Here is a 57,671-nt window from a genome sequence, read left to right as displayed (position 1 = left end):
GTGCATGAGCGATGAAGAAATTGAAATTTTCCAAAAAACCCTAGACTTTGACGGCGCTTTCGACTTCGGGTTCGTCCGCATTCGGATCAGTTGCATGGACTCCTTGGCCGGCCCGGCAATGGTGCTGCGGCTAATTCCTGCCAAAATCTTGACAATGGAGGAATTGAAACTGCCGGAGGTATTTAGGAAAATATGTGGCTACCACAAAGGGCTGATTTTGGTGACAGGGCCGACAGGTTCGGGTAAGTCTACCACCTTGGCCGCGATGATCGACTACATCAATAAGAATAAAGCCTACAACATCATCACGATCGAAGACCCGGTAGAATTCGTACACGAAAGCAAAAAATCATTGATTAAGCACCGGGAAGTCGGCAGGCACACCCTCAAGTTTATGAGCGCTCTCAAAGGCGCTCTGCGACAAGACCCCGATATGCTGCTAGTAGGAGAAATTCGGGACAGAGAGACGGTGGAAATCGCCCTCAAAGCCTCTCAAACCGGTCACTTAGTTGCAGGAACCCTGCACACCAACAGTGCGGTTAAAACCCTGAACCGGATTCTTGATATGTTCGGGGCGGAAGAACAGGATGCCATACGGGTTTCAATTTCCGAATCCCTAGTGGCGATTATTGCTCAACTGCTGTGCAAAACCACAGACGGCAAGCGGGCTGCTTTCCACGACGTGATGATCAATACCGACGTGGTTAAGGAATACATTATGAAGGGGCAGAATGAGGAAATCAATCAAATCATGATCAAAGATACTTATGAAGGCATGACGACGATGAATAAGTCGCTCTACGGTCTTTATCAAGAAGGTCGGATTACTGAAGAACTTTGTGTAGAGAACTCGCCGTTCCCGAACGAAATGGCTCAGATGCTGCGAGGTCGAGTCTAAAGGTCGAGTGTTAACAGTTAACAGTTAACAGTTAACAGTTAACAGTTAACTGTTAACTTTTATTGGTGTACTGAATTGAAAGTCGATCGCCCTATTTTGCCAGAATTTTTCAAAGGCATTGCGCTGTTTACACCAGGGGGAGACTTAATCTATTGCATAGACCCCCACAAGCAAACTCGGTGGCATTTGCAGTTGTGCGTAGCTCTACAGGAGATCCTCGGTTTGTCGGAACCGCCGCATTTTCTGATACCTTGCTACACGGCAACCATTGACTGCTGGCTCGATCCAGGCGATCGGCAGGTGCGGGTTGCTGCCGAGGCTTACCCCCCCGTGCTGCGACATCAAACGCTGCTGAACGCCATTTTTGGGACTGGCGACTTAGTGTGGCATCCCCGCAGCGAAGAAATGTGCGAACCGATGGCAATCGCTACTTATCACGAACAATTCCCCGAACTTTGGGAAAATCACGACTTAGTTGTACAGTATGCCAGCCCCGAAGCTCGATCGGACTGGAGCAATTCCATAGTAACTCCCTTGGGCTTTCCGCAATCGCAGCAGACTCGGCTTCCCAAACCAACAGCACTCACCCCACCGCCACAAACTCAAGGGTACGTTTTGCGTCTGTTTGTTTCCGGCAGCAACCCCAGCACCGAACGCACTCTCGAAACTTTACACCAGTTCTTAGAGAAATGCCTCGATCGTCCCTACACTTTAAAAGTAATTGATGTTTTGAAACATCCAGACCAAGCTGAGGCAGATCAGATTTCAGCAACTCCTACTTTGATTAAAATCTGGCCGAAACCCGTGCGACGGATTGTCGGCGAATTGAACGATAATGAAAAAATAGTGCGGCTGCTGAGCTATTCGGAATTTTAGATTGGGGCGAGGATTTTTGCGATTATTTAATACGGGCGATCGCGGGTTAACTCACCATTGAATTAACCACATAAGACTTATGCACGATTGTTTAGAAACCGGGTTTTTTTACGAAAAGACCTGTTGTAGGCCGCAGATTCGGTAAAAAAACCGGTTTCTGCGTGCTAGGTTAACTTACTTGGCTTGAAAATTGTGGTAAGGTGCGCCGAATAGCACCCTACTTTAACACAATCAATCTGGCAATCACGAGAATTGAGAACCCTGCCTGAAGTAAAAAAGGTCGATCGACTTAATCAGGAAGACAAACATCCGGGGCGCACAAACTGGGGAAATCCAAAGTTGTGACTTCCAGCGTATCCAACTCAACTCTGCGAATTACATGATTGTTCGTATCAGCAACAAACAAATGAGGCCCGATCGCACTCAACCCTGAAGGTTCAAAAAATCGAGCCTTGAGACCTTTAGCATCAACCAAACCTGCTTTACCATCTCCAATCATTGTTCTGCACGTACCGCCCCGGTGGTCGATCCGCTTAATTTTGTGATTGTAAGTATCAGCCACCCATAGGTAATTTTGAGCGTATTCCACACCCAAACAGTGCTGCAACCTTACCTCCTCAGCGCGACCATCTTTATCCCCAAAACCAAACAATTCACCGCTACCGCAGACTGTACGCACCTTCGGGTCTTCATCAATACCCACAGCGCGAATCGAACTAATTTCGCTGTCAGCAACAAACAACTCCGATCGATCCGTAGACAGGCCACTGGGCTGAGAAAAAGCAGATTCTGCAAGATTCCCGTCAACACAGGATTCTCGGCCAATACCTGCATAAGTGGCGATCGTGCCAGTGTCTAACTGCATTTCCCAAATTTGGTGGGAACCCGCCATTGCAATAAAAAGCCTATTTCCAACTCTTTCTAAATCCCAAGGCGAATTCAATTGCGTTTCTAAAGCCTTGCCACTGCGGGGTGAAATTTCGTGACTTTGTTCGCCCGTACCAGCAACAGTTTCTACCCGTTGAGTCGTAAAATCAATCTTTCTGAGAGCATGATTTTCCGTATCAGCAACATATAGAATCTGACTTTCTGCATCAAAAGCCATACCTTGAGGTGCAAAAAACTCAGCCTCTTCAAACTCCCCATCAGTTAAACCCGGTTTACCGCTACCGATAACGTGCAGCACCTCACCTTCGAGGGTGCTGACAACAATCCTATTGTGGCCGGAATCGGCAATAAATAAGCAAGAACCCACTAAGTTTTGTATGACTGAATTAGCCGGCCCTGGCAATACAGTTTCATCTACAGATTCATTTTCCTGACTCATTTCGCCCAAAAGCGCAACCTGTTGGTGAAGATGTTTTGCCTCCGTTGCACCGATCGCAAATGCCAGCACTTTACCGGGAAAAGCCAGCGGTGTTGATACAGGTTTGCGCTGTTTTTCTAAGGTAAAACGCAGTTCTTTAAAATTAAGCGCATTTTTATCTTTGTATTCAGCAATTAACTTGCCAACTAACTCGTCAAGTGCTTCTCTATTGCCTTCGCCGGAAACAAAGCCAACGACATAACTTTCAGGATCGATCACCATTAAAGTCGGCCAAGCGCGAACCGCGTAGCTTTGCCAAACTTTCATGCCGCTGTCAACGATTACGGGATGTTCGATATCGTAGCGGAGGATAGCTTGGCGGATGTTTTCTACTTCTTTTTCGTTTTCAAATTTAGCCGAGTGAACGCCGATAACCGTGAGGGAATCTTTATATTTTTGTTCGAGGTATTTTAAGTCGGGGAGGACGTGCAAGCAGTTGATGCAGCAGTACGTCCAGAAGTCAAGGAGGACGACGCGCCCTTTTAAGGATTCAATGGATAAAGGTTTTTCGGTGTTCAGCCACGGGTAGTTTCCGGGGAATTCTGGTGCTCTGACGCGAGGCATGGCATCTCCTGGGTAGGATGTGAATGATTTTTTTACTTCTTTAATTTAGCGGGAAGTTTGGCAGGATGGGAAGAAAGCTGATTAAACCAAGGTTTTTGGAGACAGCCAAGATGCCATTGCCACCAGAGGGGGGCGAGTTCAGTGCTCATATCGCCACATTGAATACTTTAGTCTGTAGAACTTTTGTATTCAAAACCTTACTATTTCTCTCTATGCAGCCTAGCAAACTAGACCAAACTTTAGGACTAGAAATACAACGTCGTCGCATAGAGAAACGTTGGTCACAAGAATATCTGGCAGAAGTCACAGGTCTGCACAGAACCTATATCAGCCAGCTTGAGCGAGGGCTGAAAAGTCCATCTGTTAGAGTTCTTAGTCACATAACAAATGCTCTGGACATAACAATGGGTGAATTTTTACGAGTTGTAGAGGAACACTTGAGTGCTGACGGAAAACGAGATTGAAAGATTGAGGCAAGCCATTATTGCTACCATTGCATCTCCAGTTATAGGCTCGATAGAGGATTATACTTGGGAAGCTATTTTTCATTATGTCAAGCATATTCCTTTATCAGATCCAGCATTAGGACGTAGCAAACTCCTCTATGATGCTGTTGACACCACGACGGCAACTGGTTGGTCACTCAAATCTCTTCAACTGAATAGTCTTACTGTTGTAAATACATTTTTGTTTGTCATTCAGAGAGCAGATGTTATCAAAAAGGCTGCCCAACTTGGTTTTCCTGGTTTGACGGAACAATCCTCACCTGCTGAACTCGGAGCAGCTATTGTTCAGCATTGGAACGAGAAAATTATATCGAGTCAAGCAGCACAGGGCATTACCAATAGCTATGAAGGCATACTGCTGAAAACCATTAGAGGATATGAATATATTTACTGTGAATTCCCTCTTACTCCACTTGACCCAAATGCTTTTTCTTGGGCTTGGACAGTTGATAGAGTTACTGGAAGACCGGGAGCAGGCCTACAAGGCAATGTTGCAGGTAAGCTAGAGTTAGTTTGGTACAAGAATCAAAAGCAACTTTTTAGAGCTAGAACCATTCCTCCAGAAGCAGTTCACATTAGGGTTCAGCGAACTCGTATTACACTTGATCGATATGTGCAAACTGTTCTCTCAGCTTTGCAAGATCAACTCAGTACACAGTCTTTGGACAGTGAACTTGGAGAATAGATGCAGCTATTGCTTTACCTAGAAGTGGGGGTACTGATTCTCCGATTTGAGAAGCCATATCAGTGTATGTTCCGAGAAAGTTAAAGTTATCGGGGTAAGAGTGCAATCTTGCAGCTTCACGGATTGTAATTGTCCGATTTTGGGTTGGATGAAAAAACCTGCCAGATCCGGGATGGAAAACCCACCTTGTGATAGTTCTTGCTGGTTTATCCCAGTAAAGCCTTCCATATGCACCGCTATAGTGCTTTTTAGGAGCTAATTCTGGTGGCAAGTCTCTAGCATCTTGCCCTTCACTAAGAAGACGCACTCTTGACATTTGAATGGGGCTCAAAGCACGAGCAACGTGATTGAAAAGTTTCGTACTTCCATTACGTATCATTGCTTGGTACGCAGTTTGGGGTGGAAAAGGATAAACTTCAGCATTATATTCCTCTCCTGCGTTCAATGACGGCAAATCTCCAATCGCATCTCTAACTGTGACGACTGAAGAAATGTTTGATGTTAAGAGACTAAGTTGGTAACAAGATTTAGTAGCTCTGTAATCGCTTCTAATGTCGCCAGCGTGTGTAGGTTCAGGGAATTGAAGTGGTTTATCTAAACTAGCCAGGAAAAAAGCCCTTGATCTGGTCTGCGGTACTCCATAATGCGCGGAGTTTAGTGATCCATAAGTGACTTTATAACCTTGCGACTCAAGTTGCTGTGTAATTTCATTCTTAACTACACCACCATAAGCTTTCAAGATTTCAGGTACGTTCTCCATAACAACGTAAAGGGGTCTAAATTCCTGTACGAATTCTAAAAATGTCCGATATAACTGATTGCGAGAGTCGCTGAGGTAGCGATAGTCAGCAGGAATATTTCTTGAAAATCCTTGGCATGGGGGGCCACCTATCAACGCTGTTAGTTCCTCTCTCTGCAAACCCAAACATAATCGCAAATCCAAAGGATTGAGCTCACGTATATCCTGATGAACAATTCTGGTGTTTGGGTAATTATGCTTATAGGTCGCTAGAGCTTTCGCATCCACCTCGATCGCACATAAAGATTCAAAACCAGCCAGGTGAAATCCTGTAGTCAAGCCACCCGCGCCAGAAAATAAGTCAATGATCTTATATGTCATAATCGAATACTATAGTATTAGGAAGCTATTGTCAACCAACTTCAGCAATTGGTGTCTCTTGCTTCTCCTAAATTTTAGGCTTGCTTTTCCCTGCAATTATTTGCCAAAATAAGCAACACACCGTTAATTTTATACAGATTCATTTTAATGCAATAACATAAGGTGCCACGATAGATGGCTCAATTGCGCTGGATTTATTAGCTACCAACTCCGTCGGGGCAAGATTAAATAAACACAAATCCACATTGCTCCTGACAAGTGGAACAGTTAGGTTATAAATCAATGTGCGATTGCCTAACTCGCTCTCCCAACTTATCCCACGTAAAGATAATTCAATTTCTGTGTCATCATTTGTCATGGCTATCCACTTTTTTGTCTTTGAGTCTTGCCAATAATATCTCTTACTAGCAATTGTGAGAGTCGAGAGGATAGCACGAGTTAGTTTTCTTTGTGCCAATACTCCGCCAACATTACGCATGGAGCCACCAAGCGTGTCACCACGAGTCAGTAGAAATCTAAACACCAATTCCTCCACAAAATTTGTGCCTGCTGGCTCAAGAAAATTCCTGATTAGACCATTGATAGCTTCACTCTTATCCTTTGGCATCAAATGAGCAAGAGACTTGTCAGATAATCCTGCAGCAGTCAACAATCCCATTTCAATGCCCTTAACATTTAACAAATCAGCAGGACTCGCAGCTTGACCCGCAGCTTCTTGAAGTGCTCTTGCTTGGGCGAGGTAAGGGGTAGCGCGTCGATTTTTTTCAAGGGCAAGTGCAACAAAACCCGCACGAGTGTCTTCATAGGTTGTGACAAGATCGTCACTGGATTGAAGGTGGTTACGATAAGCACACATAGGTATCCAGTTATTGTTTTTTCCATACATAAACGCACTTCCTCAAAGGAGCGCGTCCATAGTTTCCCATCTGTTGACTACTATTCCCCTTATCACCTGGTAAAACGAGAATATTTTCCGTAATAAAGCCGAGTTTTTCAGCGAAATCAGAAAGAATCAGGTCCACTGAAATACTTATACCTGCGTAGCGCACATTGTCATTAACCATAAACAAAAATGCCCCTGGTTTAAGGATACGAAAGCTTTCTTGTATTACGCAAGCCATTTCATAGAAATATCCTCTTACCATTCTTGGTATACCATTGTTGTTCAATATACCCTGTGACTTTTGGCTGTCCAAATATCTTAAGATAGCCTGCAAGAGAGTTTGCGAATTAGCAATACTTAAAGCTCCTTCCCAAGCCGGATTGATAGCCAATAAATCTTTGGGGTGATTCTCAACCGTACAACTTAGCATTTCCTGACGCAGATTAATTAATTCCTTTTCAGAAATTCCTAGTAAAGCTAGCTCTAGTGCATAGGTGCGAGTATAGTCATATCGATTGCAGTAGGGTGGAGATGTGATGATTGCATCGTAGGTAGAGTCCGGCAAATCGGGCATTATCTTCAGACAAGAACCTTGATGCAAATTAATTTTGCCTTGTTGATGATTCTGAGTTTGAAAAAGCTCAAGTTGTTGTGTAGGAGGTTCTAAGTCGTTAACAAGTTCATTAAATTTTTGGGTAATAGCTTGACTGAACTCAAGAACCTCACCTTTATTGAAGGACTTCTTTGACGTGCCATGACCCGAACGGTAATCCCAACGAAGATACTGTCCATCTTTGCGTGTATAGCTTACGGATTCTAAAACACACAGTAAAGTCAAGACTAAAACTGATTGAACCTTGGTATTTTCTTGATAACAAGCTCCAAGATATTGCTCAATTTCTATTTTAGTTTCTTCGGAGTAAGCCCCTTTAGTAATTCTCAATTCTGGCAGAGTGACAGGGTTTTCAAATTTTTTCCATATTTGCAAATTAAACCATGTCTTTAGCCGCTGAAAATCATCAATAGTGAAGGCAGTGTCTAAAAGAATTTTGGTATTAATTATATGTTGACCAATAGGTAATAATTCAATGCCCTCACCATCTATTCCCAAGTCGCTAGCAGCAAATAAAGCAGTTCCACTACCTGTAAAAGGATCTAAAATCTTGCCTTGAATGACTTGATATTGTTGGAATAAGAACTCTACCAGAGAAGCGGAGAAAGCTTCCTTATACTTGTACCACCTATAAATGGGTCTAGTTTTGTTAGCCTGAAAACTAACCAAAAGTCGGGTAAGCGAGGGCTGGACTACAAACTTGTCTTGAAAGCGATCGTGTAATTGCCTGTCAAGGTTATCAATCTCTCCCAGAAAGTCACTTTCCACTTCAGAGGCGATGTTGGAGATGCTTGACATATTTACCATGACTACAAATTATTAAATAACTAACTGTCGATCGTAGTATACCAGTATCTCCAATCAAAGAACGGGCAGATGTCGCTACCCTTGTAAATTCTCTCTGACGAACCAGAGAATTAACCGCTTCAGAAATTATCCCCTCTGGCTGAACCCCAATTTTCTCCTTGGTTTTCCCGGCTGTTATTTTCCAGCATCACCAATACACCGTTAATTTTATTCTGCTCGATCGCACTTGCGATCGAGTTAACCCACAGCTTGATATTCGGCAGTTCCCCTTGCAAAGGCAATCTTGACGCGATCGCAGTAATATTGTTCTCATTTGAGTGGTAGACGGATTGTAAATGTACTGCCTTTTCCTAACTCACTCTGGACTTGAATGCTGCCTTGATGAGCCACTGCGATCGCACTTGCAATCGATAGGCCTAATCCAGCACCACCCGTGGCTCTAGAACGATCGCTCTGCACTCGGTAGAAACGATCGAAAATCCGCGTTTGCTCGGCTGGGTTGATACCAACACCTGTATCTTGAACTTGAATTATGGCTTCCTTGTCGGTGCAATCGAGGATGGCAAGGATTAGCCCTCCTGGGGGAGTGTAGTTAATCGCATTGGTAATTAAGTTTGTCACCATCCCGTAAAGTTGGGCTTCATCCCCAAGAATTACAACGGCTCGCGAAGCACGAATTTCTAACTTCAATTCCACCTCAGCCACCATGGCTAAACCTGCAAGTTCTTCTACTAAATCGCCAATCAGATAATTGAAACAGCAATGCTGCAATTGAGTCGGAATCTGTTGTTGCTCAAGTCTACAAATAAACAATAAATCTTTCACTAACCTAGAAAGGCGGATGTTTTGTCGTTCGATAATATCGAGGTTTTGACTAACCTCCGGTAAATCTTCAGCCAGACGAGTATCCTCAACAGTAGCCTGAATGACAGCCAGAGGCGTTCGCAATTCATGAGCGGCATCGGAGGTGAATTGTTGCATCTGGAGATAGGACTGATAAATTGGTCGCATCGCTAATCCAGATAACCACCAACTAGCTCCTCCCACTAGCAGCATGACCAAGGGTAAGCCTAAAAAGAGCAACAATCGCAAGGTGTTAAGATAGGCATCCCATTCTTTGAGCGATCGTCCAATTTGCATATAACCCCAAAACAAACCGTCGTTTGTTCGCAGCAATACAGAAATTTGATAAAATCGATCGCCATTAGAAAGATGCAGAATTTGCCAAAACTCTTTTGGTGCAAAGTTTTCTAATACATCCGGCTGCTCTCCAACCTTTGCTAATATTTCCCCAGATTGGTCTAAAAAGCGGAGATAATATCCCTCCTGCTGAAACACCCTAGCAGTATGTCGCGCCCCGTCATTGCCTGAAGAGTAACAGTTTTCATTCCACAGACACAAACCGGGCAAAATAGTTTTCAAGCTGGATGAAAGCTGTCCCGGTTGTTGTAATTGTGGTTCGATAGTGTCATGCAGCGTTCCGGCTAAGGACTGTAGTTTTTGCTGGAGAATGTATCGCTGCGTGTGAAACACAACCTGATAGACTGCAACACCGCAGATACCTAACAACAACCCAATGACGATCGCGTACCAACCTGCAAGTTGCCAGCGGGTGCGGTTAAATAGTTTGTTGGAGTGCATATTACTTGTTCAAGCGATACCCGAATCCATGAACCGTTTCAATCATTCCGTCACAGTCATAATCTGCCAGCTTGCGGCGCAACAGACGAATTCTAGCAGCAACTACATTGCTCATCGGGTCAGTATCCACATCCCACAGCCGAGTCAAAAGTCGATCGCGCGAGAGGATTTGATTCGGATGCTGCATGAAATATTCCAGTAACCGAAACTCATTAGCCGTCAGAGGAATCACCGTTTGCTGTCCTCTGTCATTCGTAGTGCAGATAATTGATTTAGTATAGTCAAGCAGCAATCGCCCCACCTCAAGCTGGGCAGGATTGAAATATGGCGACTGTTCTGGAGACAAACTCCGTCCCCGTCGCTGGAGAGCTCGCAACCGGGCTAACAATTCTGCTTTAATGAACGGTTTCATCAGATAGTCATCAGCACCCGCATCTAGCCCTGCCACCATATCCTCTGTTCGATCTTTTGCCGTCAACATCAAAACGGGTAAAGGATTATTCTGCTGGCGCAAGCGTTGGCATAGTTCGACGCCAGAGATTTCCGGTAGCAACCAGTCAAAAATGGCAACCGTGTACTCGATCCATTGGTCTTCCAGATAGTTCCAAGCAGTTGTGCCATCTTGCACCCAATCCACCAGGTACTTTTCTCGGCTCAAGGTGCGTTGCACGATCGCACCCAAATCGGGTTCGTCTTCCGCCAGCAGAATTCTCATTTTATCGCTACCTAGTCCGATACTTTTTTGCTAACAAACATATACGAATTCTCGAAATTTATCCAACATTTTGGATCGGAATGATTTAACCGCAGAGAGCGCAGAGAACACAGAGAGGATAGAGAGATGAATACAGGACGATGTTACCGGATTTGATATCATATTGTTTCCGGTTGCATCGGTATTGTTTAAACAGTTAACAGTTAACAGTTAACTGTTAACTGTTAATTGTTAATTGTTATTAGCCTACTTCTTTGGTTGGTGTCTGCTCAATGCCATAGTTTCTCAGATCGGGCACTTTCATCACCCGTTTAGGCATCAGATACTTCCCAAATCGAGCATACAATGCAGGTAGAACCACTAGGGTGAGAGCAGTTGAGGTAAAGAGTCCGCCGAGGACAACGATCGCCAAAGGCTGCAACAATTCCTTACCAGCGCCACCGCTTAAAACCAGGGGAATCATCCCCAATGCCGAGGTGAGTGCTGTCATCAGAATCGCCAGCAACCGTTCCATCGAGCCTTCGACAATGACTTTGGGAAGCGGCATTCCTTGTGCCAGTTTGGTGTTGTAGTTGTCTACGAGCAGCAATCCATTGCGCGTCGCTACGCCAAACAGCGTCACAAAGCCCACCATTGACGGAACTGAGATAACGCCGCCCGTTAGCAGCACGGAGATGACACCGCCAACCAGTGCTAATGGTAAATTGATCATCACCATCAGCATCGCAGGAACGGATTTCACGGTGAAGTACATCAATACAGCGATCGCTAGCACTGCTAATATTCCGAAAATTAGGAAGTTTTGAGCAGCGCGTTGTTCTGACTCATACTGTCCGCCGTACTGAATATAGTAGCCTTGGGGCAGTTGCACTGATTGCTTTACCTTGGCACGAATGTCACCGACGACCGACGCAACATCGCGTCCCTGTACGTTGGCTGACACTACAATTAAACGCGAGACGTTTTCCCGGTTAATCGTATTGGGCCCATTGCCAAACTCAACCTTTGCCACTTGCGAAAGCGGGATAATTTGACCTGTTGGGGCATTAATTTGAAGGTTGCGAATCGTGTTGAGATTGCGACGGGCTGATTCGTTGACCCAAACCAACACATCGACCAACTGTTGACCATCGGGCACTTGAGCAACCACGCGACCATTCAGGGCTGTTTCCGTGAAATCGGACAATTGGGCGATCGTCAATCCGTAGCGAGCGGCTGCATCTCGGTTAAATTGAATTTGTACTTGACGGATCGGTATTTGGGGCTCAAGCTGAAGGTCTACCAATCCCTTCACGTCTTTCATTGTCGTTTCGATTTGTTCTCCTATGCGGCGTAGTTCTTGTAAATCGTTGCCGAATACTTTAATGGCGATCGCACTCCTGACCCCCGACAACACTTCATCCATTCTGTGACTGATAAATCCACCGACATTGGTGGCAACTCCCGGAAACTGACCCAATGCCTCCCGCAAGGCTTGAATCGAGGCAGGACGGTTTTGCATCGCAGCTTCACTCAGTTCCACGTCTAAGTGTGCCAAGTTCACCGATGCCGCATCCGGGTCGCCCGGAGCACGCCCCGATCGCAGTTGTACTGATTCAAATCGGGGGTCCTCCTTAAGGGCATTTTGAATCGCTAAGCCAACGCGATTGGTTGCTTCGAGTGAGGAACCCGGATACAGGGCGATCGCATTCATCAGCGATCGTTCCTGGAATGTTGGCAGAAAATCCCGTCCTAACGTCGGCACAATCAGCATGGCCGCTACCATTGAGGCTGTTGCCATTCCTAAAATTAAGCTAGAGCGACGCATCGCCAACTGTAGCAACGGATGGTAAACTCGCTTGGAAAACAGTGCTAGGAAAGGTTCTGTTGTCTGCATCCGGCTGTGGGGCAGCAGAATGGCACACAATGCAGGGGAGATTACTAGGGATTCCAGGCTGGAGATGACAACCACCACCAGATAGGCAATGCCCATGGGGGTGAAGATCCGCCCCTCTACCCCAGAGAGTGTGAAAATCGGTGAAAAGACAATAATGCCAATTAACGTGGCTCCAATCAGCGACTCGCGCACTTCCTGAGAACCCTCAAAAATAATCTCCAGTGGTGGCTGGGGATTGGGCGAGAGGCGATTTTCCCGTAAGCGGCGATCGGTATTTTCGCAGTAGACGATCGCATCATCCACTGCTGTCCCGATCGCCACTACCAATCCGCCGAGGGTCATGGTGTTGAGTTCCAGCCCGATCCAGGAACACACTAACAGCGAGAACAGTAGCGAGAGAAAGAAATCCAGCAAACAGATGGTGAGGGTGCGCCAGTTCATCAGAAAGGGAATCAGGATGGCTGCGACAATCAAACTGCCTTCGATCAACGCCGATCGCACATTACCAACTGAGGCATCAATGTAGGCATCTTGCCGGAAAGTGACATTCGCCTTCACATCCTTGGGTAAACCTGGTTTAATTTCCTCCATCGCCTCGATGATGGCTTGGGTGACGGTGGGACTATCCACCAAAGGTTGCTTGTTGACCATCACGACCACAGCCCGTTTAGTATTCCAACTGGCATCGCCTCGCTGGAGTGCAGCCCCAATCTTCACCTCTGCCACATCCCGCAGTAGAATCGCTTTTCCTTCCTGCACCTTGACGACCGCTTTTTGCAAATCTTCGATGTTCTGGATTTGTCCCTCGCCTCGAATCACCAATTCACGTTCGGGGTCAATCAACAATCCACCGGCGGTTTTGGCATTTGCCTCGTTTGTCGCCTTGACGACTTCCTGAAGGGAAACCTTCAACGCTTGGAGTTTTTCAGGATTCGCAATCACCTGAAACTGCTGCAAATCTCCGCCGTAAACCAGCACTTGCGATACGCCGGGAACTGCCAACAAGCGATTGTTGACTTTGCCATCCACCAAACGCCGCACTTCCATGATCGATGTAGTGTCAGACGTGAACGCATATTGAATCACCGTCCCGATGGGGGGAGCTAGGGGCGATATCTGCGGTGTACCAATTCCTTCGGGTAATCGGTCTTGCGCGTCCTGCAATCGCTCTGCCACGAGTTGACGAGCTTGATAGGGGTCAGTTCCCCACTTAAACACCACCCGCAATACAGAAATTCCTACGGCTGAGGAGGTACGGACGACTTCAACTCCTGGTGTTCCGTTGACCGCACTTTCTAGCGGTAAAGTCACCAACGATTCGACCGCTTCCGGGGCTAGACCGGGGGCTTCTGTCTGTACTTCTACTTGAGGGGGCGCAAAGTTGGGCAACACGTCGAGGGGCATTCGACTTACAGTATACAGGCTCCAGATGGTCAGGGCGAGCGCCCCGATCACCACTAACCATCGTTGAGCAATAGACCATTTGGGGATGACGTTTAACATAAGGATGAAATTTGGATAGCATTAGGCAAGTTTTTAGGAGACGGAGTAAAGAGATTTACTCCGTCGCGATCGACTGTTACCAAAAATCTTGGTTTTTGAATGTCTATTAGTCCTTGCCTTTTAACCCAAAGAGGGCGAATCCACCCATCAGTAAAACTCCTGCGCCTGCTACCCACATCAAAGGTGACGATCCTTGAGCAGGCTGCGCTTCTGCTGGCAATGTAGCGGCCGATGCTTGCGTTTCTGCAGGCGATGTAGCGGGTGATGCTTGCGTTTCTGCCTGCGATGTAGCGGGTGATGCCTGCGTTTGGGCCGGAGGTTTACCTCGCAATGCCTCGGAGTACAAAAGCGTTGCCCCCTGCATCACAATCTGATTTCCCGGAACTAAATTGCCTTCTTTAATTTCCACCACATCTCCAGAGTCGGTACCAGCCTGAACCGAGATGGGTTTGTATGTCGTTCCCTCTTGGATGTAGACGAGCTTTTGCCCATTGGCATCAATCAAACTGGTGCTGGGAATTTTTAGAATACCTCCATCGGTCGTGGGGGCGATCGCCTCTGTCTTAATTCCCAATGCGGTTGCTTTACTGGCATCGACCTCGATCGGCTGCATAATCTTCGCCGCATCGCCACCTGCAAACTCGTTGTCATGCCCAACGTGCGCCAGCACCGGGGCCGAAGCCGTGCACAAAACTAATCCCAAAACAAAACTAGACCCGTAACGGACGATCGATAATGAACTTGAATTTAAAGATTTCGATAGCATGGAAATTTCCTCCTCACATTTAGCGAACGGGGGTGATGAAGACAGCCACTCCTCTCAAGAGCAATCTATTCCTTACTTCAGAGTTGTGAACCTTCTCCCGCTAGGATGTCAGGGGGAAATAAAAATTTGATGAAAATTTGAGGCGAAGTCTAAAATTAGAGACCTCTAAGCTGTTGCGGCCTTTAAATTGTATGTCAAAAAAAATCAAAGTCTTGTGGGGAGTAGGGTTGGGCGTCCCGCCCGCCCTGAATATACAATTCAAATGCGCGACAGCTTATACCATTGCTCACTAACATGAGGTGAAAAGAGGGCATAGGAAGCGCCCACACCTCACTTCTTTGAGAAATGCTCTATTCCCCAAAGATTACAGCCACATTATTCCGAAATAAATCTAACAGCAACCGCCACCGTTATAATGCCAAGTCGAATCAGTAATTAACACCTTATCCGGCATCAATCCCCCCAACTTCCCAGCAGTTTTATCGCAGACAGCCGCCGGAACTCCCCGCTGCAAAACGTGACCTGCCCCGTCATCAAACAGCTCTTCAGACCCCGTATAAATCGCCGTCTTGCCAGTAAAAATGCAAGCTCCGTCATCCGGTACATCCACTTTGAAAGACACCGAATCCAGGCTTTCTAACAGCAAATCCGCATCCAATTGATAATTGTGTTTGTCCAGCAATCGGTAAGGACGGCGCGCCCGCACTTCGACTTGCCCAAAACCAACGTCTACAAGGTGTTGAACGTATTCTGCGTATGTCAAAGCGCCGGACAAACACAGGGCTCGCAAGCGTTGGTCTTCCTTCAAATGCTGCGGAATGGGGCGAGTTGCGATCGGATCGCTCATCAACAATCTGCCGCCCGGTTTTAACACCCGATAGGTTTCTTTTAATGCCTTAGCTAAATCCGCCGGTTCAAAGATATTAAACAAGCAGTTTTGGGCGACAACATCTACAGAAGCATCCGGCACCGGCAAGGCAAAAGCATCGCCTTCACAAATTTCCACAAAACTCGGATCGAACCAATCATTTTCGTGGGCGGCTATTTCCAAGTTTCGTGCAGCCGCATCTCGCATTGCTGGAACTGGATCGACGGCAATAACCGCTCCTTTGTGTCTAGAAAAATACGCAAATTGTAGTGCTTCTAAGCCGCCGCCGACGCCTACATAAAGCACGAAGGGATTGCCTACAAGTTCGGCGGCGTGAACGGTTGTGCCGCAGCCGTAATTCATTTCTTGCATTTGTTCGGGAATTTTTAATCCTGGCAATTGCAAGGGGCTGCTTTGGACGCAGCAAAGTCCGATTTGGGGGGTTTCGGCAACATCGCTGTAGAATTTGGCTGCTGTTTCGAGGTAGGTCATTTTTTAGTGTCCTAATTTTTGATTTTTGACCGCAGATTGATCGCGGGCGGGACGCCCATGCCACGAAGCCCAGAAAGTTTTTGTTAGGTGGCAAATTCGACTGGATCGCGGGCGGGACGCCCATGCCACGAAGCCCAGAAAGTTTTTGTTAGGTGGCAAATTCGACTTTTTGTTCGGATTTTGGCTGATTTTTGGGTTCGGAAACTGTTGGTTCGGGAGGGGCTAATTCGCTGGTTGGCTGGCTAGCAGTTTCAGCGGCAACTGGTGGCGTTGGCGGTACAAGATTGGGAGACTGTTCTGGTATCGCGGGAGCGACTACTTTTGGTACTGGAGCTTTTTCTGTTATTTCTGGCAGGGCTGGTGGCTCTGAATGATTAGCAGGTTGGGGTTCTTGATGCAGGAAGTTGCGGAACCGATTGTAGTATCCTTTATATTCCTGTTTTTTTGTTTGGGGAGATTCTGTTGGGGTCGGTTCTATTATTTGAACTGGTTCTAAAATTTTAGGGGTTTCTAACTGTGGAGTTGCTGTCGGTGTCGGTTCTATTACTGGAATTGGTTCTACAATTTTCGGCGCTTCTAACTGTGGAGTTGCTGTTGGTGTCGGTTCTATTGCTTGAATGGGAGCAACTTCGGGAGCGACTGTGGGCTCTAAGTTCGGTTGGGTAACAGGGGTTTCTGGAAGCGTGGGTGAGGGTTGGACAACTGGTGTTTTTTCTAATGCAGGTGTCGGTGTCGGTTCGGGGGTTGGGGTTGGTGTGGGAGCGGGGGCTTGGTAGGTACGATCGACTATACCGCGAGTTTCTGCTGCTGTTAGTTCGCCCCGCACTAATTTTGAAAGAGGCTCTTGGCCGAGCGGTTGGAAATTTATCAGTCTGACTGTATTATTAAAGGCGTTTTTGACGATATTTCCCCGTTCGTCAATTAATTCTAGCTGTACCCAGTTTTTCCCTGGTTTGAATCCTTTAAGATATATAGGTTGCCACTGGTCGATCGCAAAGCTTTGGCCGTTGACTGTGGCTCGAATTTTCCAATCGAGTATTTCATCTTGGAAATTTTCTTGCGCCACTTCGTGCGGGGGGGCATTTGTCAAGTAAAAGTCGAGCAGGATGGGTTCTGCCCCGTAGCTGCCTTGGGGGCTGTTGTACGTTAATAGGGGCAATTTTCGATCGGGATTATTGTCGTCTGTTTTGGTAAAAACGTGAAAGGTGGTTTGAGCCACCGCACCTTCGTTTTTAAAGCTTTCTTCCCAAGGGCGGGCGGCGAACACCTGCAGGGTATGGGTTCCCGGATCTAAGTCGGAAAGCGTTAAAGGTTGGTTGATGTCGTAAACTGCTGCATAAGGTTGGTTGTCTAATAAAACTTGCAGATGGGGGCCCAAACCCAAGTTTGCATCTTTGAAAATGGGCAAGTCCTTCACTTGGAACTCAACAGATACATTTATATCCTGAAGCACTTCGTCAGGTTTTGGATTCAAAATACTAATTTGAGGCTGGTAGATTTCTAGAGCCTGACGCAGTTGTTGAATGGCTTCTGGGGGAGAAACCTCTGAGATTCTGTTTACTGGGGCGGTAGCTGAGCCGCTCTTGTTCCCTGGTTTGGGCAATTCGGGATGGCCCGCGCCACAACTTGCTAAACCCAAAATTAATACTGCTACTGCGAACAATGCCAGCAGCCTGCCCGCAACCGTTCTGTGCCAATTGATCCCAATCACGCAACCATACTCCTAGAAGCCTTCTCATAGGGAACTATAGCCCAAAAATGAATTTAGTATTGGGGAATTGCCGGCTTTGGAATTCCCAAGCCGCGTAGGAACCCGGATTGAGGCAGCAGCGGGCAACCCATCGTCTCCTACTTTTAATTGCTGTAGCCTTTTTCCCAAACATATATCTACAAATGAGTATTCCTAAATTACCTTATCTTTGAGTTTTGTAAAGTTAATGGCAGTACCCCTTGACTTTTTAGAGCGACTGTGGGATTTAAAGGCGTTATTACATCAAGAATAGAGGCTTTTTTAAGTATTGTTAACAAGCGATTAATACTCCTCTAGCAAGCTTATAATTCATAAAACTCCCTCAAAAGGAGCAGCCGTATCAAGTCTGAATCAAGGAGGCGATCGGCGGCTCCAGATAGCGAGAAGAGTTGGCAGTACCCAGTCACATTGTTAGCGACACTGGGAAACTGGCTTCTTCACAGAAGCAAAATGCTTGGGGAGACGATGCACCTGCGTCTAGCTCTGCAAAGAGTAAAGTGCAGTGAAGTGTCGGCTTTTTCGAGAATCCCCCGCCTAATCAAGCGTGGGGAGTGTCCGGTACAGTGTTCAGTTCTCGTTCCTTGTCTTACCGAGAGGAGAGTCTTCATGACCATTAGTCCTCCAGAGCGAGAGGTAAAAGCTAGGGTAGTAGTCGATAAAAATCCGGTTCCAACTTCTTTCGAGAAGTGGTCAAAACCCGGTCATTTTGATCGCACTCTAGCTAAGGGGCCAAAAACCACCACTTGGATTTGGAACCTCCACGCTAACGCTCACGACTTTGACAGTCATACAAGTGACTTAGAAGACGTTTCGCGCAAAATCTTTAGCGCTCACTTCGGCCACTTGGCAGTAATCTTCGTATGGTTGAGCGGCGCATATTTCCACGGCGCTAAATTTTCCAATTACGAAGCTTGGCTGACAAATCCTACAGCCATCAAGCCCAGCGCTCAAGTGGTCTGGCCGATTTTTGGTCAAGAAATTTTAAATGCAGATGTAGGCGGCGGCTTTCACGGGATTCAGATCACCTCTGGTCTATTCCAACTGTGGCGCGCCAACGGCATCACTAACTCATACCAGCTATATTGCACTGCGATCGGCGCCCTGGTAATGGCAGCTTTGATGCTGTTTGCCGGTTGGTTCCACTATCACGTCCGCGCTCCGAAACTGGAATGGTTCCAGAACGTGGAATCGATGATGAACCACCACTTGGCAGTTTTGTTAGGCTGCGGGTGCTTGGGCTTCGCAGGACAACAAATTCACGTGGCTCTGCCGATCAATGCTTGCATGGACGCGATCGATGCAGGTGCACCGCTGACAGTCGGCGGTAAGCTGATCAAAACAGTTGCCGACATCCCCCTGCCGCACGAGTGGATTTTGACACCGGGCTTGATGGCTGACATCTACCCGAGTTTCGCTAAAGGTTTAACCCCCTTCTTCACCCTCAACTGGGGCGCATATACAGACTTCCTGACCTTCAAAGGCGGTCTGAACCCCACCACAGGCGGTTTGTGGCTGACTGATACAGCACACCACCACTTAGCTTTGGCAGTGCTATTCATCGTCGCTGGTCATATGTACCGGACGAACTGGGGCATCGGCCACAGCATGAAAGAAATCCTAGAGAACCACAAAGGCCCCTTCACTGGTGAAGGTCACAAAGGTCTCTACGAAATCCTGACTAATTCTTGGCACGCGCAACTGTCGATTAACTTGGCACTGATGGGCTCTTTGAGCATCATCGTCGCCCAACATATGTACGCGATGCCTCCGTATCCGTACATCGCGACCGACTACCCGACTCAGCTATCCCTGTTCACCCACCACATGTGGATTGGCGGATTCCTGATTGTTGGAGCAGCCGCTCACGGAGCAATCTTCATGGTTCGGGATTACGATCCCGCTGGAAATGTCAACAACTTGTTGGATCGCGTGATCCGTCATAGAGATGCGATCATTTCCCACCTGAACTGGGTTTGTATATTCTTGGGCTTCCACAGCTTCGGTTTGTACGTTCACAACGACACGATGCGGGCTTTCGGTCGTCCTCAAGATTTGTTCTCGGATACCGGGATTCAGTTGCGTCCGATATTTGCCCAGTGGGTGCAAAACATCCACGCTTTGGCTCCGGGCACAACAGCGCCTAATGCTACGGAAATCGTTAGCCATGCTTTTGGCGGCGGTGCAGTAGTAGTCGCCGGCAAAGTAGCGATGATGCCGATCGAGTTGGGTACGGCGGATTTCATGATCCACCACATCCACGCTTTCACCATTCACGTTACAGTCCTGATTCTTTTGAAAGGCGTGTTGTTTGCACGCAGTTCTCGCTTGGTTCCTGACAAAGGCAACTTGGGCTTCCGGTTCCCTTGCGACGGCCCCGGCCGTGGCGGCACCTGCCAAGTTTCTGGTTGGGATCACGTGTTCCTAGGCTTGTTCTGGATGTACAACTGCATCTCGATCGTGATTTTCCACTTTAGCTGGAAAATGCAGTCGGACGTGTGGGGAACAGTATCGCCAGACGGCACAATTTCTCACATTACCGGTGGCAACTTCGCACAAAGTGCAATCACGATTAACGGCTGGCTGCGGGACTTCCTTTGGGCGCAAGCTTCTCAGGTGATTCAGTCCTACGGTTCGGCACTGTCGGCCTACGGTCTGATGTTCCTAGCTGGACACTTCGTCTTCGCCTTCAGCTTGATGTTCCTGTTCAGCGGCCGCGGCTACTGGCAAGAACTGATTGAGTCGATTGTTTGGGCTCACAACAAGCTTAAGGTAGCTCCGTCGATTCAGCCTCGCGCTCTGAGCATTATTCAGGGTCGGGCTGTGGGTGTAGCTCACTACCTCCTAGGAGGAATTGTCACTACGTGGGCATTTTTCCTAGCGCGAATCATTTCGGTAGGGTAAACTACCCCTAGGTTTTGGATTCTCGATTTGGGAGGAATCTCAAATCGAGAATCCAAACTCCGAACCGAATCCCTTCAATTTTGTTCAGGATTCAGGATTAATCAAGGCTTATGGCAACGAAATTTCCAAAATTTAGCCAAGACCTTGCCCAAGACCCGACCACACGGCGGATCTGGTACGGGATTGCCACAGCACACGACTTTGAAAGCCACGATGGCATGACCGAAGAAAATCTTTACCAAAAGATTTTTGCTTCTCACTTCGGCCACCTAGCAATCATTTTCTTGTGGACATCGGGCAGCCTGTTCCACGTAGCATGGCAAGGTAACTTTGAACAGTGGATTAAAGACCCTCTAAACGTCCGCCCGATCGCTCACGCGATTTGGGACCCGCAATTCGGCGCTCCTGCAGTAGAAGCTTTCACTCAAGGGGGCGCTTCTAACCCGGTGGATATCTCTTACTCTGGTGTCTACCATTGGTGGTTCACCCAAGGGATTCGGACAAACGCCGACCTGTATCAAGGAGCTATCTTCTTGCTACTACTGGCGGCTGTCTTCCTGTTCGCAGGTTGGTTGCACCTCCAGCCCAAGTACCGCCCCAGCTTGTCTTGGTTCAAAAATGCTGAATCTCGCCTCAACCACCACTTGGCTGGTTTGTTCGGTGTCAGCTCTTTGGCTTGGACTGGTCACATGGTTCACGTTGCTATCCCCGAATCTCGCGGACAGCACGTAGGTTGGGACAACTTCTTGTCTACCCCACCTCACCCGGCCGGTTTGGCTCCGTTCTTCAGTGGTAACTGGGGCGTATACGCCGAGAATCCAGATGCAGCGAACCATGTCTTCGGTACTTCCGAAGGCGCTGGAACCGCAATTCTGACTTTCTTGGGTGGCTTCCACCCTCAAACAGAATCCCTGTGGCTGACAGACATCGCTCACCACCACTTGGCGATCGCAGTTCTGTTTATCGTTGCCGGTCATATGTACCGGACTAACTTCGGTATCGGTCACAGCATCAAAGAGATGTTGGATTCTAAGGCTGGTTTGGTCGGCGGCAAGAGTGAAGGACAGTTCAACTTGCCTCACCAAGGCTTGTATGAAACCTACAACAACTCGCTGCACTTCCAACTGGCATTTCACCTCGCTGCTTTGGGTGTAATTACCTCCTTGGTAGCACAGCATATGTACGCGATGCCTCCCTACGCTTTTATAGGTAAGGACTTCACGACTCAGGCTGCGCTTTACACTCACCACCAGTACATTGCTGGATTTATCATGGTCGGCGCTTTCGCCCACGGAGCTATCTTCTTGGTGCGGGACTACGATCCTGAAGCAAACAAAGGCAACGTGCTCGATCGCGTGTTGCAGCACAAAGAAGCGATTATCTCTCACTTGAGCTGGGTGTCGCTGTTCTTGGGCTTCCACACTCTCGGCTTGTACGTTCACAATGACGTTGTAGTTGCTTTCGGAACTCCTGAAAAGCAAATCTTGATTGAACCAGTGTTCGCACAGTTCATCCAAGCTGCTCACGGAAAAGCTCTCTACGGCATGGACGTGCTGTTGTCTAACCCTGACAGCATTGCTTCTACCGCTTGGCCCAACTACGGCAACGTATGGCTCCCAGGCTGGTTGGATGCGATTAACAGCGGTACTAATTCTCTGTTCTTGGCGATCGGACCTGGCGATTTCTTGGTTCACCACGCGATCGCACTAGGCTTGCACACCACCACCTTGATCTTGGTCAAGGGCGCTCTGGATGCACGCGGTTCTAAGCTGATGCCGGACAAAAAAGACTTCGGTTATGCTTTCCCTTGCGACGGCCCCGGCCGTGGCGGTACTTGCGACATCTCTGCTTGGGACGCGATGTACCTGTCTGTATTCTGGATGTTGAACACCCTAGCTTGGGTAACGTTCTACTGGCACTGGAAGCACCTGGGCATCTGGCAAGGTAACGTGGCTCAGTTCAATGAGTCTTCTACCTACCTGATGGGCTGGTTCCGCGATTACCTCTGGCTGTATTCTTCTCAGTTGATCAACGGTTACAACCCGTATGGTACTAACAACTTGTCAGTCTGGGCTTGGATGTTCTTATTCGGACACCTCGTTTGGGCAACTGGTTTCATGTTCCTGATCTCTTGGAGAGGTTACTGGCAAGAGTTGATCGAGACTTTGGTTTGGGCTCACGAGCGCACTCCTTTGGCTAACTTGGTTCGCTGGAAAGACAAGCCTGTTGCTTTGTCGATCGTCCAAGGTCGTTTGGTTGGCTTAGTTCACTTTACTGTGGGCAACGTCCTCACTTACGCGGCCTTTGTAATTGCCTCGACGGCCGGGAAATTCGGATAATTCCGAAGTCTGGTTTTGTAGGTAATTAAATCAAATCCCCTGCCTTCTGGCGGGGGATTTTTTTGTATATGTTGTTTAACTGAAGCTGTTAATCAGGAATCTCAGGGCGATCGATCCTCTAAACCTCATTGTGGGTAATAATAGAGAAAAGCCTGAGTCTTCAACATGGTTCAACTGTCTTCTGACTGGAATAATGAGGCTTATGTGTCTCTGCATCTGGTTCAGACAATGCTAGAGATGGCGGGTTTGCCTCGCAAGAGTAGTTATTCTCACTGGATTCCAGAGTTTAAGGTTAAAGTACCCAGGCTGATTGCCAATCATCAGATGGATTGGACTCAAAAAGAAGTTGATTTCTTAGTAGAAGACGTGAGCCGGTATATTAACTTTCTGGTTGAAATTAAGACAGCTAAAACTAGACTTGATGAAGCAGCTCGCACTCAGTTAGGAACGTATCTGAAATACTCTCATACAAAATTTGGGATACTAATTGACCCATTTTCAGTAGAGATTTACGAATATACACAAGGGTCAGCGACTCTAAAGTGCAAGCACAATATAGAAAACCCAGAACAAGTTCAACCAGTAGCAAATTTTGTTAGAAATTTTTTGGATACAGTTAAAATGCGTACAATTGCAATTTACACAGCTAAGGGTGGAGTTGGCAAAACCACGTTAGTCGTTAACATCGCTTATGAATTAGCGAAAATAGGTAATAGAGTTTTAGTTGTTGACTTGGACGATCAAGCTAATGCTAGTTTATCTTTAGGAGTTAATAAAGCTGATGAGTTAGATAATGCTACCAATTTGAAAGAGTTTGTCACAATTTTGGAGTCCTTTAAAGAGCGAAAAGAACTCATTGAATTTTTAGAATACTCCTCAGCCAATTTGAGCTATAAGGAATGTATTCAACCTTCATCTTTAAATAAAGTTATCAGTCTTGCTAAGGGTATAAAGGGAAGAATAGATGTTATCCCAGGTAGTTACAAAACGACAGACAGTAACATTTTAAAATTAGGTGCTTTTTGGAATAAGAAACTTGACAATGCCCTTTGGAAATCAGGTTTGTCACACGATTATGACTATGTAGTTATTGATACGCCCCCTAGCTTTACTGCTGTTACTCAGAATGGTCTCATTGCTGCTCAGTATGTCATTATACCTTCGCAAATGGAGTATCTCTCAGTATATGCAATTAGGAAACCCATAAAAGAGGCAAAAGAAATTCAAGACAATACCAATGGTACAAGAGGAAATATCTTAGGAATAGTTCCTATGATGGTTGAAAATGTCAAGCTACACACTACTATAAAAGCTTTAGTTTCTAAGATATTCCGAGATATTCCTCTTCTTACAGAGATAAAGCGAGCTACCGCTGTTGGTCAAGCTTCTCATGCTCGCCAACCTCTTTCTTTATTTGCTGAGCAGAATAAAGCAGCGAGTAGTGTAGCAACACAATTTTCAACTTTGACCGAACAAATCGTCAAACAAATAGATAACTTAGAAAGGAATAGCAGTAAGTAACATGGTCAACTTTTACAAAAAACTTGAGAGCCAACCTGCTCTTTTATTCTTAAATCAGATAGAAGTTTCTCAAGAAAAGTCAGGCACCTCAACCTCACTCCTCAAAAAAGTTTCCCAATCTGTTAGAGATTGGAACTTTAACCTGTCTCTGCCTATTGTTTGTCTCACCGATGAAGAAGATCAATACCATTTACTCACAGGTTTACCGATTTATGAAGCAACTAAGGAAGCTAATCTAATCAGGCTGTGGGTGTTTGTGATTGCAGCCAAACAACCAGAAGCAGAAAAGGCTATTGAACAAGCTGTTTTGCAGTCAAAGCTCAATGAAAGAGTTGTTGAGCCTCAAGATATTACAGATTTCTTGGATTTTATTAACAATCCCAAATCTGACCTTACCTCAATCCCTGGAGTTAAAGAGGGATACGCAAAGCTGATCCGCGATAAGCGTGTTTATAGCTCTCTGGAAGATATGCAGAAAAAACTAGGTGCTAAGCGGGGCTTAAATTGGCTAAGAGCATACAAGCAATCAAAAAGCTAAGCTCGCCAGTTCTTGAAGTTTTGAGAAGTGCGATCGCCCCGAACCTCACTTCACCAAAATGGCGATCGCCCTTATCTCTTCAAATCTCCCCATTCATCTGCATTTGATGCACCTTGTCCGCCAACTCTTGGCGGCTTTCCTTATCGAGTGCATCAATTGCCAGCATTCCCAAATACACTACTTCTTTCTGAGTTAGTCTGGTCGCTAGCGCTTGTTTTTGAATGACTTCCTTGATCACGGAACTGACCGCGATCGCAGTATTAGTTTTAGCCACGAAGAATAATCAACTATTAATAACAACTTTCCTTGATGTTACCATCCTCCATCCGATTAAGTACAATAATGTTTGACTAACTACAGTTAATCATGCTATAGTGTAAAAAATACAAAAAAGCGATCGCCCCCGGTCTAGACAACTTAAGGCTGATCGCCTTTAAAACTTATGTAGACAGGTATCAACTGTCTAAGTTATCCACCATGATAGCAGCATTCCAGCTAAAATCAAGCACCTTCGCCTGCTCCAAAATTATCCACAAGTCCCCAGTCCTTCATCCGCTGGCAAGATTTGTCACAGAAGAAACTGTTGCACTGCTGTTCAATATCTCAACAGACCAGATTTACCGCATCGAATGCTGTCGCTACATGGTCTACGTCCACGCCAAAGGCATCAGTCGGTTTGTCAGTTATGCCGATTTTCCGCCAATTTTAGAAGTAGAATTACCGAAACTTCAAGACTTTGGCAGATGGTACAAACGCTGGAAAGGCAAAAAAGCACCTGATTTTTGGACACAATTTTATATACATCAATTCAAATACGCTACTACTGCGGATAAACAGCTTGCATGGGGCCTCTTGGTAGCTGTAGTCAAATCCCTATTCTCAGAAACAGCTTTGCAACAACTCCGAGATGCTTATTTATACGAAAAATATAGGCGGGAAAATTTTTGAATATGCGATCGCCCCGAACCTCACTTCACCAAAAGGGCGTGAAGCGTAGCTATCCCGTAGGGAATCGCCCTTTTCCCCTCAAATCTCGCCCTTTACCTGCATCTGATGCACCTTATCAGCCAACTCTTGTAAGCGCTTTTCGTCTAACTCGTCGATCGCCAGCATCCCGACATAGATGATTTCCTTCAGCGTTAGCCTGGTTGCTAGCGCCTTTTTCTGCACAAGTTCCTTAATTATGGGGCTAACCCCAATGGCGGTACTGGCTCTAGTCACAAAGGTAACGGGAGATTAACAACTTAGACTAAATCTTAGCACCTTTAAGCTGAGCTTTTATCTGCGATGCCAACTGCTTAAGCGCGTCTTGACAAGACGAGACACAAGGGTTTATAGTGGAAAAGTGGAAAGGTTGATCGACCTATTCCTCCAAAACCTCAACCAGATCCTCAATCATCACATCAAAAGTCCGAGCTAACTTCCGCAGGCAAGTAAAGTCAACCATTGCCATTTCAGGACGACGAGCATAGCTTCTGACAGTGCTATAAATTACCCCGGAACGATCGGATACTTCCTTAAGCGTCCAGCCCTTCTCCGCCGCTAGTTCCCGAATTTTTAGCCTGACTAAACCCATGCTTGACAGTTGATGCAATTCTTAGGTTGACTCACCATGATATCTGAAAATCAGTCAATATCGTGGCCGATAGACCTATTCCTCCAAAATCTCCACCAAATCCTCAATCATTACGTCAAACGTGCGAGCCAACCTGTGCAAGTAGGCAAAATTAACGGTTGTCATGCCTTGACATTGGGCGTAGTTTCTGATGGTGCTGTAACCAACGCCCGATCGATCGGAAACTTCCTTAAGTGTCCAGCCGTTCTGGGCCGCAAACTCCCGAATCCGCAACCTCACTAAGCCTTTGCTCATACTGACTTGACAAATGACAATCTGCTGTCGTTTAATATTAGATATCTGAAAAAGCGATCGCCTCACGTCTGGACAACTAAGGGCGATCGCCTATTAAACCTAATCAGGACAGATAATCTCTGTCCTGCACATCTACAACAAAAAGATGTACACACCTACAATCAAGAGATGCGTCTATTATGATATCAGAAACTCCGGCAAAATCGCGGACGATCTACCTATTCCTCAATAATCTCCACCAAGTCCTCAATCATCACATCAAAGGCCCGCGCTAACTTGTACAGGGCGGTAAAGTCAACCATTGATATTTCTGAACGACGAGCATAGCTGGTTATGGTGCTATAGATCACGCCCGATCGCTCAGCCACCTCCTTGAATGTCCAGCCTCTCTCGGCCGCTAGCTCTCGCACTTTAACTCTGACTAAACCCATGCTTGACAAATAATGCAGTTGCGTTTTAAGATAATTGCATCTAAAAAAGCGATCGCCCCCGGTCTAGACAACTTAAGGTCGATCGACCTATTCCTCCAAAACCTCAACCAGATCCTCAATCATCACATCAAAAGTCCGAGCTAACTTCCGCAGGCAAGTAAAGTCAACCATTGCCATTTCAGGACGACGAGCATAGCTTCTGACAGTGCTATAAATTACCCCGGAACGATCGGATACTTCCTTAAGCGTCCAGCCCTTCTCCGCCGCTAGTTCCCGAATTTTTAGCCTGACTAAACCCATGCTTGACAGTTGATGCAATTGCGTCGTACAATTTTATATGTAAAGAGCGATCGCCCCCCGGCCTGGAAAACTAAAGGGCGATCGTCTGTAAAACCTAATCTGGACAGATTATTTCTTTCTATCAAAAAGTGCATTTGCCATATCCAGAAGTCTACTAACCATATCCAGAGGTGTACTAGCCATGATATCAGAAACTCCGGCAAAATCGCGGACGATCGCAGAATCCAGAATAATTCACAAATCGCCAATCCTGCATCCGCTGGCGAGATTCGTTACCGAAGAAACAGTTGCACTCCTGTTCAATATCACAGCAGACGAGATTTACCGCATCGAATGCTGTCGTTACATGGTGTACGTTCACGCCAAAGGCATCAGCCGCTTTGTTAGCTACGCCGATTTTCCTCCTATTTTACAAGTACAGCCGATCGCACTTCAAGATTTTGGCAGATGGTACAAACGCTGGAAAAGCAAGCAAGCACCAGCATTTTGGACTAAATTCTACACGTACAAGTTCAAAAAAGCTGTTTCCGTTGACAGCTTGCTAGAGTGGGGCCAATTGGTAGCTACTGTTAAATCGGTCATTTCTGGGCCCGCGCTGCAACAGCTACGAGATGTCTATGCCCAAGAAAAAGATTTGATGGATAAATTTTAAAGTGCGCTCGACTTAATCCTACTTGAACTTTCAATTAAATTTTAAAACACTTCATCTTCGATTCCCAGCCACCATTCCCCCAGATTCATTAAATCTTTGTGGATATCGGTAAGTTCTGTCATATACTCTTCAGCAGAAATCTCCGATCGCCTTTCTTGCAATTTTTTCAGCCGCAGTTGCACCAACAGCCAAGGTTTGGAAATCCCATCGGTTGCTTCGATATATTTGGCTAGCTGTTTGCTGTCCATAGTTATTGATTATTTTTTATATCGGAATGATTAAACCGCAGAGAACGCAGAGAACGCAGAGGAAGAGAAGAGAGAGATGAATAATTCTGAGACCAACTAATCTAATATTATAGGACTTTTGAAACGGCTTAAAAAGCTCTGATTTTTCCCAGTCGGTTTCAACCGACTTGAGCTTTGAGCCAGGGGTTGAAACCCCTGGCGGACTAACGGATTGGCGGACTTGGAAGCTAATATGCCTCCCGCAAACATCTTTTACCTATAATCCGAAGTCTGAATATTCTTGAGCTTCGCAGCATATTTCATGCCGTATTCCGGGCGACAGAAGCGATCGATCTGAGACTCAAAGAAAGCCCGATTTGCCTTCAAATGCTTTGGATTCGGGTCATCTAAAGGATACAAAAGAGCAGTCCGTAACGCTTGAATCACCGCCGAAGTTACGCAGTACATCGATCGCTGGAATGTCACCCCAATTTGATTTAGGATATCATCTTCACCGCGACAGCGCTGTTTGTAGAAATCCATCAAATAAGGCGGCAGGAAATGCAGCATATCTTGTGCTAGCAAAGTCGGCGGAATCCCCGCCGTACCTACCGGGAATTTGTCTGCATACAAAACTCCGTAGTGGAAGTCTTTTTGGTCGTCAGGAACTTCTCTAGCTTGAGCGTTGTAAGATTTGGTGCCTCGGAATGGCGAAGTGCGATAAAATACAGCTTCCACGTAAGGTAACGCTGCTTCGTAAAGCCAAGTGAAACCTTTAGATTTGGGGATGATTTCGTAGGTTTCACCGTCGATTTGGACATGGTGGTAAATGGGTCTTCCGGCGATCGCAAATATGCCATTTACTAGGAAATCCATCGCCTGCGGGACTGTGGTAATTTTCCCTTCGTCGTACAAGTCGGAAACTTCAAAAAACACTGGTGCCATTACTTCCCAGAATAAACCGAGATTGCTGTAATAAGACATTTGGCGGCACTGTTCTAAAAACATTTCGGGAAATGCTTTGTGAATTGCCAGCATGAACGGGTCTTTTTTGAAGTAAGCTTTAATTGCGCGATCGGCATTAGCTTTATATTCGTCACTGTCCAAATAAGGATCGAATTGATTGGTTGGGACGTACAAGCCCCGGTGCCAAAGCATTGACCTCATGCACTCTTCGGCAAATTCCATGTTAATGCGATCGTGCCACAAATGATGGAACAGTCGCGGGAGTTTACCAGTTTCACCCTTCTCCATGAACTCCAAAAGTTCTGGGTGGACACTTCCAGTACCGCGCCAAATCCGCAAATCTGCACCGTCGCCTGCATAGTGATTTTGTAAATCTAAATACTCTTGCGGTAAAAAGTATTTAAAGAAAGGAAGCGGGTGTAAAAATACTCGTTCGGCGATGTAAAGCAAATCCCGCCAGTAGAAGTCCATCGGCACCGCGTAAGCTTTCCAGATAGCGATGATTTGCATCAGATTTTCCGGCGTATCTGGAATCATAGCGCCGCCCGCTTCCAGTCTGTGAATTATTTCGGCAAATTCGTGTTTTGAAGGGGGTAGTTTAGTTGCTGGTTTATTAGGGGTTTGTACCATTGTTTCTTCCTTTGTTTGACTGAATTTTACTATTTATAAATTGCTCTATTCGGGAATTAGGTTCTCCCAAATCTCATGCTTTTCGGAAAGATAGCGCTGCTTTTTACAGTTATTTTTCCTCTTTTCCAGCCCAAGGAGGCGGGCCTTGTGGAGAGCGGATGTTGATAATTGATCCGTTCGACAGAGTTATCGAAAAAGCATCAAATTCGCCGTCATCCATTTCGCCAACAACGGTAATTGTTTCCCCTTCTGATAGATTAATATTGCGCCACCTGCGCGGGCCGGCATCGACTTTAACTTGACCGCTGCCGTCATTTAAAATCCACTCATTTTCATCAGCTTCTCCAAAACCGACTACTCGGCCAGAGATGGTAATTCCTGTTTTCGATGCTGGCAAATCGCGAATTCGAGTTATAGCTTGTGCAAAAGCAGAAGTTGCCATTACTAAAAGAAGGGTTGTAACGGCGGATACACTGAAAAGTTTTTTCGGTTTCATGAGCGCTCATCTCCTGGTATTTATCTGGAGGCTCTGCGTCCAAAATCTTGCATTAAAATTGGATACAGAGCCTAGTAACGAGTAGATATTTGTGAGGCAGCATAGTCGGACACAAGGCAAGTGCCGACCCTATTTTAATCGCTGAACTATCTCAGTCTGCGGAGACAGACTTCGTTTGTGTAAAGGCGATTTCAATCGCTGATTTTTTCCAAGGATAGCTAATAGCAACTTGGGTATTCCTGTCAGCCGGCAGAGTAGCAACGATCGCATTTGTAGTCGATTCGCTCCACTTGAGCAGCCAAGCAGGTTGAATTCCCAACACGAAAATGATGCCCGCCAAAACCAGCGCCGGCATATTTTCAGCAAACGTAACTGGAGGGTAGTAAGCCGTGGCATTGTCCAACTTCCCAAAACAGGTGCGGTTGAGCAGAATCACAAAGTAAACGGCTGTTAAACCCGAAGCTAAAATGCAGATTAAAGTGGGAATTGGAAAGATAGAGAAACTGCCTTGAAATACTAAAAATTCGGCAATAAAACCCACCAAACCGGGAATGCCGGCGCTTGCCATGCCGCCCAAAACTAACAGGGAACTAGCCGTGGGTAAACCCCGCATCGGATTCATCAAACCGTTGAGCACGTCCAAATCTCGCGTGCCGACTTTGCTTTCGATGATGCCTACTAAATAAAATAGCAAAGCTAAAATTAAGCCGTGGCTTACCATTTGCCCGACTGCACCGATTAATGCCAGCTTCGTACCCGCAGCGCAGGCAACGAGGATGTAGCCCATATGCCCGATCGAACTATAGGCTACCATGCGTTTGATGTCTTTTTGGGCGATCGCGCTCAAAGCACCGTACATCACGCTCACAGTCCCGATAATCGCTAAACCGGGAGCGATAATCGACCAAGTTTCGGGAAACATCTGCAAGCCAAACCGCACTAAACCGTAAGTTCCCAACTTCGCCAGAATCCCTCCCAGCAAAATTGCTGTTGCTGGCGAAGCTTCCACGTAAGCATCCGGTAGCCAAGTATGCAGTGGCACCAAGGGAATTTTAATTCCCAACCCAATTAGCAAAATTGTTAGCAGGATTAACTGCACATTTCTCGGCAATTCTTGAGTGGTAATCGCACTGTAATCGAAATTTAAAGAACCGCTAAGCCAAGCCACACCCAAAAATGCTGCTAGCACTAAAAGTCCCGAAACTGCCGTGTAGATCAAAAACTTCATGGCAGCGTATTCCCGCTGCTTTCCGCCCCAAATCGCAATCAACAGGTAAAAAGGAATTAATTCTACTTCGTAAAACAGTACAAACAGCAGCAAATTTTGAGACATCAAAGCTCCGGCAATACCAGCATTGATTAGCAAAATCAAAGCGTAGTAAAGCTGGGGGCGCTCCATCTTTTCGCCCGTGCCGTAAATGACTAATAGCGTCAGCAAAGCACTTAAAACCAGCAGCGGCAATGACAAGCCGTCAATGCCCAAATTGTAGCTCAAACCTAATTGTGGAATCCAAGGCAAATATTCTTGAAATTGCAGTCCCGAATTTGCTGGATCGAATTGAGTTAACAGCCAGATATTCAACAGGAAAACAACAGCAGCAAAAGCTGAGGCTATTGAACGCAGGCGCATCCCATTTATGTTTCCGGGCAGGAACCCGACTACCGCAGCGCCCAACGCGGGCAACCAGAGCAAGGCACTAAGCATAATGTGTGAAGAGTAAAGAGTAAAGAATCTATTGAGAGTTGATAGTTGATAGTCAATCTTTGAGAGTTGAGAGTTGATAGTTGATAGTTATCAAGCGTCAATTGTCAAATTTCAATTTTTCGCTGTTACAAACCCCTCGCTGTCAATTGTCAACTGTCAATTGTAGGCTGTTAAAACCCCTTGCTGTCCCAGGTCAACTGTCCCAGGTCAACTAACTCTGGGGGCGGGCACGGGGGCACAGCCCCTACCAACTGTCAACTGTTAACTGTTAACTGTTAACTGTTAACTGTTTAAGACTCAACCAACCTATTGATGAGACCCGTATCTAAATCGTAATAGCCACCCACCACTTTCAGTTTATTCTCCAGAATTAACTGAGAGATCACTGGAGATGCTTTTAATTTTCTAGTTTGCAGGATAACATTTGCTTTTGAAGCATTTTCTAGATGATCGCCCGTTTGGTTTTTTGAGCTTTCTACAGCAGGCTTAATGGCGTCGAGCAAACTGCCAATTTGACCGGGAACTTGAGCACCTTTAATGGTAGCTTCTACCGCACCGCACCTTTTATGCCCGATTACCATCAGCACTTTTGCTCCCAACACCAACGTGCCAAATTCCAGGCTGCCAATTTCTTCGGGAGTCGCCACATTGCCGGCGACTCGACAGACAAATAAATCTCCAAATCCTTGGTCGAAAATAATCTCGGAAGGGAAACGGGAATCCGAACAGCCGAGAATAGCAGCAAAAGGTTTTTGAGATATGGCCACTTGGGCGAGATCGGATAAGTTTTGGTTAAAACCTCGGCGTTTTTTTTCAACAAACCGCTTGTTCCCGCTCATTAACTTTTGCAAAGCTGCATCGGGAGTCATGTCATTTTGAGCAATTGCTGGTTCGGGTGCAGCCAAATCAGCGCCTGCTCCTGCTGCGAGTATCCCTGTACCAATGGCTCCTGCGACAAATTTGAGGGAATTGCGTCGGGAAAGATTGAAGTGTCTGTTGTCTGAGGTCATTTATGCTGCCTTATTTGAACGAGTGGGAAATCTTTGTTCAAGATTTCAGGTTTTTAAGATTTTAGATTAAAACTGTCACCTAAAATCTTCAATTTTATATGTCTTTACCCGCCTACAATCAGCGACAAGCGAGCTAGCAAAGGCCAGCTTATGAGTAGTCCCAAAACTGCTACTCCGAACAGAATTGTTAGGGCGTAAAACTGAGTTTGACCGTTAACGTTGTATTTGAGGCTTTGCCCGCCGAAAACCGTTGCAAAACCGATTAAGTTCGCGAATCCGTCAACAATATTGCGATCGAACCACGAGATGATTTGAGCAACTAAACCGACTGCAAATATCACAGTCACCCGGTAAAGTTTTGCCGTGTAAAAGTCGTAAGCAAAAAAGTCTTGCAAAGCTTCAGAACCAATTCGTACCGGTTTTTCCCATTTTTCGTTCAGGTAAACAAATGCTCCGGCACTGATGCCGATCGCCGTTGACAAAACTAGCAATCCAGTTGCGGTATAATTCAAACTTGCCCCCGGCACTAAATGCCACGCAGCCAGCAAGTGCGGAACGTGCAAAGTAAAGCCCATTAAAACAGTCATCGGCAAGATAAAAGGCCAGTGAACTTCCGGCGAACGTTCGGTCATTTGCTTTGGTTTGCCGCCAAAAACTAAACCGAAGACGCGCACCAACCCAAAAGCAGTTACACCGTTGACAAACAGCACTATTCCTAACAAGGAAGGGTGAGCTTCCGACAGTCCTGATGTGAAGTCTTCTAAAGCCCAGAAGCAGCCGAAGGGCGGTAGTCCCACCAATCCAGCGCTACCGACAATAAACGATATTGCCGATATTGGCCGCTTTTCCCACAAACCGCCGAGAGATCGGACATCCTGAGTGATGCTGTTCCAAACTACCGAACCGATGCTCATCACCAGCAAACCCATGGCCAAACTGTAGGCAAATATTAATGTCAGGGCTGTCTGGGCTTGTCCGGTGCCGACGGCGATAAATACTAAGCCCATGTAAGAGCTGACTATATAGGAAAGCGTGCGCTTGATGTCAATTTGGGCGATCGCAATTAATGAAGCGCCAACCGCCGTCGCGGCGCCTACAATAATAGCTGTCTTCAGTCCGATCGGCGACAAAGCAATCACCGGCTGCAACTTAATCAATATCCAAGCACCAGTTTCCACAACTACGGTGTTCCGCAAAATCGTCGCCGGTAGCGGGCCTTCCATCGCCTCATCCAGCCACAGGTGCAAGGGAAACTGAGCGCACTTACCCATCGGGCCGGCAATCAAGGCTAAGCTCAACAGTGTCGCTACAGTAGGGTCAAGCTTTGCAGTTTGAGCCCAAACAGCCAACTCATCAAAATTCCAAGTTCCAGCCAGCGGCAGAATTGCGACTACTCCCATCAGCAGGAATAAATCTCCCACCCGCTTGGTTAAGAAAGCGTCGCGGGCTCCTGTCACCACCAAAGACTGATTGAACCACAGCCCGACTAACAGGTAAGTGCCCAAAGTCAGAACTTCTAAAATCATGTAACTGAAGAAGAGGGAATTGCACAGTACCAAGCCGCACATCCCCGCTTCAAACAGCCCCATCAGGGAAAAGAACCTCGCCCAGCCCCAGTCCATTTCCATGTAACCGAAAGCATAAATCTGCGCCAGCAAGTTCAGTCCGGTAATCAAAACTGTCGCCCCGACGGTGACAGCAGAGATTTCTACGGGAATGGTTAAGTCTAAACCTGCTACATTCAGCCAGGGAATTAACTGGTGTTGCGCCGGTTGGTTCCAGATAGCTGTCAGGGCTATGACGCCGTGTAAGAAAGCGAACAAGGTTAAGATGGCGTTCACGTAACCGGATGGTCTTGGCCCCGTGCGGCGGGTAACTGCTGGAAACCACAGCATCGACAGAACTCCGCCGATAAGTGGATAGCAAGGTATAAACCAAACGGTCTGGAGTAAGATTTGAGCCATTGGCATTACCTGTAAAGGTTACAAAAATTTAAAATTCTGAGAATAATTCCGATCGGGCAAACAACAGCACGGCGAAAGCCAGAAGGCAGAATTAGAGGCTATTTTGGCGTCAGTATTCGAGTTACTCGTTGTTTTGATACTAGGCGGGAAGAATAGACTTATTAATTTTATATTAAGTATTGCGTTAAATTTTCATATTTCTGATTCAGCATACTTATCTATACCGATAACCTCTACTTATAGGTATATAGGGGCGGGATGGTGTACAAACGAATATTTGTCGATCGCACATCTTGCACCATTTTGAGGAACAGGCAAGATGCCTGTTCCACAAAGAATTCAATTTTTTTGTGGGGAGTAGGGGTTGGGCTTCCTGCCTGCCCGTGAAATGCTTATTTAGAAAAGGCAAGATGCCTGTTCCACAAAGAATTCAATTTTTTTGTGGGGAGTAGGAGTTGGGCATCCTCCCCGCCCGTGAAGTGCTTATGGTCTAAAATATTAAAATCGCTCAATCTGCCAAGCTGCTAAAGGAAGTTTGGCTTGGCGCTGTCCGATCGCCCTTGCCCTAACATTCACTAGACCGATCGGCGTATTAAACAAATCTACCATATCGGCTTGGGCCATCGCACTTTTGGCAGCAGCCACAGGAAATTCTTTTAACAGCCATCTAGCCAGCCGATAAAAATATTCCGGTGCTGTCAATTCTCGCATCAAATCGACACCGTGGAGTTCGTGCAAATATTTATTAGATTCGCCGTACCGATACCATTGACTTTGCAACTGTTTTATTGTATAACGGTGGCGGTGTCGGACGATCGCATTTTCGGCAAAATACATTTTATAGGATGTTTCGCGCAAAATCCGCCAACACAAGTCAGCATCGCCGCCGCTGGTGAGATGCGGGCGAAATAATCCTATTTGTTGTAAGACTAGCCTCCGTACAGCTAAGTTGGCGGTTTGACCGTAGGGACAAAAAGGGTGAGCGAGGGTATGTTTTTGAGATAAAGTATTTTGGCGATCGGCGTGTTGTTCTAAGATAGTTTTACCGGGCAAAGCGAGTATTTCCCCAGCGCTAATTCCTACTTCTAAGTCAACAAATGGCTTAACTAAATTTTCCAGCCAGTCAGATTCCGGGCGACAGTCTGCATCGGTAAATGCAATGATTTCGCCTGTGGATGCGCGAATTCCTTGATTGCGGGCGGCGTAGGAACTTTGAATCTGATTTTCGGTGAGGTGGCGAATGGTTATGTGATTGAAATTGCTTCCTCCCGTTACCAAGGGGGGGAGTGAGGGGGGGTTAGAGGCTGCTGTTTGGAGGATTGCTGAAGTGCGATCGCGACTGTTGTTGTCTACTAAGAGATATTCTACTCTGTGTGGCGGATAAGTTTGCGATCGCAGGCACTCGATCAACTCCGGCAAATCCATCTCGCCGTTGTAAACAGGCACAACCACCGAAACCTCCGGTAAAAACGTTTTAGTCATTCAGAAACAACCGTAAACGATAGCATAACTAATATTGAGTAAGATTAAACGAACCGCGAAGGCGCTAAGGAAGATAAATAAGCAAATGTAGTTCTTCCTTTGTCCTAGAACCCTCTTCGCGGTTATTCAAATAATTAAAAAGTGTTACTAATTTCCATTGCATTAACTGAGGATATCAATTCTCAAAATTATAACTTCCGAGCCTTAAACAGGCAAGATGCCTGTTCCACAACTGCATTCAGTTATTGTGGAACAGGCATCTTGCCTGTTTCTATGAAATAGTAGAAAATATCTCTTACATCCCCTGTGCAATCCGTCACGCAATCTCTTCTCAAATGTTGCTAGTTAACATCAGAATCATTAACACTAACGCCCCGTTAGTTAAATAAAAAATGCCAACAACCTGAGTTTCCAACCACCCGCACAACTCTAAATGATGGTGCAGTGGAGCCATTCTTAACAGACGCTTGCCGATTCCATCAGGCCCTTTTGTAGCTTTGTAATAACCTACTTGAGCAATTACTGACAGCGTTTCAATAAAGAAAATCCCGCTGATAATTAATAATATCCAAAGGCTATTTGTTAATAAAGCTACCGCACCCAACGCACCGCCCAAAGCTAAAGCACCTGTATCGCCCATAAACACCTTGGCTGGATTGCGGTTGTGTGCTAAGAAACCGAAACAACTGCCGCTGATGCAAGCGCAAAATATCATTAATTCTGGCGAAGTTGAGGCTACAGATGCGCCCAATCCCAAAAGTGCGATCGCCCCCAAACCTCCCATCAACCCGTCAACACCATCGGTAAGATTAGTAGCATTGCTTTCGGCAACTAGCACAAAACCAGCCAGCGGCCAGAACAGCAAACCTAACGGCAATACCCAACCGAAAGGCAAAGCAACATTCGTAGAAATTGCAGGTTGATGAAACATCAGCCACAGACAAAATAGAGCAGCAAAACTTATTTGCAAAGCCAATTTCATCCGAGGTGAAATACCTTTGTTCGACTTGCGTCGCAGAATTTGCCAGTCATCGAGCCAGCCAATGAAACCGTAAGCTAAAGTTAAAGCCGATACGGCAACAACATCTAAGTTAAACTTAGACCAAAGTAAAGCGACTGCTACCCCTGCAGGTATAAAAAAGATGCCTCCCATTGTCGGCGTTCCCGCTTTTTTCAAATGGGCTTGGGGGCCGTCTTCGCGAATTATTTGTCCTGCTTTTAGTTGCTGGAGTACGGGCACCACTGCATAGCCCAACCCCGACGCAACTACAGCACAAACAACTAGCGGCATAAATAGCGATGCAGGTAAATTCAAAAATCTACCCGCTACTACATCTAAACCGATCGCTACAGTGCCGAGCCCCAAACCCAGCAGCAGGAATAAATTCTTGCCTGTAAGTTTGAAAGGCAGACTAAAAGAGATTTTCTCATCCAAAAAGTTATCCATAACACTCCTCACCACACACTATTTGAGAATAAGCAATTGACAATGGGGGAATAGGGTGCGATACAGGAGATTGAGAAATCTCTGAGTTTTTCTTCCCTGTTTCCGGTTGATTTCTTCACCCTTTTACCCGTTATTCTTCGCCTACACTCACATCCTCTTCTACTTCATCTTCTAAATCATCGTAAGGACTGTCGTCAACTGCCATCAGTTCAGAAATTTCTTCTTCGTGCAGATAGTCGGGTTCTTGGACATCCCTTGCTAACAGGCGATTGTTAGATTCCAACCAGTCTAAAAGAGAAGATTGCTGTTTTAATGGAATTACATCCGCAGGTAAATGGCGAGGAATTTGACGCAGAGATGGGTTGTACATGATTATCGGTTTTTAAAGACAAAGACGCGATCGAGTAGAGGTAACGTTTTGCCGACGAACTGCTGCTTTGATCAAGCACTTGCAAATCGGGCATTTAGCAAGGCTAAAGCATTATACCACAGGCACTGTTTGGTTCCGGATCGGATAAGATGGGAGACCCAAAAGGCGATCGCCCCCAAGCATGGGCATGAGGATAGCACTAAAATCCGCTCTTGCCAATCCTTCTTTAGCCGTAAGCATTGTACTCTAAGACGATCGTCTTTAAGATATCGCGGGACAAGCGGCGATCCTGTTCTGCAAGCCTCCCTAACAGCAAGGGTTTGATTCACAACAGTCTCCTGGTTTTTCATCAAAGCCTGATCCCGAATGCCCTCTGGCTTCTTCAGTCAACTCTCAAGCAATAAATCTCAGAATGGATATAACGGCAGCGGTTTTATACAACAAAGAGGGCTACCACACCGGAGGCAAAAAACTTCTGGGGCGTCATTCAGCCGGAGAAGGGTTTCTCAAAAGCTTAGTCCAACACGGAACCGCCGACTCTCTCTACTGTTGCGCCGATAGCGAAACAACCTTTAAGGAGTTTTGTTCGCACATCCAACCTTGGCTGCAAACACCTCGGAAAGTCCGCTGGATTCCCATGGAACGACCGGATTTGCTATCTCAACCGGGCACAATTTACCGACCCGATCCGGTTCTGTCGCAGATGGTTTGGGCGCGCAGATTTGTCGATCAGCGGGCCTACAGCGTTTGCGGCGTTACTCACACGATCGGTACAAAATACATCATGGAGGCGATCGGCGATTTGATCACCGCACCCATGCAGCCTTGGGACGCCCTGATCTGCACATCTGCCGCCGTGAAAACAGCAGTAGAAGGAGTTATGAGAGAGTGGTCTGAATATTTAGCCCAGCGCAACGGCGGTAAACCGGAAATTTTGGTCAAATTCCCCGTTATTCCCCTCGGAGTCGATTGCAGCGCGTTTCCGCAGGGTGTGGAAGCAGTGAATATTCGCCACCAAATGCGACAAGAACTCGGCATTTCTCCCGAAGATATTGTTGTGTTATTTGTCGGTAGATTGACTTTTTCTGCAAAAGCTCATCCGGTACCCATGTACATCTCCCTAGAACGGGCGGCACAACAGACAAAAGCCAAAATCCACTTAATTCAAGCCGGTTGGATCGAAGATCCGAGAGAAGAACCCGACTTTAAAAAGAGCGCGCCAATATTTTGTCCCTCGGTGAATGCTATTTTTTTAGATGGGAGACAGCCCGAAATTAGAATAAATATTTGGTCGGCGGCCGACATTTTCATTTCGCTTTCCGACAACATTCAAGAATCCTTCGGACTGACACCAATAGAAGCCATGGCGAACGGACTCCCGGCCATAGTCTCCGATTGGAACGGATACAAAGAATCTGTACGCCACGAAATAGACGGCTTCCGCATTCCCACACTCATCCCGCCCCCCGAATCTTGTTTAGATTTAGCCCTAAATTATCTCGACGGCAGCTTAAATTGGCCGACTTACATGGGTCACACTTCCCTCGCCACAGCAGTTGACATTGATGCTTGCACCCTGGCGTTGTGCCAATTAATTGAAAACCCCGAATTGAGAAAGCGGATGGGGGAAAATGCCCGACAAAGGGCGAGGGAAATTTATGATTGGAAAGTAGTAATTGCTGCTTACGAACAATTGTGGCGGGAATTAGCAGAAATTCGCCAGGGGGCACCGGAGTCAGCACCTTTAAAACCTGGGAAGCCGCCTTATCCCCTAGGCGACGATCCGTTTCGGGTATTGGCTAATTATGCGACTAGAAGTTTAAGCAATGAGATGATGCTGAGTCTGGGTGCGATCGCCACACCAGAACTTTTCAAGCAGGTACAGACAATTAGGTTTACCAGTTTTGGTGAGGATAGGAGAACATCTGTTAACATTCAGATGGAGATATTGGAGACAATTAAGCAGGAAGGTGCGATCGGCGTGGGGGAACTTATCCGACGCTACGTTAAAAACGAGCAAGAATTAGCCGACCTGTATCGGACTTTGCTTTATTTGGTGAAATTTGATATCTTAGTTATTAGTTGTTAAGCTGTCACGCATTTAAATTGCATATTCAGGGCGGGCGAGACGCCCACCCCACAAGAATTAGATTGTTTTTTGACATTCTATTTAAATGCACAACAGCTTAATACTCTGCGGAATCGGCGATTAATATCGCTAGTACACAAAATTTCCTCCCTCTCGCTTGAGACAGAAGAAAAGAGCGGTCTGACTTTTGCCTCACCTTCGATAATTAATCCGTGTATTCGTGTCAAAATCCGTGTTCTTCCTTCTTAAAAAATCATGCTTAGAAAATCTGCACTCTTAGAGATAATTGCTGGTAAGAATCGCGGTTTGCTGGCTACGGCTAGCGACAAGCAAGCGATTTTAAGTGCGATCGCCCAATTGGAAGATTACAACCCCACACCACGCCCTGTCGAAGCCGGAGAGCTTTTAAATGGTGATTGGCGGTTATTGTACACCACCAGCCGCGAACTGCTGAATCTCGACAGTTTTCCCTTGGTGAAATTGGGTCAAATTTATCAATCTATCCGCGTCAAAGAATCTAAAATTTACAACATTGGCGAACTTTACGGCTTGCCTTATTTGGAAGGAATTGTCAGTGTAGCAGCAAGATTTGAGCCAACTTCCGAACGGCGAGTGCAGGTGAAGTTTGAGCGGTCTATAGTAGGTTTAAGCAGGTTGATTGGCTATGAATATCCGGGGAAGTTTATCGATGAGATTGAGTCGGGTAAAAAGTTCGCTGCTGTAGATTTCGGGCTGGATACTCGCGAACAGCAGGGATGGCTGGATGTCACTTATTTGGATAAAGATTTGCGGATTGGACGGGGGAATAAAGACAGTGTTTTTGTATTGACAAAAGAGTGATTTTGTGATGTGTGATGTGTGATTAAGTGCGATCGCCCCTTAACTCATACTAAATTTATCTTTCCTTCATCCGCGTTTATCCGCGTTCATTTGCGGTTAACAATCAAAAATATATCACTTTTGCAAACAATTCAACACTTACTAAAACCCTCAAATCCATAGCCGATAAAAGCTTCAGATAGGATAACCGTTAAAACTTAGCGTTAAGAATTGACAATTGACAATTCTTGTGATATGTGCTTGAATTTTAATGGAAAAGGCGTTAGTACATTCCCGCGAAGAAACTTACTAACGCCTTTTGTGTACTCCTTACGAATACAACACGATTATGCCACAAAACGGTTATCAACAGGGATTCGCAGCGAATCCTAGTGCGATCGCGTACCAAAAACGCCTTTACCCTTGGGCGATTGCCAAACTCATGCCCAGTATGCAGCGGGCGATTGTGGGGCGATTTCGCAGTCGATCGGATGCTGACGGGCACTTGCTGTGTCTGCGTCAACTCATGCCTCAAGCAACACTTGTCGTAGTCTTTGACTTGCAACCAGACTTAGAAGTACCAATTGCGGCGCCCACAGCAATTCGATAAACACCGCATCAAAATCAAAGAAACCGGGTTTTTTGCGGTTTTTGCGGGCTGTAACGAGTATTTTCGCAAAAACCCGGTTTCTGGGCATCCAGCAGATAAATATCAACTTCAGTTAGGATAAAAATATCCTCAATTTGCTTTTGAATCATGACTTATACAACTCCAAAATTCATCGTGTCTCAAGTGGGTGAAATTCCCCAATGGCAAGCCGCGACGTGGGAAGATTATGTAGCGGCTTGCGAAGATCCATCTTTGGAGGAAGCCAGAATATTTTTTTATGAAGGATATCTTTGGATAGACATGGGTAATGAAGGAATTAATCACGCCAGATTTAACAACCTCTTGACTCTGGTGTTTGGATTTTGGTTTGTCAGCAAAGGAGGACAAGCTTTCGATGATTTGGGTGGATGTGTAATTGAGAAGCCAAAGGTGGGAGGAGGTGCGCCCGATCGCATTTTATATGTCGGCGGAGAATTCATCCAGTGGCAAAAAGGTGAACCGCGCCGAGTCAATCTGAATAAATCGCGAATCCCCGATTTAGTTATAGAAACTTCCGATACTACTTTGGCCAGCGATTTAGATGAAAAAAAGCGGTTGTATGCTGCGCTGGGAATTCCTGAGTATTGGGTAGTAGATATTAAGGGTGAGAGAGTTTTGGCATTTCGCTTGCAGGAAAACGGGAAATATCAAGAATGCGAAATTTCCGGTGCTCTTGAGGGATTGCCAATTGCTTTACTCTCGGAGACTTTAAAACTTTTGGGTGAGGGAAATGGGACGGCGGCGATGTGGTTTGCTCAACAAATTGGGAAGTTGTAGAGAAGTTAGCGAAAAATGCGTGAAGCATAGCTATCCCGTAGAGAATCGCCCTTAATTTTTTACACACTTATAGCCTCAATCATAACATATAATAAAAATATATCTGCCCTGTTAATCTGCCATGAATCTACAATCTGTTTCGCGTTATGTCGCACGTCACCCTGAAATCTTGCAAAGCGAACCAATTATCGCAGGAACCAGGACTTCCGTTCGGGCGATCGTTGAATTGTGGCGTTTGGGTATTACTCCTGAAGAAATCCCCATGCACTTACCTCACCTGAAATTAGCTCAAATTTTTGACGCGCTGAGCTTTTATTTGGATAACCAAGAAGAAATAAATACTTATATTGAGCGCAATCGAATTCCTGAAGAATTGATTCATCCTGCTGTTAAAGCTGCAATGAGAAAACAACTGAAAGTATTGGAATTGTTCGGTACTATTGACTGCGACGAAGATTCTAACTACAAGCAGCAGCAACAAACAATATGAATATCCTTAAATAAAAATGCTCCGACTCTCCCAAACCCAACTCAAAATCCTCGAAGAATGCCCCCGCAAATTCCAACATAGCTACCTCGAACTCCTAGCCACCACCGCATCCCCAGAACACAAAGAAAAACTCACATGGGGAAGCCACTTTCACCTATTAATGCAGCAGCGAGAACTCGGACTTCCCATTGAATTCATCATCCAACAAGACCCCGAACTGGGACGCTGTGTGGCAGCATTTATCAACACCGCACCCGAACTTTTCGCCAATTCAGAAAATAGCGATAGAATTTTCCGCCAAGCCGAACACCCCCGCACCCTAATTTTCCAAGACTACCTATTCACCGTTATCTATGACTTGCTAATAGCCGAACCAAACGCCGCCCAAATTCTCGACTGGAAAACCTATCCCCGCCCTCAAAAGTCAAAATGGATAGCTGAAAGTTGGCAAACTCGCCTCTATTTATATGTTCTAGTAGAAACCAGCGACTATTCCCCCGAACAAGTTTCCATGACATATTGGTTCGTACAATTGCAAGGAGAAGAACCGCCGCAAAAACTCACATTTTATTACAACCAAACAGAACACGATCGCACAAAACAAGATTTAACCAACCTCTTGCAGCAGCTAACCGACTGGCGACAGCGCTATACCGAAGGCGGCGAATTCTTACCCCAAGTAGAAATTAGTTCCAATCTTTGCGATTCCTGTCAATTTGCCACTCGCTGCAACCGCACAACCGACACAAAAATTACCTCACCCGATCTTCTCGCAGAAACTCCTACAGATTGGCTACCAAATCTTGCTATAATCGATGAAATATTTATTTAATTCAAATCTTGTACTATGCAACTATTAGTCGCCCGGTGGGGGCGGGTTTATAGATATTGTGGATGTGAATGAAAGATTGTTGGTGAACCCGCCCCTACAGGAATTAATGAAATAACTTATGACAGAAATACTTCAAAATTTGCCAACTCAACCCCTATCCCAACCCCCAGCTTGGCTGATCCAAGCTGTCAGGAACCACGCACCAGAACTCCCCGGAAACTATGCCGCCGCACTTCTCTGGTATAGAGGAATTCACAACCCAGAACAAATACCCGGTTTTTTAAATCCCAAACTTTACCAACCAGCAAGTCCCTTTGAATTCGGACTAGAAATGAACTGGGCGATAGAAAGAATCCAGCAAGCACGAAACAGCGCAGAAAAAGTCGCAATTTGGGGAGACTTCGACGCCGACGGCATTACCTCAACCTCCGTTTTGTGGGATGGACTGGGAGAATTTTTTACTCAAAACGACCAACTAACTTATTACATTCCCAACCGCTTAACCGAATCTCACGGACTCAATATTGCAGGAATAGATGCCTTAGCCAAAGCGGGAATTAGCTTAATTATTACCTGCGATACCGGCAGTACAAACATCGCTGAAATCGAATATGCGACTAGCTTAAACATCGATACAATTATTACCGACCATCATACATTACCAGACGATCGCCCGCCAGCTACAGCCATTATCAATCCCCGCTACTTTCCCCCAAACCACCAACTATTTAACCTTTCAGGAGTGGGAGTAGCTTACAAATTAATTGAAGCATTATATCACACATTACCGGATATTCCGCAGCGCCCGATCGCAGATTTATTAGAATTAGTAGCGATCGGCTTAATTGCCGATTTAGTCCAACTCACAGGAGACTGCCGCTACCTAGCACAACTCGGAATCGAACAACTGCAAAAACAACTCACAAATCCCACCCGCCCAGGAGTTGCAAAATTGCTCGAACTGTGCAAAAGATCGGGCGATCGCCCAACCGACATTTCCTTCGGACTCGGCCCCCGAATCAACGCCGTCAGCCGCATTCAAGGTGACGCCAGCTTCTGCGTAGAACTCCTCACCAGCCGCGACAAAAAACGCTGCGAAGAACTAGCAAATTTAACCGAAATTGCCAACTCCCGGCGCAAATCTTTACAAAAAGATGTTGCCAAAGATGCCGCCAACAAACTAGCCAAACTCGACCTCTCAACTACTAGCGTCATCGTCCTCAGCGACCCCCAATGGCCCGTAGGAGTATTAGGATTAGTAGCGGGACAAATCGCCCAAGAATACGGCCGCCCCGTGATTTTATTCAGCACAGAAGGAAGCGAACAAATTAACGAAAATTCCCCGGAAACACAATTTATCGATTCCTTAAACCCAGAATTACCAACACTCCCCCAATCCAAAATCCAAAATCCAAAATCTAAAATAGCTAGGGGTTCCGCCCGTTCTGCCAATCAAATTGACCTTTACCAATTAGTCAAAGACCAAGCGCATTTATTGGACAGATTTGGTGGTCATCCCTTCGCGGCAGGATTGAGTCTCCCTGTGGAAAATATCCCCCTATTTACCGATGCGGTAAATCAGCAACTGCGACAACAATACAGCACCGATAGTTTAACAGCCGCCCCCGTTCAAGCAGACCTAAAAATTACTGTCTCCGAATTAGGCAAAGACTTATTTCAAGAACTAAAATTGCTCGAACCGTGCGGTATGGGCAACCCCGCACCCAAATTGCTGATTGAAAACTGCTGGTTTGAAAATCTATGGAATCAAAAAATCAAGGATTTGAAAGGGCAAAAAGTAGAATATCTTAAAACAGAATTTACAATTAGGGATGAATCTACCGATACGGGATTTCCCGGCATTTGGTGGGGACACAATCAAAACGAAGTTCCCCAAGGCCGCTGCGATGTCACCGTTGAACTCGATTTTAATACTTACAAATCTCGGTATGAAGTGCGTCTCATAGCAGTGCGGGAACGCACGGAAGACAATCAAATCAATTCCCCAACTAAAATAGATTGGATCGTAGACTGGCGCAATACAAATAATGATGAAGAGTTGTTAGCAGCCAGCACAAACTTAGAATCTCCAATGCCGATCGACAATCTAGTTTACAATTCCCAAAAGGTCGATCGCGACAACTCGATCGTCCTCAAAGAATGCCCCGCAAGCTGGGACGAACTGCGGATCTGGTTTCGCCAAGCACAGCAAACTCAGAAAAAACTCGCGATCGCCTACACATTACCCCCACTCGTACCCCCACAGCAAATCTGCCAACAGCTAATCGGCATCGCCAAATACCTCAGCCGCACCAAAAAACCCGTCACCAGACAGCAACTCCGCCAGAAACTCGGCATCAGCGACACATCCTTGCAACTAGGGTTCAAAACCCTAACATATCTCGGTTTTAAAATCAATTATCGCGATCGAGCTTTCCACATCACCAGACAACCCGAAACCGCACAGCAGGAAGACGCGCCAAAGCAAATCCCCCAACAGTTATTACATAGCCAATCCATCCAATCCTCAGTGCCAAATTCCCCCATCGCCGCCCGTTTTGCAGCGCAATTCCTAGCAGCAGTATCCGAAGAACAATTCCGGCGGAAATATTTCTGTGAAGTACCCCTTTCCACCATTGTGTCGATCGCCCGAGAAACCGTTTTCCAAGAAGATTCTACAGCAATTCTCTTCTAACTGAGATATTGGACTATTGTCAAGAACAGGCAAGATGCCTGTTCCACAAAGAAGGAATTTTCTTGTGGAACAGGCATCTTGCCTGTTCCTAAACAAGTAATTGAGAATGGTGCAACACATGAGTTCTGACTGACATATTGCACCATTGTTAAGAACGGGCTCTTCGGCCCGTTCCACTCATGAGATAACTTTTATTGTCGGGCCCGCACGCTGTTACCGCCGGTGGGGCTGGCGTTTGGGGCCCTGAAGCGAGAGAGGTTGTTGTAGATGTGGCTTAAGAAGCCTATTCCTGACACCGATGCAACATCTCAGTTCTAAGAAATATCTTACTTCTGAATTCATCCCGATAAAATAAGGCATAGGGCAATGAGAGTTATCCGTTGCGAGTCAGGCCCAAAACTCATAACTCCTAACTCACAGGCCACAACCCAAAACTCCCCACCGCTTTCACTCGATCGCCCATCTCCAATTTAAAACCCCTATGCTTCTCTGTCCCCGCTGCCAATTTGAAAATCCCAATCCAAACAAGTTTTGTCAACAATGCGGAAATTCCCTAATTTACAAACCTTGCCACGAATGCGGTGCCCAAGTCGCTTTTAGCGCCGCATTATGTCAGAATTGCGGCGTCGCAACAGGTCAAGTGTGGCGGGCGATTATCTGCGGTCGATCGAATTTTCCAGCAGTCGAGGCAGACGAGTCCACCCTACCCCCAGCCGAGTTTCCCCAAAAACCAGAGAGGGTTCCAGAAATCGCATCGCGCCAAAACTCTCCTGAACCAATCACAGACGCCATTAAAACCGAAATAACCACCCCAGCCGAACCCCCAATAGCAGTCGCATCAACTTCTCCACAGCCAAGCGACGGCGAATTCAGCAGCACAGAAATTGACCCTGTGGTAGCCGTGGGGGCGATCGTACCAGCATCCTTTCAAACAACCGAAAAAAGCTCTACTACAGCACCAGAGCGCGAAATAACCCCATCTGAGCAGCATTTTACAACCGCACCACAGCCTCAACAAATCCCGGAAGCAACCGAGAACCCCGACAGCCCAAACATAGCTGACATCTCCCCCCCATCTCCAGAATTCCCCATCCCCAATTCAGAATATGTCATCCCTTCCCAGCCAGCAGGAGCTTATTTAGACACTCAGCAGCGCTACCAACTCCTAGAAACCGTGCCGCCGAGAAAACGCTCAGACACAGTAGCAGTAACAGTCTTGGACTGTCAGCCGCTGGAAATGTCACCGCTCAAAGCCATGCTAGCAGCCAACTCTGCCAGCGTCGCCAGACGAACATCCCCCTACACCGCAGCAATCAAAGACGGAGAAAATTCAACCAATCCCGCCTTAGCAGAGCTTTGCCAAGGCATAGCTGAACCTTATCTGGCACTCCGGTGGCAATTCTCTCAAAACCTGCCAGTCATTCACGATAGCTGGTCAGACAACGAACAGGCAGTGCTGCTGCTAGAAGACTGTTCCCAATGGCCGCCGCTGGTAGAACGCTGGAATCAACCCGAAACTTCCACCCAGCAAATTTTATACTGGCTGCACGAAATGACAGAACTGTGGGCTGCCCTAGAACCCTGGCGCTGTCGGCAAAGCTTGTTGGAACTGACAAATTTGCGAGTCAACCCCGACTCTTCCTTTTCTTTGGCTTCTTTGCGGCTGCAATACCTCTATCCCGAACCGGCCGGCTCCAACCTGCAACTGGTAGATTTGGGGCAATTGTGGCAGGTGATATTTAGCCAGTCCGATCATCGCACTCAGTTTGGCGCATTGCTCGAACTGCTGCAACAAATGTACAGAGGCGAGATTAACACAATCGAAGAATTGCGATCGCGCCTAGAAACAGTTCCCCTCGAACTCCAACCCGCACCTTCACCAAGCTCAACCCCGACGCGCAGGCATTACCGCAGCCCCGACGAGTCCCCCCCCGAAGTTGGCGAGGTCTTAACCCAGCCCATGCCACTCCAGATTTATAGCTTAGAAGACGCAGGCCTCACCGATGTTGGCCGCACGCGCGACCACAACGAAGACTTCTTCAGCATCTGGACTCAGCTAAACAAACTCGAAAGCTCCTTCGGTCGCATTTTTCAAACCAAAGGGCTTTACATTCTCTGCGACGGCATGGGCGGACACGACAGCGGAGAAGTAGCCAGTCAACTAGCGGCTGAAACCCTCAGAGAATTCTTTCAAACCCGTTGGGAAAATCAACTACCTCCGGCAGACACCATCCGCGAGGGAGTCCTGCTAGCCAACAAAGCCATCTTTGAAATCAATCAAAAAGACGGACGCTCCGGCAGCGCCCGCATGGGTACAACTCTAGTCGCAGTCTTAGTTCAAGACACCCAATTCGCCGTTGCCCACGTCGGCGACAGCCGCCTCTACCGACTGAGAAAGGGACAAACCCTAGAAAAAATCACCTCAGACCACGAAGTAGGCCAGCGCGAAATTAAGCGCGGGGTTGACCCGGAAACTGCTTATGCCCGTCCCGACGCCTATCAACTAACTCAAGCCATCGGCCCGCGAGACAGTAATTTTCTCAAGCCAGAGGTGCAGTTTTTAGACTTGTGCGAAGATACTTTGTTGATTTTGGCTTCCGACGGCCTGACAGATAATGATTTGTTGGAAACTCACTGGCAGAACACTCTCGAACCCCTGTTCAATCCTCAAGCCGATCTCGACCAGGGAGTTGCCCAGTTGATTGAACTCGGCAACAAACGCAACGGTCACGACAATATCACGGCAATTATCATTCGGGCGCAGGTAGGCGCATTTCGATTTTAGAATTTGGATGCTGCCAACTTTTCCAAAGGTGGCGCTTTCCCCCGTGACTGCCTGGGTTAAACCTCCGATTGTTGCATAGAAAAAAAACAGCTTCTGTCGTTTCCGGGCAAAGCTTTACTTCTCGCTCTGTTTTCTAGGTATCCGGTGTTAAAGCAGCTTCAGCTTGAGTGTTCAAAAACTGATTGCAGACCCATAAGATTGCAGAAAAGCTGTGGAGTACCAACCATTTATCAGTAGCTTTAATTTTGAGACTATGTTCAGGAAATCTACCGAATAAAGTTGCTTGATAGTAAGTGGATTCATCATTCTTGAAAGAGCTTTCACTTACAAAAATAGTTAGTCTAATGAAAAAAAATAAACTAAAATGAAGTTAGTCTGCAGGCGGGCTGATGCAAAATCTGTTTTATACTCGATCGCTATCGGGGCAACGTGGGAAGTGTCTTCTCTACATATATATGTGGGGCTGACATCACAATCTGCTGCTACATCAAATTTACGTAAAAGTTTAGCGATTGTTTACCTAGTTTTTGTTGTGGCAATTGTTAAATCGATCGACTGTTTTTTAAGGAGCGATCGACCCCTCACAAATTTTATGAATAATTGTTCCCCAAAAACTATTTATAAATTCATGGTTTATGAAATCTTTAATCATAATCAGGATATTATAAAGTTTTCCTAAAACTAACGTGTGAAGCTCATAATTAATTTTTAATTTCTAATTTTTCAAAGCCCTACGCCCCTAATCTGTAAATTCCCGCCAACTCTCACTGCCACATTAGGGAGTTCAACCACATCAAGCGAAAATGCTGCTGACTCTTTTAGATCCAGAAAAACAAACCCCCCTGCAACAGTGGAGTTTCCAGAGCGAATCCATTATTCGCATCGGCCGCTCTCCTGAAAATCACGTTGTGATCCCCAATGCTCTAGTGTCGCGGCAGCATCTGGAACTGCAAAGAGTTAATAGCGGGAGATCCAGCCAGTGGTACTTAGTCAATTCGGGGACAAATGGCACTTTGGTTAACGGTATTCTCATGTCTCAGGGTTGGATATCCGACGGTGCCCTGATCCAGTTGGCGCGGGGCGGCCCAATTCTGCATTTCCAAGTGATTACTATTGAACTCGGCGGCAAAATTAAGGCGAACCCCACCGTCAATCTCGTGGCACCGAGATGTACCCATGCGGGAAACCCGCAGGGGAATTTATTCTGCATCCACTGCGGCGAACCGATTAAAGTCGATCGCACGGTGCGCCACTACCAAGTGCTAAGAACTTTGGGCCAAGGCGGTATGGGGACAACGACTTTAGCCTGGGATCGAGAGAAAGCGAAAGCTCAACAACCCGGAAGTTCCCCCGCCGCTTCTCTGGTAGTCCTCAAGGAAATGAATGCTGATATGGCTCAAATCGCCAAAGCTCAAGAACTGTTTGAACGTGAAGCTAAAACTCTCAAGGCCCTCCACCATCGGGGAATTCCTCAGTTTTTTGACTTTTTTGTGGAAGGGGGTAAAAAATACTTGGTGATGGAAATGCTCCACGGCGAGGATTTAGAAAAACGCATCTACAACCGCGGCCCTGTTGCTCCCCAACAAGCAATAGAGTGGATGATCCAAACCTGTGAGGTTTTGGACTACATTCACTCTCAAAAACCCCCGATCGTCCATCGGGATATTAAACCTGCTAATTTGCTGGTGCGCCACCGCGACAATTGCATTACAGTGCTGGATTTTGGTGCCGTTAAAGAAATCGGCACTCCTCCGGGCACTCGCATCGGCGTTGAAGGCTACACCGCACCAGAACAAGACCGGGGACAGCCTCTCCCTCAGTCGGATTTATATGCTATTGGGCCTACTTTAATTTTTTTGCTAACGGCCCAAAGCCCTCAAAACTTTTACGGGAAAATACCGGGAGGTTACGGGTTTAAGCTCGATAATATTCCGACGATCGCCCCCAAGCTGCGGGACACCATTTTGCGAACCACCGCAGCTAAGCCTGGGGATCGCTTTCAAACTGCTCAACAATTAGCTCGAGCTTTAGCAGCTTCCCTTTAATAGAAGTCAGAAGTCATTAGTCATTAGGAACAGAGCAAAGGTCCGAGGGAAGAGGGAAGAATTTAGCAACGGAAATTTATGAAAGAAAATTTACCCGATCGCCTCAAAATTTCTCTCCGACACCCCAGTCCTCCGTCTCCTCTGTTATTCTTCGTCCCAAGCTTCTACAGCTATCAATTCGCTCACGGGGTCTTGCATAGAAAAATCAAACTCTAGCAATTGCTGTTTCCAGTACGGCCATTCGTCGCCGTAAAGCAGAGCAATTTTCCAAATACTGTCTGTGGGCTTGATAATGTCAGACGTGACGAGAGAATGCACCTGACGCTGGAACTTAACCATCGGCTGTATCACCTTCTGGCTCATAATACCTCTTGAATTGTTTAAATCTTGTGTAATTACCACTTCCCAGCGCACACTCTTTATCGCAGTTTCGCCAAGAACAGTCTAGCCAAGATACGTGTAGATTTTAGTCGGGAAGCTACATATTCAACTTGTATCTCAACACTGTTCGTTTTGACAAGGCCCTATAAGCAAGACTGAATAGTCAAGACCGACTTCAAAGAATTAATCATCTGTGAAATGTCGCACTGTATGCTGTCGATCGGCAGTGGAAGGTTTGCCGCCTCAATTGTTTCCACATAGTAGTAGATGCAAGGGCTGCGCTCGGCTTGTTCTGGAAAAGGCTGAGTTTGCGTAGGAGAAACTGCAACTACTGCGCTTTCGCTGCTACAGCGTAATTTCCGCTTTCCTGCGGGTAAACCACACCTGTTTCACCTTCGACGCTGGGTTCGCTGTGAGAGTGGGATGTGAACTACATAAACCGATTATAACTCTACTGACCGCAAAAGCGATCGAAAATTGTTGGATACTGTTGATCGCCACCCCTAAATGTCGATCGAACATTCAAAGGCGACAGCACAGCGGGCGTACCAGCAAGTTCCAAACCCATCGTCCGTCCTGATTGATTCAATCTAAAATCTAAAATCTAAAATCTAAAATTGTATGACTTGGACAAGGCGACACATTCTCACTCTGGCTGATTTTACCTCGGACGAATACGATACGGTGCTGCAAACAGCAGCCAGTTTTCGGGATGTGCTCGGCCGCCGCACGAAGAAAGTGCCGGCCCTGCAGGGTCAAGTGGTCGCGAATTTGTTTTTTGAACCTTCTACCCGGACTCGCAATAGTTTTGAGTTGGCGGCGAAGCGGCTGTCAGCGGATACGCTGAATTTTACCCCTGGAAGTTCTTCTCTAACGAAGGGGGAGACTATTCTGGATACGGCTAAGACTTATCTGGCGATGGGAACGGATTTGATGGTAATCCGGCACGAACAAGCTGGAGTTCCCAGCACGATTGCTTCGGAAATGGATCGCTTGGGGTCAAGAGTCAGCGTTCTCAATGCTGGAGACGGCCAGCACGAACACCCATCGCAAGGTTTGCTAGACTTATTTACTATTTGTGTTCTGTTAGATAACGAAAATCCGCGGCTGGAACTTTTAGCGGGCAAAAAAATTGCTGTGGTGGGCGATATCTTGCATTCGCGGGTGGCTAGGTCTAATATTTGGAGTTTAACGGCTTCTGGGGCAGAGGTTCATTTGGCCGGGCCGCCGACTTTGCTACCGCTGTTGTTTGCTGAGTGTGGCGATGGTAGGGAAGGCAAGTTATTTTTGCACTGGCAGCTTGAACCTGCTTTGGCCGATGCTGATTTTGTGATGACTTTGCGGCTGCAAAAGGAACGGATGAGCGACCATTTGCTGCCTAGTTTACGAGAGTACCATTCTTTGTACGGGATTACGCGCGATCGACTGAAACTCTGCAAGCCGGATGTGAAGGTGTTGCACCCAGGCCCAGTTAACCGCGGCGTGGAAATTAGTTCGGATTTGATGGACGATGCCCAGTTTAGCCTGATTTCTCAGCAAGTTACCAGCGGCGTGGCGGTGCGGATGGCATTACTTTATCTAATCGGCGGCGGTAAAGTTTAGGCTGTTAGTTGTTAGTCAATCGATTTTAGATTTTGGATTTTGGATTTTCGATTGACTTGCGCGAGATAAATGCTCTTTCTTGAGGATTTTGGATTTTCGATTTTGGATTGATTCCACGGATAAATCCGGGGGCTTGATACCACCTTTGAAATTCGTGGTCATGAATTTCGGATATTCCATGATTTTCAGGATCGATCGCCTCTTTACAATAATCGTTACCCAGTATGGCCGGGTAACGATTAAAACTCTTTCTAGAAATGTCAAGTGCTCTAGTTAAGAGTTAGGAAAGCCAGGACGCAGATACCCAGCCGCCACCTTTGACTTGTGCCCAGCCGTTTTTGTAACGACCGGTTAATTTTACGTGGTCTCCACGATATAACTTGCCGATTACATGAGAACAGCTACTGGGGCGGTTGCGGATATTCAGTCGGCCCCCATTGGTGACAACTTTGGCGTAGTTGTGATGACCGTGATGGGCGCGATGGCCACAGTGTTTGCGGTAGCAACCTGCGGCCTGGGCTTCGCCACCGACACTCAGAACAGATAGGGCTACTGCCATACCTGCAACGCCTATCCATGCAGAATTAGGAATTTTCAAGCCCAGTTGGTCTAACGACTTGACTTGGAGTTCGGACTCTGGAGATTCATAAGCAACAAAAGAGTGGCTCAATGCTAGTGCTTCCATAGTTTCCTCGTGATTGTTGTTAACCTTTATTGGTGCAGACTCAGGTCAAAACCTCAATTAACAGCCCAAATTATTAACTTATGTTTCATAAAAGCCACAAAATGGCGTTAAGGTCTTGCTTTTGCCGAGTATTGGCTAATTTTCCTGAACCCTGCACAGGTATATCATGTCATTGATGTAGCTTTCCGGAACAAAAAAATAAATAAAGTTTACATCGACTGCTCAAAATTTTGCAGACGCGGATCGGAACTCCGGGCTCAATTAAACTTAACTGTTTCATTCAAAAGGGAACGAAGTTATCGATTGGGGTTGGAAATTGCTTGTACTGAGTTGCGAATGACACTACTTATTTTGGTGCTGATTTATTGAATTGCTACAGCAATATCGGCAGTTAATTCGATCGAACAAGCATCCGGCTCGTCTTCAAGCACGATCTTAATTTGCTTCTGGTCAGTCATAGTGTAGCCGATCGCACTGGTGCAGAAGTTCGGGGCGATGGAGTCGAGCTCTTACCCGTGCTACAAGATGGGTCTCAAGATTAGTCGCCCTATGTCCCCGACAAGAATGCAAGACAAATCCATCGCGACTTGATTTGTGTCAAGATCAATTAACTTCTCCAGCACCAATTCTTTCGCAATGAACTCCTTGGCTGCACTTTCGATCGGCACAATTCCTCAACGCCATGAATCAGACAGCTTCGCCATTACCTTAGCGCCGTTGTCTGTAGAGGAAATATACGCTTTGGCAGATGACCCCGCGAACGGAGCGGTGGTAATGATGAGCGGTACAGTCCGCAACCAAACTGACGGTCAAGCTGTAGTTTCCCTAGAATATCAAGCCTACGAACCGATGGCCGTGAGAGTATTCCAGCAAATTGCTACTGAAATCCGCCGCCAGTGGGCCGATGTCAATCGGGTCGCCATTCACCACCGCGTCGGACACTTGCAGGTAGGCGAAATCAGCGTACTGGTGGCTGTTGGCTGTCCCCACCGGGACTCGGCCTTTGCAGCTTGCCAGTACGCCATAGATACGCTCAAACACAATGTACCGATTTGGAAAAAGGAACATTGGGCCGACGGTTCTAGCAGTTGGGTTAGTATTGGAGCGTGCGAGGTTGTCGGGCATTAGTCAATCGATTTGAGATTTGAGATTGAAGAGGGGAACTTGTTACGATCTCGTAACGTCAAAAAGTGTGGAATGTTCGATGAGCCAATTCCACCGATGAGCGACTTTATTTCCGTGTCCTGGTCTGCGGTTGTGGCGACCGTTCAAAGAGTGCAATTGCCAGCCGAAAAACTCTCTAATTATGACTTGGTGTTGCGGTGTCAGGAAGGAAATCGACCTGAGACCACGGCCTTTTCAGAACTGTTGAAGCGGTATCAGTCCCACGTAGACAGGGTTCTCTATCACTTGGCCCCTGACTGGCAAGACCGAGCAGACTTGGCTCAGGAAGTGTGGATTCGGGTCTACCGCAATATTAACCGCTTGCAAGAGCCTGTTAAATTTCGGGGCTGGCTGAGCCGCATCGCCACTAATTTGTTTTACGATGAGTTGCGGAAGCGCAAGCGGGTGCGAACTCCTCTGTCGCTGGACGTACCTCGTACTCTGGAAGATGGCGAGGTTGATTGGGAAATTCCGGCAGACAGTCCGGGGCCTGATGAAGATTTGACGACGAGAGAATTTTACGACCAGTTGCGGGTGGCGATCGCAGATTTGCCGGAAGTATTCCGCACAACAATTGTTTTGAGAGAAATAGAAGGTTTAGCCTATGAGGAAATAGCCGAAATGACCGGAGTTTCTCTGGGAACTGTCAAGTCGAGAATTGCTAGAGCTCGCCAAAGATTGCAGTTGGAATTGCAAAAATATCTTGATGGTAATTAGCAAGAGTAATTTCAGAGGCGGGTTAAGAAGATTTGATGAAGTTTGCTGTGACATCAAAACTTCTATTTTAAAATATAAATAAGCAGTAAATCATTCTAATAGCGAGTGCGTGATTCCCCAATTAGAGCAAGTGTGAAATATGAAGGGTAACTTTGAATCCGATAAAAATCAAAATCAGCAAGGCGTCGGGGATTCACTCGCCCAAAATCAAGTTAACAACAATTATGCCCAGGGCAATGTAACTACTATGATGCGCGATCGCTTTGAATTGCTAAGTGCCTACCTCGACGGTGAAGTGACGGCGACAGAACGCCGGCAAGTTGAGGAGTGGCTGACAAATGACCCCACTACGAAGCGTTTGTACTCGCGACTGCTGATGATGCAGCAGAGTTTTCAGGCAATGCCGGTGCCTGCTGCACAACAATCTGCCGAGGAGTTGGCGACGAAGGTTTTGCAACGGGTGGAACGCAAGCCGAAACGGACTTGGATTTTGGGTGGAGGTGCGATCGCAGCTTTGTTGGTTGCGGTGGTGTCTGGTGTCGGTGGCGGCCGCCAATTGTTTGCTCCTCAGTTTGCTCGATCGCCTGTTCCTGCTGAATCTGACGGTTTGATTATGGCTTTAAACGAGCCTCTGGTGGAGATGGTTAATCCCAACGATTTGATGCTTGGGGTGAATGCACCGATCGTGGATATTCCCAAAGTTGGTGTAGCAACCCCTCAAAAGTAATGGCTAAAGGCGCAGTAGGATTGCTGTTTTGAGCAATAACGAAAGTTGCTAAGCTCCCTAAAAAAGGGGGCTTTTTGCCGTTTTTCCCAGTTTTTAAAGGTGGATAGATCCTTTGACGCTTTCCTGGCTTTGAATGACGAATTGTGGGGCGATCGTATCTTGATATCGGAGTAGGTAGCGAGTGGAATTAGAGCGGGCGATTCCCTACGGGATAGCTTCGCACGCGCGTACTTGTCACCATTTTTTTTGATATTTGCGATCGGCAACAGCAATGTATCCTCAATTTCCTGCCGCACAGTAGTAGGCTTACAGGTTCGAGCCGCCGAATCGCACGGCAATGGCAATTTACTAAGGATCGCGAATTAAATAACTTACAATTTTAATTGTTATTGTGGGATGGGCGTCCCGCCCGTCCAAAAAGGACGGGCGGGACGCC

Annotated in this window: 53 protein-coding genes (1 of these 53 running past the window's edge); 23 read left to right on the top strand and 30 right to left on the bottom strand. The window is 46.6% G+C overall.

The features are described from left to right. Window positions 1-898 carry the 3' portion of a type IV pilus twitching motility protein PilT gene (locus tag QUA88_RS20540; RefSeq protein WP_333233794.1) on the top strand. 377 nt of this gene lie to the left of the window's left edge, so only the last 898 of its 1,275 coding nucleotides appear in the window; its start codon lies beyond the left edge, outside the window; its stop codon occupies window positions 896-898. A 75-nt stretch (window positions 899-973) separates the two neighbouring features. Continuing rightward, window positions 974-1,774 carry a circadian clock KaiB family protein gene (locus QUA88_RS20535; protein WP_333057317.1) on the top strand — a complete coding sequence of 267 codons (801 nt, stop codon included), beginning with the start codon at window positions 974-976 and terminating at the stop codon, window positions 1,772-1,774. Window positions 1,775-2,063: 289 nt separating this feature from the next. On the opposite strand, the gene QUA88_RS20530 is transcribed toward QUA88_RS20535, so the two are convergent. Continuing rightward, on the bottom strand, window positions 2,064-3,704 hold the full coding sequence (locus QUA88_RS20530; protein WP_333273515.1) for a thioredoxin-like domain-containing protein: 1,641 nt from the start codon (window positions 3,702-3,704) through the stop codon (window positions 2,064-2,066). 110 nt (window positions 3,705-3,814) lie between these two features. Between QUA88_RS20530 and QUA88_RS20525 the strand changes: the two genes are divergently transcribed. Both QUA88_RS20525 and QUA88_RS20520 read left to right on the top strand, forming a co-directional pair. Beyond that, window positions 3,815-4,168, top strand: a complete 354-nt coding sequence (locus QUA88_RS20525) for a helix-turn-helix transcriptional regulator (RefSeq protein ID WP_333273512.1) — start codon at window positions 3,815-3,817, stop codon at window positions 4,166-4,168. Continuing rightward, window positions 4,146-4,895, top strand: a complete 750-nt coding sequence (locus QUA88_RS20520) for a hypothetical protein (RefSeq protein WP_333233786.1) — start codon at window positions 4,146-4,148, stop codon at window positions 4,893-4,895. Before QUA88_RS20525 ends, QUA88_RS20520 begins: the two co-directional genes overlap by 23 nt. Here the strand turns inward: QUA88_RS20520 and QUA88_RS20515 are convergent. The 10 genes from QUA88_RS20515 to QUA88_RS20470 form a co-directional block, all read right to left on the bottom strand. Beyond that, the gene (locus QUA88_RS20515) at window positions 4,858-6,015 is read right to left on the bottom strand and encodes a DNA cytosine methyltransferase (RefSeq protein WP_333233787.1); all 1,158 of its coding nucleotides are present in this window, start codon (window positions 6,013-6,015) and stop codon (window positions 4,858-4,860) included. The genes QUA88_RS20520 and QUA88_RS20515 overlap by 38 nt on opposite strands. Before the next feature lie 139 nt (window positions 6,016-6,154). After that, the gene (locus QUA88_RS20510) at window positions 6,155-6,901 is read right to left on the bottom strand and encodes an AvaI/BsoBI family type II restriction endonuclease (protein ID WP_333233788.1); all 747 of its coding nucleotides are present in this window, start codon (window positions 6,899-6,901) and stop codon (window positions 6,155-6,157) included. Further along, window positions 6,882-8,318: a site-specific DNA-methyltransferase gene (locus QUA88_RS20505; protein ID WP_333273507.1), complete on the bottom strand. Its 1,437-nt coding sequence runs from the start codon at window positions 8,316-8,318 to the stop codon at window positions 6,882-6,884. The genes QUA88_RS20510 and QUA88_RS20505 overlap by 20 nt, the downstream gene beginning before the upstream one ends. 119 nt (window positions 8,319-8,437) lie before the next feature. Then, window positions 8,438-8,599: a hypothetical protein gene (locus QUA88_RS20500; protein WP_333211103.1), complete on the bottom strand. Its 162-nt coding sequence runs from the start codon at window positions 8,597-8,599 to the stop codon at window positions 8,438-8,440. A gap of 28 nt (window positions 8,600-8,627) precedes the next feature. Continuing rightward, window positions 8,628-9,959 carry a two-component system sensor histidine kinase RppB gene (gene rppB / locus QUA88_RS20495; protein ID WP_333273503.1) on the bottom strand — a complete coding sequence of 444 codons (1,332 nt, stop codon included), beginning with the start codon at window positions 9,957-9,959 and terminating at the stop codon, window positions 8,628-8,630. Between the two features lies 1 nt (window position 9,960). After that, window positions 9,961-10,674 (bottom strand): two-component system response regulator RppA, encoded by a 714-nt coding sequence (rppA, locus tag QUA88_RS20490; RefSeq protein ID WP_333259949.1) that lies wholly within the window; start codon window positions 10,672-10,674, stop codon window positions 9,961-9,963. A 241-nt stretch (window positions 10,675-10,915) separates the two neighbouring features. Continuing rightward, window positions 10,916-14,053, bottom strand: a complete 3,138-nt coding sequence (locus tag QUA88_RS20485) for an efflux RND transporter permease subunit (RefSeq protein ID WP_333273500.1) — start codon at window positions 14,051-14,053, stop codon at window positions 10,916-10,918. A gap of 106 nt (window positions 14,054-14,159) precedes the next feature. Then, entirely contained in the window at window positions 14,160-14,819 is a 660-nt protein-coding gene (locus QUA88_RS20480; protein ID WP_333273497.1) for a hypothetical protein, read from the bottom strand. A gap of 391 nt (window positions 14,820-15,210) precedes the next feature. Further along, the gene (gene arsM, locus QUA88_RS20475) at window positions 15,211-16,179 is read right to left on the bottom strand and encodes an arsenosugar biosynthesis arsenite methyltransferase ArsM (RefSeq protein WP_333273494.1); all 969 of its coding nucleotides are present in this window, start codon (window positions 16,177-16,179) and stop codon (window positions 15,211-15,213) included. A gap of 148 nt (window positions 16,180-16,327) precedes the next feature. Beyond that, entirely contained in the window at window positions 16,328-17,890 is a 1,563-nt protein-coding gene (locus QUA88_RS20470) for a hypothetical protein (RefSeq protein ID WP_333259955.1), read from the bottom strand. A gap of 645 nt (window positions 17,891-18,535) precedes the next feature. Between QUA88_RS20470 and psaA the strand changes: the two genes are divergently transcribed. From psaA to QUA88_RS20450, 4 genes are all read left to right on the top strand, one after another. Further along, window positions 18,536-20,830 carry a photosystem I core protein PsaA gene (psaA, locus tag QUA88_RS20465; protein WP_333057330.1) on the top strand — a complete coding sequence of 765 codons (2,295 nt, stop codon included), beginning with the start codon at window positions 18,536-18,538 and terminating at the stop codon, window positions 20,828-20,830. Window positions 20,831-20,940: 110 nt separating this feature from the next. Then, a complete protein-coding gene (gene psaB, locus QUA88_RS20460) occupies window positions 20,941-23,169 on the top strand; it encodes a photosystem I core protein PsaB (protein ID WP_333057331.1) in 2,229 nt (742 codons plus the stop codon). Between the two features lie 165 nt (window positions 23,170-23,334). Then, on the top strand, window positions 23,335-24,690 hold the full coding sequence (locus QUA88_RS20455; protein ID WP_333273490.1) for an AAA family ATPase: 1,356 nt from the start codon (window positions 23,335-23,337) through the stop codon (window positions 24,688-24,690). Between the two features lies 1 nt (window position 24,691). After that, window positions 24,692-25,228, top strand: coding sequence for a hypothetical protein (locus tag QUA88_RS20450; protein WP_333273488.1), 537 nt, complete (start codon window positions 24,692-24,694; stop codon window positions 25,226-25,228). Window positions 25,229-25,307: 79 nt separating this feature from the next. Here QUA88_RS20450 and QUA88_RS20445 read toward each other — a convergent pair whose 3' ends face one another. Next, entirely contained in the window at window positions 25,308-25,502 is a 195-nt protein-coding gene (locus QUA88_RS20445) for a hypothetical protein (protein ID WP_333211449.1), read from the bottom strand. 203 nt (window positions 25,503-25,705) lie between these two features. Between QUA88_RS20445 and QUA88_RS20440 the strand changes: the two genes are divergently transcribed. Beyond that, a complete protein-coding gene (locus QUA88_RS20440; RefSeq protein WP_333055356.1) occupies window positions 25,706-26,176 on the top strand; it encodes a hypothetical protein in 471 nt (156 codons plus the stop codon). A gap of 78 nt (window positions 26,177-26,254) precedes the next feature. On the opposite strand, the gene QUA88_RS20435 is transcribed toward QUA88_RS20440, so the two are convergent. The 5 genes from QUA88_RS20435 to QUA88_RS20415 all read right to left on the bottom strand — a co-directional run bounded on the left by QUA88_RS20435 (window position 26,255) and on the right by QUA88_RS20415 (window position 27,829). Beyond that, the gene (locus QUA88_RS20435) at window positions 26,255-26,449 is read right to left on the bottom strand and encodes a hypothetical protein (RefSeq protein ID WP_333055355.1); all 195 of its coding nucleotides are present in this window, start codon (window positions 26,447-26,449) and stop codon (window positions 26,255-26,257) included. A 142-nt stretch (window positions 26,450-26,591) separates the two neighbouring features. After that, window positions 26,592-26,804 carry a helix-turn-helix domain-containing protein gene (locus QUA88_RS20430; protein WP_006631307.1) on the bottom strand — a complete coding sequence of 71 codons (213 nt, stop codon included), beginning with the start codon at window positions 26,802-26,804 and terminating at the stop codon, window positions 26,592-26,594. Between the two features lie 75 nt (window positions 26,805-26,879). After that, window positions 26,880-27,098, bottom strand: coding sequence for a helix-turn-helix domain-containing protein (locus tag QUA88_RS20425; RefSeq protein WP_293135490.1), 219 nt, complete (start codon window positions 27,096-27,098; stop codon window positions 26,880-26,882). A gap of 218 nt (window positions 27,099-27,316) precedes the next feature. Then, window positions 27,317-27,529: a helix-turn-helix domain-containing protein gene (locus tag QUA88_RS20420; RefSeq protein ID WP_006631308.1), complete on the bottom strand. Its 213-nt coding sequence runs from the start codon at window positions 27,527-27,529 to the stop codon at window positions 27,317-27,319. A gap of 87 nt (window positions 27,530-27,616) precedes the next feature. Next, complete coding sequence (locus QUA88_RS20415) at window positions 27,617-27,829, bottom strand: helix-turn-helix domain-containing protein (protein ID WP_006631307.1); 213 nt, start codon at window positions 27,827-27,829, stop codon at window positions 27,617-27,619. 181 nt (window positions 27,830-28,010) lie between these two features. On the opposite strand from QUA88_RS20415, the gene QUA88_RS20410 reads away from it, so the two are divergent. After that, window positions 28,011-28,481, top strand: coding sequence for a hypothetical protein (locus QUA88_RS20410; RefSeq protein WP_333055354.1), 471 nt, complete (start codon window positions 28,011-28,013; stop codon window positions 28,479-28,481). A 41-nt stretch (window positions 28,482-28,522) separates the two neighbouring features. Here QUA88_RS20410 and QUA88_RS20405 read toward each other — a convergent pair whose 3' ends face one another. From QUA88_RS20405 to QUA88_RS20365, 9 genes are all read right to left on the bottom strand, one after another. Continuing rightward, window positions 28,523-28,729 carry a hypothetical protein gene (locus QUA88_RS20405; protein ID WP_333055353.1) on the bottom strand — a complete coding sequence of 69 codons (207 nt, stop codon included), beginning with the start codon at window positions 28,727-28,729 and terminating at the stop codon, window positions 28,523-28,525. Between the two features lie 252 nt (window positions 28,730-28,981). Then, complete coding sequence (locus tag QUA88_RS20400) at window positions 28,982-30,304, bottom strand: CO2 hydration protein (protein ID WP_333209656.1); 1,323 nt, start codon at window positions 30,302-30,304, stop codon at window positions 28,982-28,984. A gap of 109 nt (window positions 30,305-30,413) precedes the next feature. Then, entirely contained in the window at window positions 30,414-30,800 is a 387-nt protein-coding gene (locus QUA88_RS20395; protein ID WP_333055351.1) for a NirD/YgiW/YdeI family stress tolerance protein, read from the bottom strand. Window positions 30,801-30,951: 151 nt separating this feature from the next. After that, on the bottom strand, window positions 30,952-32,505 hold the full coding sequence (locus QUA88_RS20390; RefSeq protein WP_333209652.1) for an NADH-quinone oxidoreductase subunit M: 1,554 nt from the start codon (window positions 32,503-32,505) through the stop codon (window positions 30,952-30,954). A 290-nt stretch (window positions 32,506-32,795) separates the two neighbouring features. Next, on the bottom strand, window positions 32,796-33,515 hold the full coding sequence (locus QUA88_RS20385) for a carbonic anhydrase (RefSeq protein WP_333055348.1): 720 nt from the start codon (window positions 33,513-33,515) through the stop codon (window positions 32,796-32,798). A 104-nt stretch (window positions 33,516-33,619) separates the two neighbouring features. After that, window positions 33,620-35,479 (bottom strand): NAD(P)H-quinone oxidoreductase subunit F, encoded by a 1,860-nt coding sequence (locus QUA88_RS20380; RefSeq protein WP_333055347.1) that lies wholly within the window; start codon window positions 35,477-35,479, stop codon window positions 33,620-33,622. A 498-nt stretch (window positions 35,480-35,977) separates the two neighbouring features. Further along, window positions 35,978-36,961 carry a glycosyltransferase gene (locus tag QUA88_RS20375; RefSeq protein WP_333055346.1) on the bottom strand — a complete coding sequence of 328 codons (984 nt, stop codon included), beginning with the start codon at window positions 36,959-36,961 and terminating at the stop codon, window positions 35,978-35,980. A gap of 331 nt (window positions 36,962-37,292) precedes the next feature. Continuing rightward, a complete protein-coding gene (gene mraY, locus QUA88_RS20370; protein ID WP_333055345.1) occupies window positions 37,293-38,408 on the bottom strand; it encodes a phospho-N-acetylmuramoyl-pentapeptide-transferase in 1,116 nt (371 codons plus the stop codon). Between the two features lie 130 nt (window positions 38,409-38,538). Continuing rightward, window positions 38,539-38,778, bottom strand: coding sequence for a DUF3134 domain-containing protein (locus QUA88_RS20365; protein ID WP_190659900.1), 240 nt, complete (start codon window positions 38,776-38,778; stop codon window positions 38,539-38,541). A 412-nt stretch (window positions 38,779-39,190) separates the two neighbouring features. Between QUA88_RS20365 and QUA88_RS20360 the strand changes: the two genes are divergently transcribed. The 3 genes from QUA88_RS20360 to QUA88_RS20350 all read left to right on the top strand — a co-directional run bounded on the left by QUA88_RS20360 (window position 39,191) and on the right by QUA88_RS20350 (window position 42,296). Beyond that, window positions 39,191-40,867 (top strand): glycosyltransferase family 4 protein, encoded by a 1,677-nt coding sequence (locus tag QUA88_RS20360; protein ID WP_333273481.1) that lies wholly within the window; start codon window positions 39,191-39,193, stop codon window positions 40,865-40,867. Between the two features lie 255 nt (window positions 40,868-41,122). Then, entirely contained in the window at window positions 41,123-41,707 is a 585-nt protein-coding gene (locus QUA88_RS20355) for a PAP/fibrillin family protein (protein WP_333273478.1), read from the top strand. Window positions 41,708-42,035: 328 nt separating this feature from the next. Then, a complete protein-coding gene (locus tag QUA88_RS20350) occupies window positions 42,036-42,296 on the top strand; it encodes a hypothetical protein (protein WP_333055342.1) in 261 nt (86 codons plus the stop codon). Window positions 42,297-42,310: 14 nt separating this feature from the next. Here QUA88_RS20350 and QUA88_RS20345 read toward each other — a convergent pair whose 3' ends face one another. Continuing rightward, the gene (locus tag QUA88_RS20345) at window positions 42,311-42,445 is read right to left on the bottom strand and encodes a hypothetical protein (protein WP_333055341.1); all 135 of its coding nucleotides are present in this window, start codon (window positions 42,443-42,445) and stop codon (window positions 42,311-42,313) included. Between QUA88_RS20345 and QUA88_RS20340 the strand changes: the two genes are divergently transcribed. The 6 genes from QUA88_RS20340 to QUA88_RS20315 all read left to right on the top strand — a co-directional run bounded on the left by QUA88_RS20340 (window position 42,444) and on the right by QUA88_RS20315 (window position 51,959). Beyond that, the gene (locus QUA88_RS20340) at window positions 42,444-43,112 is read left to right on the top strand and encodes a Uma2 family endonuclease (RefSeq protein WP_333055339.1); all 669 of its coding nucleotides are present in this window, start codon (window positions 42,444-42,446) and stop codon (window positions 43,110-43,112) included. The genes QUA88_RS20345 and QUA88_RS20340 overlap by 2 nt on opposite strands. Before the next feature lie 121 nt (window positions 43,113-43,233). Next, entirely contained in the window at window positions 43,234-43,602 is a 369-nt protein-coding gene (locus QUA88_RS20335; protein ID WP_445243032.1) for a DUF433 domain-containing protein, read from the top strand. A gap of 16 nt (window positions 43,603-43,618) precedes the next feature. After that, a complete protein-coding gene (locus QUA88_RS20330) occupies window positions 43,619-44,434 on the top strand; it encodes a PD-(D/E)XK nuclease family protein (RefSeq protein ID WP_333055337.1) in 816 nt (271 codons plus the stop codon). A gap of 118 nt (window positions 44,435-44,552) precedes the next feature. After that, the gene (locus tag QUA88_RS20325; protein ID WP_333273474.1) at window positions 44,553-47,129 is read left to right on the top strand and encodes a DHH family phosphoesterase; all 2,577 of its coding nucleotides are present in this window, start codon (window positions 44,553-44,555) and stop codon (window positions 47,127-47,129) included. A 481-nt stretch (window positions 47,130-47,610) separates the two neighbouring features. Next, complete coding sequence (locus QUA88_RS20320; RefSeq protein WP_333259968.1) at window positions 47,611-49,914, top strand: serine/threonine phosphatase; 2,304 nt, start codon at window positions 47,611-47,613, stop codon at window positions 49,912-49,914. 803 nt (window positions 49,915-50,717) lie between these two features. Further along, window positions 50,718-51,959, top strand: coding sequence for a protein kinase domain-containing protein (locus QUA88_RS20315; protein WP_333055333.1), 1,242 nt, complete (start codon window positions 50,718-50,720; stop codon window positions 51,957-51,959). A 144-nt stretch (window positions 51,960-52,103) separates the two neighbouring features. Here the strand turns inward: QUA88_RS20315 and QUA88_RS20310 are convergent, their stop codons facing one another. Together QUA88_RS20310 and QUA88_RS20305 are read right to left on the bottom strand one after the other, a co-directional pair. Further along, the gene (locus QUA88_RS20310; protein WP_193973492.1) at window positions 52,104-52,322 is read right to left on the bottom strand and encodes a DUF4327 family protein; all 219 of its coding nucleotides are present in this window, start codon (window positions 52,320-52,322) and stop codon (window positions 52,104-52,106) included. Window positions 52,323-52,791: 469 nt separating this feature from the next. Then, complete coding sequence (locus tag QUA88_RS20305) at window positions 52,792-52,929, bottom strand: hypothetical protein (protein WP_333055332.1); 138 nt, start codon at window positions 52,927-52,929, stop codon at window positions 52,792-52,794. Window positions 52,930-52,961: 32 nt separating this feature from the next. Between QUA88_RS20305 and QUA88_RS20300 the strand changes: the two genes are divergently transcribed. Beyond that, window positions 52,962-53,942: an aspartate carbamoyltransferase catalytic subunit gene (locus QUA88_RS20300; protein ID WP_333055331.1), complete on the top strand. Its 981-nt coding sequence runs from the start codon at window positions 52,962-52,964 to the stop codon at window positions 53,940-53,942. A gap of 280 nt (window positions 53,943-54,222) precedes the next feature. Here QUA88_RS20300 and QUA88_RS20295 read toward each other — a convergent pair whose 3' ends face one another. Continuing rightward, window positions 54,223-54,627 carry an SH3 domain-containing protein gene (locus tag QUA88_RS20295; protein WP_333055329.1) on the bottom strand — a complete coding sequence of 135 codons (405 nt, stop codon included), beginning with the start codon at window positions 54,625-54,627 and terminating at the stop codon, window positions 54,223-54,225. 636 nt (window positions 54,628-55,263) lie between these two features. On the opposite strand from QUA88_RS20295, the gene QUA88_RS20290 reads away from it, so the two are divergent. From QUA88_RS20290 to QUA88_RS20280, 3 genes are all read left to right on the top strand, one after another. Beyond that, window positions 55,264-55,755 (top strand): molybdenum cofactor biosynthesis protein MoaE, encoded by a 492-nt coding sequence (locus tag QUA88_RS20290; protein WP_333055327.1) that lies wholly within the window; start codon window positions 55,264-55,266, stop codon window positions 55,753-55,755. 93 nt (window positions 55,756-55,848) lie between these two features. Further along, window positions 55,849-56,508: a sigma-70 family RNA polymerase sigma factor gene (locus QUA88_RS20285; RefSeq protein WP_041622468.1), complete on the top strand. Its 660-nt coding sequence runs from the start codon at window positions 55,849-55,851 to the stop codon at window positions 56,506-56,508. A gap of 139 nt (window positions 56,509-56,647) precedes the next feature. Beyond that, complete coding sequence (locus tag QUA88_RS20280; RefSeq protein WP_333273469.1) at window positions 56,648-57,235, top strand: zf-HC2 domain-containing protein; 588 nt, start codon at window positions 56,648-56,650, stop codon at window positions 57,233-57,235. Window positions 57,236-57,671: the final 436 nt, after the last annotated feature.

This window comes from Microcoleus sp. D3_18_C2 (assembly GCF_036702395.1).
In the GTDB taxonomy this organism is placed as follows: Bacteria; Cyanobacteriota; Cyanobacteriia; order Cyanobacteriales; family Microcoleaceae; genus Microcoleus.
Note: the sequence above shows the minus strand (reverse complement) of the source record. Positions and strands in the feature narration are given on the sequence as shown.

Bases quoted from the DNA above. Each gene is read 5' to 3' on its own strand.
- QUA88_RS20515 (WP_333233787.1), bottom strand. From the start codon at position 6,015: ATGACATATAAGATCATTGACTTATTTTCTGGCGCGGGTGGCTTGACT.
- QUA88_RS20355 (WP_333273478.1), top strand. From the start codon at position 41,123: ATGCTTAGAAAATCTGCACTCTTAGAGATAATTGCTGGTAAGAATCGC.
- QUA88_RS20315 (WP_333055333.1), top strand. From the start codon at position 50,718: ATGCTGCTGACTCTTTTAGATCCAGAAAAACAAACCCCCCTGCAACAG.
- QUA88_RS20340 (WP_333055339.1), top strand. From the start codon at position 42,444: ATGACTTATACAACTCCAAAATTCATCGTGTCTCAAGTGGGTGAAATT.
- QUA88_RS20530 (WP_333273515.1), bottom strand. From the start codon at position 3,704: ATGCCTCGCGTCAGAGCACCAGAATTCCCCGGAAACTACCCGTGGCTG.
- QUA88_RS20325 (WP_333273474.1), top strand. From the start codon at position 44,553: ATGACAGAAATACTTCAAAATTTGCCAACTCAACCCCTATCCCAACCC.
- QUA88_RS20405 (WP_333055353.1), bottom strand. From the start codon at position 28,729: ATGGACAGCAAACAGCTAGCCAAATATATCGAAGCAACCGATGGGATT.
- QUA88_RS20365 (WP_190659900.1), bottom strand. From the start codon at position 38,778: ATGTACAACCCATCTCTGCGTCAAATTCCTCGCCATTTACCTGCGGAT.
- QUA88_RS20345 (WP_333055341.1), bottom strand. From the start codon at position 42,445: ATGATTCAAAAGCAAATTGAGGATATTTTTATCCTAACTGAAGTTGAT.
- rppA (WP_333259949.1), bottom strand. From the start codon at position 10,674: ATGAGAATTCTGCTGGCGGAAGACGAACCCGATTTGGGTGCGATCGTG.
- QUA88_RS20525 (WP_333273512.1), top strand. From the start codon at position 3,815: ATGCCATTGCCACCAGAGGGGGGCGAGTTCAGTGCTCATATCGCCACA.
- QUA88_RS20415 (WP_006631307.1), bottom strand. From the start codon at position 27,829: ATGGGTTTAGTCAGGCTAAAAATTCGGGAACTAGCGGCGGAGAAGGGC.
- mraY (WP_333055345.1), bottom strand. From the start codon at position 38,408: ATGGATAACTTTTTGGATGAGAAAATCTCTTTTAGTCTGCCTTTCAAA.
- arsM (WP_333273494.1), bottom strand. From the start codon at position 16,179: ATGACCTACCTCGAAACAGCAGCCAAATTCTACAGCGATGTTGCCGAA.
- QUA88_RS20295 (WP_333055329.1), bottom strand. From the start codon at position 54,627: ATGGAAGCACTAGCATTGAGCCACTCTTTTGTTGCTTATGAATCTCCA.
- QUA88_RS20375 (WP_333055346.1), bottom strand. From the start codon at position 36,961: ATGACTAAAACGTTTTTACCGGAGGTTTCGGTGGTTGTGCCTGTTTAC.
- QUA88_RS20410 (WP_333055354.1), top strand. From the start codon at position 28,011: ATGATATCAGAAACTCCGGCAAAATCGCGGACGATCGCAGAATCCAGA.
- QUA88_RS20350 (WP_333055342.1), top strand. From the start codon at position 42,036: ATGCCACAAAACGGTTATCAACAGGGATTCGCAGCGAATCCTAGTGCG.
- QUA88_RS20400 (WP_333209656.1), bottom strand. From the start codon at position 30,304: ATGGTACAAACCCCTAATAAACCAGCAACTAAACTACCCCCTTCAAAA.
- QUA88_RS20440 (WP_333055356.1), top strand. From the start codon at position 25,706: ATGATAGCAGCATTCCAGCTAAAATCAAGCACCTTCGCCTGCTCCAAA.
- QUA88_RS20485 (WP_333273500.1), bottom strand. From the start codon at position 14,053: ATGTTAAACGTCATCCCCAAATGGTCTATTGCTCAACGATGGTTAGTG.
- QUA88_RS20505 (WP_333273507.1), bottom strand. From the start codon at position 8,318: ATGGTAAATATGTCAAGCATCTCCAACATCGCCTCTGAAGTGGAAAGT.
- QUA88_RS20335 (WP_445243032.1), top strand. From the start codon at position 43,234: ATGAATCTACAATCTGTTTCGCGTTATGTCGCACGTCACCCTGAAATC.
- QUA88_RS20425 (WP_293135490.1), bottom strand. From the start codon at position 27,098: ATGAGCAAAGGCTTAGTGAGGTTGCGGATTCGGGAGTTTGCGGCCCAG.
- QUA88_RS20395 (WP_333055351.1), bottom strand. From the start codon at position 30,800: ATGAAACCGAAAAAACTTTTCAGTGTATCCGCCGTTACAACCCTTCTT.
- QUA88_RS20300 (WP_333055331.1), top strand. From the start codon at position 52,962: ATGACTTGGACAAGGCGACACATTCTCACTCTGGCTGATTTTACCTCG.
- QUA88_RS20385 (WP_333055348.1), bottom strand. From the start codon at position 33,515: ATGACCTCAGACAACAGACACTTCAATCTTTCCCGACGCAATTCCCTC.
- QUA88_RS20380 (WP_333055347.1), bottom strand. From the start codon at position 35,479: ATGGCTCAAATCTTACTCCAGACCGTTTGGTTTATACCTTGCTATCCA.
- psaB (WP_333057331.1), top strand. From the start codon at position 20,941: ATGGCAACGAAATTTCCAAAATTTAGCCAAGACCTTGCCCAAGACCCG.
- QUA88_RS20310 (WP_193973492.1), bottom strand. From the start codon at position 52,322: ATGAGCCAGAAGGTGATACAGCCGATGGTTAAGTTCCAGCGTCAGGTG.
- QUA88_RS20450 (WP_333273488.1), top strand. From the start codon at position 24,692: ATGGTCAACTTTTACAAAAAACTTGAGAGCCAACCTGCTCTTTTATTC.
- QUA88_RS20480 (WP_333273497.1), bottom strand. From the start codon at position 14,819: ATGCTATCGAAATCTTTAAATTCAAGTTCATTATCGATCGTCCGTTAC.
- QUA88_RS20320 (WP_333259968.1), top strand. From the start codon at position 47,611: ATGCTTCTCTGTCCCCGCTGCCAATTTGAAAATCCCAATCCAAACAAG.
- QUA88_RS20420 (WP_006631308.1), bottom strand. From the start codon at position 27,529: ATGGGTTTAGTCAGAGTTAAAGTGCGAGAGCTAGCGGCCGAGAGAGGC.
- QUA88_RS20360 (WP_333273481.1), top strand. From the start codon at position 39,191: ATGGATATAACGGCAGCGGTTTTATACAACAAAGAGGGCTACCACACC.
- rppB (WP_333273503.1), bottom strand. From the start codon at position 9,959: ATGCACTCCAACAAACTATTTAACCGCACCCGCTGGCAACTTGCAGGT.
- QUA88_RS20285 (WP_041622468.1), top strand. From the start codon at position 55,849: ATGAGCGACTTTATTTCCGTGTCCTGGTCTGCGGTTGTGGCGACCGTT.
- psaA (WP_333057330.1), top strand. From the start codon at position 18,536: ATGACCATTAGTCCTCCAGAGCGAGAGGTAAAAGCTAGGGTAGTAGTC.
- QUA88_RS20290 (WP_333055327.1), top strand. From the start codon at position 55,264: ATGAACTCCTTGGCTGCACTTTCGATCGGCACAATTCCTCAACGCCAT.
- QUA88_RS20430 (WP_006631307.1), bottom strand. From the start codon at position 26,804: ATGGGTTTAGTCAGGCTAAAAATTCGGGAACTAGCGGCGGAGAAGGGC.
- QUA88_RS20510 (WP_333233788.1), bottom strand. From the start codon at position 6,901: ATGTATGGAAAAAACAATAACTGGATACCTATGTGTGCTTATCGTAAC.
- QUA88_RS20330 (WP_333055337.1), top strand. From the start codon at position 43,619: ATGCTCCGACTCTCCCAAACCCAACTCAAAATCCTCGAAGAATGCCCC.
- QUA88_RS20390 (WP_333209652.1), bottom strand. From the start codon at position 32,505: ATGCTTAGTGCCTTGCTCTGGTTGCCCGCGTTGGGCGCTGCGGTAGTC.
- QUA88_RS20455 (WP_333273490.1), top strand. From the start codon at position 23,335: ATGGTTCAACTGTCTTCTGACTGGAATAATGAGGCTTATGTGTCTCTG.
- QUA88_RS20280 (WP_333273469.1), top strand. From the start codon at position 56,648: ATGAAGGGTAACTTTGAATCCGATAAAAATCAAAATCAGCAAGGCGTC.